Annotated in this window: 57 protein-coding genes (1 of these 57 running past the window's edge); 23 read left to right on the top strand and 34 right to left on the bottom strand. The window is 73.1% G+C overall.

The features are described from left to right. Window positions 1-190 precede the first annotated feature (190 nt). Window positions 191-1,525 (bottom strand): maleylpyruvate isomerase N-terminal domain-containing protein, encoded by a 1,335-nt coding sequence (locus ACZ4UB_RS18095; RefSeq protein WP_468071227.1) that lies wholly within the window; start codon window positions 1,523-1,525, stop codon window positions 191-193. Then, window positions 1,522-2,085, bottom strand: coding sequence for a sigma-70 family RNA polymerase sigma factor (locus ACZ4UB_RS18100; RefSeq protein WP_385774981.1), 564 nt, complete (start codon window positions 2,083-2,085; stop codon window positions 1,522-1,524). Before ACZ4UB_RS18100 ends, ACZ4UB_RS18095 begins: the two co-directional genes overlap by 4 nt. Window positions 2,086-2,362: 277 nt before the next feature. Here ACZ4UB_RS18100 and ACZ4UB_RS18105 point away from each other — a divergent pair, with 277 nt between their 5' ends. Next, window positions 2,363-2,896, top strand: coding sequence for an EF-hand domain-containing protein (locus ACZ4UB_RS18105; protein ID WP_468071229.1), 534 nt, complete (start codon window positions 2,363-2,365; stop codon window positions 2,894-2,896). Window positions 2,897-2,986: 90 nt separating this feature from the next. Here the strand turns inward: ACZ4UB_RS18105 and ACZ4UB_RS18110 are convergent, their stop codons facing one another. Beyond that, window positions 2,987-3,991, bottom strand: a complete 1,005-nt coding sequence (locus ACZ4UB_RS18110) for an ArsR/SmtB family transcription factor (RefSeq protein WP_468071231.1) — start codon at window positions 3,989-3,991, stop codon at window positions 2,987-2,989. 171 nt (window positions 3,992-4,162) lie between these two features. Between ACZ4UB_RS18110 and ACZ4UB_RS18115 the strand changes: the two genes are divergently transcribed. Next, window positions 4,163-5,074, top strand: a complete 912-nt coding sequence (locus tag ACZ4UB_RS18115) for an aldo/keto reductase (RefSeq protein WP_468071407.1) — start codon at window positions 4,163-4,165, stop codon at window positions 5,072-5,074. A gap of 21 nt (window positions 5,075-5,095) precedes the next feature. On the opposite strand, the gene ACZ4UB_RS18120 is transcribed toward ACZ4UB_RS18115, so the two are convergent. Continuing rightward, window positions 5,096-6,706, bottom strand: a complete 1,611-nt coding sequence (locus ACZ4UB_RS18120; protein ID WP_468071233.1) for a class I adenylate-forming enzyme family protein — start codon at window positions 6,704-6,706, stop codon at window positions 5,096-5,098. 170 nt (window positions 6,707-6,876) lie between these two features. Here ACZ4UB_RS18120 and ACZ4UB_RS18125 point away from each other — a divergent pair, with 170 nt between their 5' ends. The 4 genes from ACZ4UB_RS18125 (at window position 6,877) to ACZ4UB_RS18140 (ending at window position 11,045) form a co-directional block, all read left to right on the top strand. Further along, a complete protein-coding gene (locus ACZ4UB_RS18125; RefSeq protein ID WP_404013742.1) occupies window positions 6,877-8,088 on the top strand; it encodes an amidohydrolase family protein in 1,212 nt (403 codons plus the stop codon). Between the two features lie 5 nt (window positions 8,089-8,093). After that, entirely contained in the window at window positions 8,094-9,254 is a 1,161-nt protein-coding gene (locus ACZ4UB_RS18130; RefSeq protein ID WP_468071236.1) for an acyl-CoA dehydrogenase family protein, read from the top strand. Window positions 9,255-9,260: 6 nt separating this feature from the next. Next, the gene (locus tag ACZ4UB_RS18135) at window positions 9,261-10,262 is read left to right on the top strand and encodes an acyl-CoA dehydrogenase family protein (protein ID WP_468071238.1); all 1,002 of its coding nucleotides are present in this window, start codon (window positions 9,261-9,263) and stop codon (window positions 10,260-10,262) included. A gap of 309 nt (window positions 10,263-10,571) precedes the next feature. After that, window positions 10,572-11,045 carry an ATP-binding protein gene (locus ACZ4UB_RS18140; RefSeq protein WP_354381759.1) on the top strand — a complete coding sequence of 158 codons (474 nt, stop codon included), beginning with the start codon at window positions 10,572-10,574 and terminating at the stop codon, window positions 11,043-11,045. Between the two features lie 183 nt (window positions 11,046-11,228). Here ACZ4UB_RS18140 and ACZ4UB_RS18145 read toward each other — a convergent pair whose 3' ends face one another. After that, window positions 11,229-12,155: a cyclase family protein gene (locus tag ACZ4UB_RS18145; RefSeq protein ID WP_385774909.1), complete on the bottom strand. Its 927-nt coding sequence runs from the start codon at window positions 12,153-12,155 to the stop codon at window positions 11,229-11,231. Between the two features lie 96 nt (window positions 12,156-12,251). Between ACZ4UB_RS18145 and ACZ4UB_RS18150 the strand changes: the two genes are divergently transcribed. From ACZ4UB_RS18150 to ACZ4UB_RS18160, 3 genes are read left to right on the top strand one after another with little or no spacing between them, the layout of a single operon-like run. Next, a complete protein-coding gene (locus ACZ4UB_RS18150) occupies window positions 12,252-13,172 on the top strand; it encodes an SDR family NAD(P)-dependent oxidoreductase (RefSeq protein WP_468071240.1) in 921 nt (306 codons plus the stop codon). 8 nt (window positions 13,173-13,180) lie between these two features. After that, entirely contained in the window at window positions 13,181-14,386 is a 1,206-nt protein-coding gene (locus ACZ4UB_RS18155; RefSeq protein ID WP_468071242.1) for an acyl-CoA dehydrogenase family protein, read from the top strand. Further along, entirely contained in the window at window positions 14,383-15,450 is a 1,068-nt protein-coding gene (locus ACZ4UB_RS18160) for a Zn-dependent alcohol dehydrogenase (protein ID WP_468071244.1), read from the top strand. Before ACZ4UB_RS18155 ends, ACZ4UB_RS18160 begins: the two co-directional genes overlap by 4 nt. A gap of 37 nt (window positions 15,451-15,487) precedes the next feature. Here the strand turns inward: ACZ4UB_RS18160 and sigJ are convergent, their stop codons facing one another. Continuing rightward, window positions 15,488-16,462: an RNA polymerase sigma factor SigJ gene (gene sigJ / locus ACZ4UB_RS18165; protein ID WP_468071246.1), complete on the bottom strand. Its 975-nt coding sequence runs from the start codon at window positions 16,460-16,462 to the stop codon at window positions 15,488-15,490. A 90-nt stretch (window positions 16,463-16,552) separates the two neighbouring features. Here sigJ and ACZ4UB_RS18170 point away from each other — a divergent pair, with 90 nt between their 5' ends. Then, window positions 16,553-16,996 carry a hypothetical protein gene (locus tag ACZ4UB_RS18170; protein ID WP_468071248.1) on the top strand — a complete coding sequence of 148 codons (444 nt, stop codon included), beginning with the start codon at window positions 16,553-16,555 and terminating at the stop codon, window positions 16,994-16,996. Here the strand turns inward: ACZ4UB_RS18170 and ACZ4UB_RS18175 are convergent. Continuing rightward, on the bottom strand, window positions 16,986-17,609 hold the full coding sequence (locus tag ACZ4UB_RS18175; protein ID WP_468071250.1) for a flavin reductase family protein: 624 nt from the start codon (window positions 17,607-17,609) through the stop codon (window positions 16,986-16,988). The two genes, ACZ4UB_RS18170 and ACZ4UB_RS18175, sit on opposite strands and share 11 nt — an antisense overlap. A gap of 130 nt (window positions 17,610-17,739) precedes the next feature. On the opposite strand from ACZ4UB_RS18175, the gene ACZ4UB_RS18180 reads away from it, so the two are divergent. Then, window positions 17,740-18,657 (top strand): hypothetical protein, encoded by a 918-nt coding sequence (locus ACZ4UB_RS18180; protein ID WP_468071252.1) that lies wholly within the window; start codon window positions 17,740-17,742, stop codon window positions 18,655-18,657. 4 nt (window positions 18,658-18,661) lie between these two features. On the opposite strand, the gene ACZ4UB_RS18185 is transcribed toward ACZ4UB_RS18180, so the two are convergent. After that, a complete protein-coding gene (locus tag ACZ4UB_RS18185; protein ID WP_468071254.1) occupies window positions 18,662-19,048 on the bottom strand; it encodes a VOC family protein in 387 nt (128 codons plus the stop codon). A gap of 689 nt (window positions 19,049-19,737) precedes the next feature. Continuing rightward, window positions 19,738-20,079 carry a hypothetical protein gene (locus ACZ4UB_RS18190; protein ID WP_468071256.1) on the bottom strand — a complete coding sequence of 114 codons (342 nt, stop codon included), beginning with the start codon at window positions 20,077-20,079 and terminating at the stop codon, window positions 19,738-19,740. Between the two features lie 602 nt (window positions 20,080-20,681). Here ACZ4UB_RS18190 and ACZ4UB_RS18195 point away from each other — a divergent pair. Both ACZ4UB_RS18195 and ACZ4UB_RS18200 read left to right on the top strand, forming a co-directional pair. Then, entirely contained in the window at window positions 20,682-21,350 is a 669-nt protein-coding gene (locus tag ACZ4UB_RS18195; RefSeq protein WP_468071409.1) for a DUF4937 domain-containing protein, read from the top strand. A gap of 138 nt (window positions 21,351-21,488) precedes the next feature. Then, complete coding sequence (locus tag ACZ4UB_RS18200; protein ID WP_468071258.1) at window positions 21,489-22,268, top strand: VOC family protein; 780 nt, start codon at window positions 21,489-21,491, stop codon at window positions 22,266-22,268. A 57-nt stretch (window positions 22,269-22,325) separates the two neighbouring features. Here the strand turns inward: ACZ4UB_RS18200 and ACZ4UB_RS18205 are convergent, their stop codons facing one another. From ACZ4UB_RS18205 to ACZ4UB_RS18215, 3 genes are all read right to left on the bottom strand, one after another. Continuing rightward, the gene (locus ACZ4UB_RS18205) at window positions 22,326-23,114 is read right to left on the bottom strand and encodes an enoyl-CoA hydratase/isomerase family protein (protein WP_468071260.1); all 789 of its coding nucleotides are present in this window, start codon (window positions 23,112-23,114) and stop codon (window positions 22,326-22,328) included. A 35-nt stretch (window positions 23,115-23,149) separates the two neighbouring features. Continuing rightward, entirely contained in the window at window positions 23,150-25,396 is a 2,247-nt protein-coding gene (locus tag ACZ4UB_RS18210; RefSeq protein WP_468071262.1) for an acetate--CoA ligase family protein, read from the bottom strand. Between the two features lie 246 nt (window positions 25,397-25,642). Next, window positions 25,643-26,911, bottom strand: a complete 1,269-nt coding sequence (locus ACZ4UB_RS18215) for a flavin-containing monooxygenase (RefSeq protein WP_468071264.1) — start codon at window positions 26,909-26,911, stop codon at window positions 25,643-25,645. 242 nt (window positions 26,912-27,153) lie between these two features. On the opposite strand from ACZ4UB_RS18215, the gene ACZ4UB_RS18220 reads away from it, so the two are divergent. Together ACZ4UB_RS18220 and ACZ4UB_RS18225 are read left to right on the top strand one after the other, a co-directional pair. Beyond that, window positions 27,154-27,606, top strand: coding sequence for a DoxX family protein (locus ACZ4UB_RS18220; RefSeq protein ID WP_354381778.1), 453 nt, complete (start codon window positions 27,154-27,156; stop codon window positions 27,604-27,606). Further along, entirely contained in the window at window positions 27,603-28,055 is a 453-nt protein-coding gene (locus ACZ4UB_RS18225) for a Zn-ribbon domain-containing OB-fold protein (RefSeq protein WP_468071266.1), read from the top strand. The genes ACZ4UB_RS18220 and ACZ4UB_RS18225 overlap by 4 nt, the downstream gene beginning before the upstream one ends. On the opposite strand, the gene ACZ4UB_RS18230 is transcribed toward ACZ4UB_RS18225, so the two are convergent. The 4 genes from ACZ4UB_RS18230 to ACZ4UB_RS18245 form a co-directional block, all read right to left on the bottom strand. Continuing rightward, complete coding sequence (locus tag ACZ4UB_RS18230; RefSeq protein ID WP_468071268.1) at window positions 28,052-28,654, bottom strand: TetR/AcrR family transcriptional regulator; 603 nt, start codon at window positions 28,652-28,654, stop codon at window positions 28,052-28,054. The two genes, ACZ4UB_RS18225 and ACZ4UB_RS18230, sit on opposite strands and share 4 nt — an antisense overlap. Then, window positions 28,654-29,025, bottom strand: coding sequence for a DUF1304 domain-containing protein (locus tag ACZ4UB_RS18235; RefSeq protein ID WP_468071270.1), 372 nt, complete (start codon window positions 29,023-29,025; stop codon window positions 28,654-28,656). The genes ACZ4UB_RS18230 and ACZ4UB_RS18235 overlap by 1 nt, the downstream gene beginning before the upstream one ends. A gap of 90 nt (window positions 29,026-29,115) precedes the next feature. Then, on the bottom strand, window positions 29,116-29,787 hold the full coding sequence (locus ACZ4UB_RS18240; protein WP_468071272.1) for a pyridoxine/pyridoxamine 5'-phosphate oxidase: 672 nt from the start codon (window positions 29,785-29,787) through the stop codon (window positions 29,116-29,118). Window positions 29,788-29,847: 60 nt separating this feature from the next. After that, window positions 29,848-31,044: a thiolase C-terminal domain-containing protein gene (locus ACZ4UB_RS18245; protein ID WP_468071274.1), complete on the bottom strand. Its 1,197-nt coding sequence runs from the start codon at window positions 31,042-31,044 to the stop codon at window positions 29,848-29,850. 123 nt (window positions 31,045-31,167) lie between these two features. Between ACZ4UB_RS18245 and ACZ4UB_RS18250 the strand changes: the two genes are divergently transcribed. After that, window positions 31,168-32,460: an acyl-CoA dehydrogenase family protein gene (locus ACZ4UB_RS18250; protein WP_468071276.1), complete on the top strand. Its 1,293-nt coding sequence runs from the start codon at window positions 31,168-31,170 to the stop codon at window positions 32,458-32,460. After that, window positions 32,460-32,933, top strand: a complete 474-nt coding sequence (locus ACZ4UB_RS18255; RefSeq protein WP_385774868.1) for a nitroreductase family deazaflavin-dependent oxidoreductase — start codon at window positions 32,460-32,462, stop codon at window positions 32,931-32,933. The genes ACZ4UB_RS18250 and ACZ4UB_RS18255 overlap by 1 nt, the downstream gene beginning before the upstream one ends. Before the next feature lie 65 nt (window positions 32,934-32,998). Here the strand turns inward: ACZ4UB_RS18255 and ACZ4UB_RS18260 are convergent, their stop codons facing one another. After that, window positions 32,999-33,646 carry a TetR family transcriptional regulator gene (locus ACZ4UB_RS18260; protein ID WP_354381786.1) on the bottom strand — a complete coding sequence of 216 codons (648 nt, stop codon included), beginning with the start codon at window positions 33,644-33,646 and terminating at the stop codon, window positions 32,999-33,001. Window positions 33,647-33,981: 335 nt separating this feature from the next. Here ACZ4UB_RS18260 and kbpA point away from each other — a divergent pair, with 335 nt between their 5' ends. The 3 genes from kbpA to ACZ4UB_RS18275 all read left to right on the top strand — a co-directional run bounded on the left by kbpA (window position 33,982) and on the right by ACZ4UB_RS18275 (window position 38,038). Continuing rightward, window positions 33,982-34,770 carry an AfsK-binding protein KbpA gene (gene kbpA, locus ACZ4UB_RS18265; RefSeq protein WP_468071278.1) on the top strand — a complete coding sequence of 263 codons (789 nt, stop codon included), beginning with the start codon at window positions 33,982-33,984 and terminating at the stop codon, window positions 34,768-34,770. Between the two features lie 227 nt (window positions 34,771-34,997). Further along, window positions 34,998-37,475, top strand: a complete 2,478-nt coding sequence (gene afsK, locus ACZ4UB_RS18270) for a protein serine/threonine kinase AfsK (protein WP_468071280.1) — start codon at window positions 34,998-35,000, stop codon at window positions 37,473-37,475. A 68-nt stretch (window positions 37,476-37,543) separates the two neighbouring features. Next, a complete protein-coding gene (locus tag ACZ4UB_RS18275; RefSeq protein WP_468071282.1) occupies window positions 37,544-38,038 on the top strand; it encodes a peptidylprolyl isomerase in 495 nt (164 codons plus the stop codon). 79 nt (window positions 38,039-38,117) lie between these two features. On the opposite strand, the gene ACZ4UB_RS18280 is transcribed toward ACZ4UB_RS18275, so the two are convergent. The 7 genes from ACZ4UB_RS18280 to ACZ4UB_RS18310 all read right to left on the bottom strand — a co-directional run bounded on the left by ACZ4UB_RS18280 (window position 38,118) and on the right by ACZ4UB_RS18310 (window position 43,295). After that, window positions 38,118-39,032: an SUKH-3 domain-containing protein gene (locus tag ACZ4UB_RS18280; protein ID WP_468071284.1), complete on the bottom strand. Its 915-nt coding sequence runs from the start codon at window positions 39,030-39,032 to the stop codon at window positions 38,118-38,120. Beyond that, entirely contained in the window at window positions 39,022-39,414 is a 393-nt protein-coding gene (locus ACZ4UB_RS18285) for a YwqJ-related putative deaminase (RefSeq protein WP_468071286.1), read from the bottom strand. Before ACZ4UB_RS18285 ends, ACZ4UB_RS18280 begins: the two co-directional genes overlap by 11 nt. Further along, window positions 39,407-39,868, bottom strand: a complete 462-nt coding sequence (locus ACZ4UB_RS18290) for an SUKH-3 domain-containing protein (RefSeq protein WP_468071288.1) — start codon at window positions 39,866-39,868, stop codon at window positions 39,407-39,409. Before ACZ4UB_RS18290 ends, ACZ4UB_RS18285 begins: the two co-directional genes overlap by 8 nt. A 22-nt stretch (window positions 39,869-39,890) precedes the next feature. Beyond that, entirely contained in the window at window positions 39,891-41,639 is a 1,749-nt protein-coding gene (locus ACZ4UB_RS18295; protein ID WP_468071290.1) for a YwqJ-related putative deaminase, read from the bottom strand. 104 nt (window positions 41,640-41,743) lie between these two features. Further along, window positions 41,744-42,271: a hypothetical protein gene (locus ACZ4UB_RS18300; RefSeq protein ID WP_468071292.1), complete on the bottom strand. Its 528-nt coding sequence runs from the start codon at window positions 42,269-42,271 to the stop codon at window positions 41,744-41,746. 155 nt (window positions 42,272-42,426) lie between these two features. Next, window positions 42,427-42,723 (bottom strand): putative quinol monooxygenase, encoded by a 297-nt coding sequence (locus tag ACZ4UB_RS18305; protein ID WP_468071294.1) that lies wholly within the window; start codon window positions 42,721-42,723, stop codon window positions 42,427-42,429. Continuing rightward, on the bottom strand, window positions 42,720-43,295 hold the full coding sequence (locus ACZ4UB_RS18310) for an NADPH-dependent FMN reductase (protein ID WP_354381795.1): 576 nt from the start codon (window positions 43,293-43,295) through the stop codon (window positions 42,720-42,722). The genes ACZ4UB_RS18305 and ACZ4UB_RS18310 overlap by 4 nt, the downstream gene beginning before the upstream one ends. Window positions 43,296-43,368: 73 nt before the next feature. On the opposite strand from ACZ4UB_RS18310, the gene ACZ4UB_RS18315 reads away from it, so the two are divergent. Both ACZ4UB_RS18315 and ACZ4UB_RS18320 read left to right on the top strand, forming a co-directional pair. After that, entirely contained in the window at window positions 43,369-44,073 is a 705-nt protein-coding gene (locus ACZ4UB_RS18315) for a TetR/AcrR family transcriptional regulator (RefSeq protein ID WP_468071296.1), read from the top strand. A gap of 46 nt (window positions 44,074-44,119) precedes the next feature. Next, complete coding sequence (locus ACZ4UB_RS18320; protein WP_468071298.1) at window positions 44,120-44,605, top strand: hypothetical protein; 486 nt, start codon at window positions 44,120-44,122, stop codon at window positions 44,603-44,605. 24 nt (window positions 44,606-44,629) lie between these two features. Here the strand turns inward: ACZ4UB_RS18320 and ACZ4UB_RS18325 are convergent, their stop codons facing one another. From ACZ4UB_RS18325 to ACZ4UB_RS18335, 3 genes are all read right to left on the bottom strand, one after another. Continuing rightward, entirely contained in the window at window positions 44,630-45,409 is a 780-nt protein-coding gene (locus ACZ4UB_RS18325) for an enoyl-CoA hydratase/isomerase family protein (RefSeq protein WP_468071300.1), read from the bottom strand. Further along, window positions 45,406-45,837: a Zn-ribbon domain-containing OB-fold protein gene (locus ACZ4UB_RS18330; protein WP_354381893.1), complete on the bottom strand. Its 432-nt coding sequence runs from the start codon at window positions 45,835-45,837 to the stop codon at window positions 45,406-45,408. The genes ACZ4UB_RS18325 and ACZ4UB_RS18330 overlap by 4 nt, the downstream gene beginning before the upstream one ends. Before the next feature lie 70 nt (window positions 45,838-45,907). Next, complete coding sequence (locus tag ACZ4UB_RS18335) at window positions 45,908-47,059, bottom strand: lipid-transfer protein (protein WP_354381799.1); 1,152 nt, start codon at window positions 47,057-47,059, stop codon at window positions 45,908-45,910. Between the two features lie 194 nt (window positions 47,060-47,253). On the opposite strand from ACZ4UB_RS18335, the gene ACZ4UB_RS18340 reads away from it, so the two are divergent. Further along, window positions 47,254-48,855: a FadD3 family acyl-CoA ligase gene (locus tag ACZ4UB_RS18340; protein ID WP_468071411.1), complete on the top strand. Its 1,602-nt coding sequence runs from the start codon at window positions 47,254-47,256 to the stop codon at window positions 48,853-48,855. Window position 48,856: 1 nt separating this feature from the next. Here the strand turns inward: ACZ4UB_RS18340 and ACZ4UB_RS18345 are convergent, their stop codons facing one another. The 7 genes from ACZ4UB_RS18345 to afsR all read right to left on the bottom strand — a co-directional run. Then, complete coding sequence (locus ACZ4UB_RS18345; RefSeq protein ID WP_468071303.1) at window positions 48,857-49,609, bottom strand: class I SAM-dependent methyltransferase; 753 nt, start codon at window positions 49,607-49,609, stop codon at window positions 48,857-48,859. Window positions 49,610-49,850: 241 nt separating this feature from the next. After that, a complete protein-coding gene (locus ACZ4UB_RS18350) occupies window positions 49,851-50,153 on the bottom strand; it encodes a hypothetical protein (RefSeq protein WP_468071305.1) in 303 nt (100 codons plus the stop codon). Then, window positions 50,150-50,554, bottom strand: a complete 405-nt coding sequence (locus ACZ4UB_RS18355) for a hypothetical protein (RefSeq protein WP_468071307.1) — start codon at window positions 50,552-50,554, stop codon at window positions 50,150-50,152. The genes ACZ4UB_RS18350 and ACZ4UB_RS18355 overlap by 4 nt, the downstream gene beginning before the upstream one ends. Before the next feature lie 84 nt (window positions 50,555-50,638). After that, window positions 50,639-51,481, bottom strand: coding sequence for a helix-turn-helix domain-containing protein (locus ACZ4UB_RS18360; RefSeq protein ID WP_468071309.1), 843 nt, complete (start codon window positions 51,479-51,481; stop codon window positions 50,639-50,641). Next, a complete protein-coding gene (locus ACZ4UB_RS18365; RefSeq protein ID WP_468071311.1) occupies window positions 51,478-52,008 on the bottom strand; it encodes a DUF6879 family protein in 531 nt (176 codons plus the stop codon). Before ACZ4UB_RS18365 ends, ACZ4UB_RS18360 begins: the two co-directional genes overlap by 4 nt. Before the next feature lie 454 nt (window positions 52,009-52,462). Continuing rightward, window positions 52,463-52,714, bottom strand: a complete 252-nt coding sequence (locus tag ACZ4UB_RS18370; RefSeq protein ID WP_399268619.1) for a hypothetical protein — start codon at window positions 52,712-52,714, stop codon at window positions 52,463-52,465. Window positions 52,715-52,912: 198 nt separating this feature from the next. After that, window positions 52,913-54,065 carry the end of an SARP-family global regulator AfsR gene (gene afsR, locus ACZ4UB_RS18375; protein ID WP_468071313.1) on the bottom strand. The gene runs 1,982 nt beyond the window's last position, so only the last 1,153 of its 3,135 coding nucleotides appear in the window; its start codon lies beyond the right edge, outside the window — the gene reads right to left on this strand; its stop codon occupies window positions 52,913-52,915.

A 54,065-nucleotide genomic window follows, 5' to 3' on the forward strand; every position in this document is an offset into this window, starting at 1 on the left:
CATTCTTCCCCCGACACGCCTTTTTCTAGGGGGGGTGTGGGATCGCCCCCCCCCGAGCCCCGCAGGGACAACGGGCCTGGCGGCCCGCCCCGGGCTCCGCCCGGACCCGCGCCTCAAACGCCGGCGAGGCTGAGGGTGGCGGGGCCCGGGTCTGCCCGGCGAGGCTGAACTCTGGCTCTGCCCGGCGGGGCTATAGGCGGCTCAACGAGGCGGCGGCGGTGAGGACGTCGTGGATGGCTTCGCGGTCGCCGTGTTGGCCGGCCGCCGCGTCGTCCGGCGAGATCCGCCCCGCGGCCAGCTGGCAGAACTCGACGCCGTCCAGCGCGATCTCCGCCACCGTGTGCTCCGCGGAGGTCGCCGCCGCCGGCGAGTCCAGGGCGATGTCCCAGCCGCCCCCGCCCGCCCCCTCGATCTCCAGGTGCAGCGTGCGCCCCGGCGCCCCGGCCGCGACCAGGCGCCGCGGCGGCGCCGCCAACCCCGACCGCCGGCGGTCCGCCAGCGCCCCCGGCAACAGCCGCGCCGCCAGGTCGACCATGCGGTGCAGGTGCGGCCCCGACGGCGGGTCGTACGGGTAGTCCACCGCGTCCGCGATGTCCCACGCGTGCACCCAGCACTCGAAGGCCCGCTCCAGGAACGCGTCCCCGAGCGGCAGCGCGAAGTCCCCGTACCCCACGGTCAGCTCCGCCACCCCGTGCCCGGCGAAGGACACGGTCCGCACCAGCGTGTGGCCCTGCTCCCGCCACGGCTCGCGGACCTGCCGGGTGACCGGGTGCGGCGAGGAGGCCCAGAAGTGCTCGGTGCGCTCCACCGCCCCCGACGGCGCGTCGGGCCCCAGCGGGTCGTCCAGCCCGAGCGCCGCCGCGATCAGCCCGTCGACCGACAGCAGGTGCCCGATCACCCCGGCCACCGTCGTCCGCCGGGACTGCTGGCCCTCGTCCTCGAACCACCTCAGCCGCACCGGCGTGTGCCACTCCGCGTCACCGAAGTCCCGCAGCAGCGCGTCGAGCCGCGCCGTCTCGGTGTCGTACGGACTCGCCCACCCCGGCACCGGGATCCGGGCCGGCCGCTTGCCCAGGCAGTCCTCCAGCACCCGCGACCGCAGCAGCGGCTTGAGGTCGAGGCTCTCCTCGGGCCGCAGCAGCCCGACCGCGTCGCGCAGCCGCAGCGCCTCGTCGGCGCAGGGCGCGCACTCGGTGAGGTGGTCCTCGACGGCCTGGGTCTCCTCCGGCGAGCACGCGGCCAACGCCCACGCGCCGAGCAGGGACTTCAGCACGGTGTGCGTGCGCGGCGGCTCGGGCGCGACCGGCTCCGCAGGTTCGGGCGAGGGCTCGGGAGCGGGCTCGGGCTCGGGTGCGGGCGGGGTCGCCGGAGGCACCGGCGGCACCGGCGGCAGGGGCGCCACCGCCGTGGGCAGCCGTTCCCAGTCGTCGGCGGTGTTCCGCGGGCCGGGTATCCAGACACTGGCACCGGAGCGCTCTCCCCGGCCTTCGTACTCGTCGTCATGTGACTCGGCGCGGCCGTTCATCGGGTGCTTCCGTATCCGGGCGGGGAGAGGTCTTCCTGCGGCAGGTTGTTGGCGGTCGACAGGAGCTGGAGGCCGAGTCTCAGCCGCCGCCGCGCCTCGTCCTCGCTGATCTGGAGGTCGGCGGCGGCCTGCCGGTAGTCGCGCCGCTTGAAGTAGGCCAGTTCCAGCGCGGCCCGCAGCGGGGCGGGCATGGACGTGACGATGTAGTCGGCGCGGGCGGCGGCGTTGGCGCGGCGGACCTTCTGTTCCAGCTCCTCGCGGGAACCGCGGCCCAGCTCGGCCTGGCGGAGCCGGGCCACGGCCTGGCCCTGGGTGATCCGGGCGACCCAGGAGCGCATGGAGCCCTGCTTGGGGTCGTAGGCGTCCGGATTCTCCCAGATGTAGCCGAACACCTCGCGGGTGATGCGGTCGGCCGCCTTCTCGTCGCGCAGGACGCGGTGCGCGAGGCTGTGGACGAGCGAGGCGAAGCGGTCGTACAGCTCTCCGAGCGCGGCGGCCTCGCCGCGCGCGAGCCGCTGTTGCATCCTGCGGTCCCAGCGGGGTGGTGCGTCCTTCGGCATGGTGCCCCCAGCCATGTGTCGACTCCTTGAATGTAGTGCGCACATGGCCTCGTGCGCCTGTTTCGGGGCAAGTCCGCCCTGGAACCACACCCTCCGTGATATGGGAGCCGACGCTGCGTCATGGGCACATCTGTGCGCGCCCCGTCGCGCTTCCCGTGCGCGGGTTCGATGCGGCCACCTGCTTGCCGGCTTCGCTTAACGCGCAGGCCACCGAGGCCTTACGCTTCCGCCTGTCTCGATCTGAACCCCACCGCACACGTGAAGGCGGAAGCCGAATATGGACAGCGCAGAGTACGAGCGCAAGATCGCCGCCCGATTCGCCACTTTCGACCAGGACGGCAACGGCTATATCGACCGCGAGGACTTCAGCGCGGCAGCGAAGGCAGTGCTGGCCGAATTCGGTACCACGGCCCGCTCGGACAAGGGCCAGGCCGTCTTCAACGGCGCCGAGGCCTTCTGGCAGGGCATGGCCGGGATCGCCGACGTGGACGGTGACCAGCGGGTGACCCGCGAGGAGTTCATCACCGGCGCGGCCAAGCGACTGCGGGACAGTCCACGGCGGTTCGCGGAGATCGCCCGCCCCTTCCTGCACGCGGTGATCGCGGTGGCCGCGACCGCGGACGAGGAAGGCGGCGCGGCGGGCACCAGCCCCTCCGCCGCGGCGCGGGTGCTGCGCGTGCTGGGAACCGCCCCGGAACTGGCGGACGGCGTGGCGGCGGCCCTGGACGCGGACGGCGACGGCCGGATCTCCGAGGACGAGATCCTCGCCGCCTTCGCCGGCTACTGCGGCGTGGAAGCCCCGGACGCCTGACCGCCCGGCCGGAGCCGAACCCGGGTGCGCCCGCGGGACGCCGTGGTCCGGCGGAGCCGGCTCGCCGCCTCCCGCCCGCGCAGCCACGCCTCAGTCGGCGGTCGAGGCCGCTCGGAGCAAGGTGTCGGCGGCGGCCGTGCGGGCGTAGAGGACCGAGCGGCCGGCTCGGTGTGCGGTGACCAGGCCGGCGCGTCGCAGTGCGGTCAGGTACTGGGACACCCCGGCCGGGGACAGCCCGGTGCGGTGGGCCAGTTGCGTGGTGGAGGCCGGGGTGTCCAGCTCGGTCAGCAACAGCGCCCGGGAGCGCCCGAGTACGCCGCTCAGCGCTTCCGGGTCGGCGCCGGGCCGCGGCGCCCACAGGGTGCCCGCCCCGCGCGCGGGGTAGGCGAGCTGTGGCGGGTCGGGCGGGACCTGGGTGGTCAGCAGTCGTGGTCCGGTGAAGGCCGAGGGGACCAGCAGCAGGCCCGGGCCGGTCGTGGTGCGGGGCATGGGCCTGCTGCGCCGGACCAGGTGGAGTGCGGTGCCGTCCCACCGCACCGAGGCGTGCAGGTCGTCCAGGACCCGACCGGCGCCGAGCGCGGCGACCTGGCGGGCGCGGTGCAGGACGTCGGTGTCGAGCACCGCGCGGATCCGCGCCCAGTAGGGGGCGAGCGCCAACTCCCAGTACGCCTCGATCTCCTGGGTGACGCGGGCGAGCCGGGCCCGCGGATCGTGGTGCAGGGACCGCAGCCGGGGGCCGGGCGGCCCCTGGTGGTGCGCGAGGTGGTCGAGGTCGCGGCGGACCCGGTCGGGGTCGGTGGCCCGGATCGCGGCCAGCTCGTCGGCCAGCGCCGGGGCGGGGCCGGTGGGGGCGGGGGTGAGGAAGTACGGGAAGAAGCCCGTCGGCGGGACCAGCTCCGCGAGCCGGCCCCGGTCCAGGCCGGCGGCCACCACCCGGGGCCGGACCTGCTCGATCCACGGCCGGTGCACCGGCGAGGCGCCGGCGCGGCCGGTCAGCAGCCGGAAGCTGGTCGCGACCTGCCACATCGGCGAGACGGCGAAGCGCACCTGCGCCAGGTCGCTCGCCGAGAACGCCAGCTCCGCCAGGACGCCCACCCCCAGGATTCACGCATGTCCGAATCTTTGGCGGTCACCCTATCGACTGGCGATCATTGCGGCATGACCTCGTACCCCACCGCGACAGCGGCTTCAGACGTGACCCCGCACGCGAACCCGATCACCGCCCCGAGCCCCGCCCCGATCACCGCGGCGGCGGCCGGCACCTGGATGCTCGGCGACCTGGAGGTCAACCGGATCGGCTTCGGCACGATGCGGCTGCCGCAGACCGGCGAGGCGCTGATCCCCGACGCCGTGCCGCGCGACCGCGATCAGGCGGTCGCGGTGCTGCGCCGGGCGGTCGAGCTGGGCGTGAACCACTTCGACACCGCCGCGTTCTACTTCTCGCGTCTCCTCTCGGCCAACGAGCTGATCAACCGGGCGCTGGCGCCGTACGCAGACGAGGTCGTCGTCACCACCAAGGTCGGCCCGGGCCGCGACGTGAACGGCGAGTGGCAGGAGCACGCCCGCACCCCCGCGCAGCTGCGCGGCCAGGTGGAGGAGAACCTGCGCCAGCTCGGCCGGGACCACCTGGACGTGGTGAACCTGCGCGTCGTGGGCGAGGACTCGGTCGCCGAGCGGTTCGGGGCGCTGGCCGACCTCCGCGCGGCGGGGCTGATCCGGCACCTGGGGCTGTCCAACGTCCGCCCCCACCAGCTCGCCGAGGCCCGCGCCATCGCGCCGGTGGTCTGCGTGCAGAACGCCTACGGGCTGGGAAGCTCCCCCGACCAGGCGGAGTTCCTGCGCGCCTGCGGCGAACAGGGCGTCGCCTTCGTGCCGTTCTACGCGATAGCGGGCGCCGGCCGCACGGCGGGCGCGGCCGGCGGCGGCGAGCGCGGCTACGCAGGAGACGGAGACGGAGACGGGCGCGCCGAGGACGCGCTGCGGAGGGTTGCCCGCGCCCACGGCGTGAGCCAGGCACAGGTCCGGTTGGCCTGGTCCCTGCACCAGGGCCCGCACGTGCTGGCCATCCCCGGCACCGGCGACCCCGACCACCTGGCCCAGAACGTGGCCGCCGGAGCCGTCCGGCTCTCCGCACACGACCTGGCCGCCCTGGACGCCCAGGCCCGCGCCGCCGGCTGAGCGCGACCGGGTCCGGTGCGGCTACGCGTAGCGCTCGCGCAGCTGGTACTTGAGGACCTTGCGCAGGGCGTCGTTGCGCGGCAGGGCCTCCACCAGCTCCAGTTGTTCGGGGAGCTTGTGGGTGGCCAGGCCCTCGGCCCGCAGGTACGAGGTCACCTCGGCCAGCGTCAACGGCCGCGCGGCGGGCGCCTGTTCGACGACGGCGCAGACGCGTTCGCCGCGCTCCGGGTCCGGCAGGCCGATGACGGCCACGTCGCCGATGCCGGGGAGCCGGTGCATGAGGTCCTCGATCTCCTTCGCGGAGATGTTCTCGCCCTTGCGGATGATGACGTCCTTGCTGCGCCCGGTGAGCACCAGATAGCCGTCCTCGGTGAGGTGGCCGAGGTCGCCGGTGATCAGGTAGCCGTCGGCGTCGAAGACCTCGGCCGACTGGTCGCGGTTCAGGTAGCCGCGGCAGACGGCCTCGCCGCGCAGCCGTACCTCGCCGTCGGTGCGGGCGGGCAGGGGGCTGCCGTCGGGGGCGGTGATGCGGATGGACATGCCCTCGGGCGGCCGGCCCTCGGTGGTGGCGAGGTGCTCGGCGCTGTCCAGCGGTGACCCCATGGTGATCATGGGGACCTCGGTCATGCCGTAGCCGTGGGTCAGCTGGCAGCCCAGCTCGCGGACGACCGCGTGGTAGATCTCGGGCGGCTTGGGCGCGCCACCGCCGGCCAGCAGGCGCAGGGTCGGGATCAGCGGAACGCCGGGGGCCTTGCGCTGCTCGGTGAGGAACATCGAGTAGAAGGCGGTGGAGCCGCCCGCGATGGTGACGCCGTGGCGGCGGTACCCGGCCAGCGCGTCCGGCATCGCGAACTTCTCGAAGAGCACCGCGGGGAATCCGTACAGCAGCAGCATCACGGTGTAGTCGGGCCCGGCGATGTGGGCGAAGGGGAAGGCCATCGAGCCCACGTCGGCGGGGCCCAGCCGCAGGGCGTGGGCGAGGCAGGAGCCGCCGGCGATCAGGGAGCGGTCGGTGTGCAGGACGCCCTTGGGGTCGGAGGTGGTGCCGGAGGTCCAGTAGATCCATCGGACGTCGGTTCCGCAGGCGGGTGGCGGGGGCAGCAGGGCCGGGTTCCCGTCGGGGAGGTCGGCGTAGACCTCGAAGATCCCGCGGGCGCCGAGCCGTTCGGCCATCGCGGTGTGGTCGTACCCGCGCCAGACGCCGGGCACGGCGAAGAACTCGGCCTTGGACTCGCGCAGCGCGAAGCCGACCTCGCGGTCCCGGTAGAAGGGGATGACGGGGGACTGGACGGCGCCGATCCGGGCGAGGGCGACGGAGAGCAGCACGGTCTCGATGCGCGTGGGCAGCTGCCAGGCGACGACGGTGCCGGGGCGCACGCCCAGGGCGTACAGGCCCGCGGCGACGCGTTCGGCGCGCTCCCGCAGGGCGCCGAAGGTCAGGGTCCGGTCGTCGGCGGGGTGCTCGGCGGCCTCGATGAGGACGGGGGCGTCCGGGGTGAGGGCGGCGCGGCGTGCGATCAGCTCCCAGAGGGTGGGGGAGCGCTCCAGGTCCCGAGCGGTGTCGGTGGCGGTGTCGGCGGTGCTGTACGTGGCGGTGTCCGTGGCGCTGTCCCTCGCGGTGTCGTCCGTCATTCCCGGCCTCCCCGGCTCGGCGCGCGGCCCATTTCTGATGGGACGTCAGATACAGCGCAGAGCGTAGGGCTCCGGCGCTTGTCGGTCCAGGGGTGACGGAGCTAGCTTGTTTCTGACGATCCATCAGATACGTCGGACACATCGGATGCCAGCGAGGGGAAACCGGATACATGGAACTGCCCCGGATCATCAGCGTCGACGACCACGTGATCGAGCCCCCGCACCTCTTCGACGTCTGGCTCCCGGCCAAGTACCGCGACCGCGGACCCAAGGCGCTCACCGCGGGCATCGGCGAACTCGCCTACACCGGCGGCAAGTACGTGATCACCATGGACCCCGACGGCCCGCCCACCGACTGGTGGATCTACGAGGACCTCAAGTTCCCGTACAAGCGCAACATCGCCGCCGTCGGCTTCGACCGCGACGACATGACCCTCGAAGGGATCACCCGCGCCGAGATGCGCCGCGGCTGCTGGGACCCCAAGGCCCGGCTCGCCGACATGGACCTCAACCACGTCGAGGCCTCCCTGTGCTTCCCGACCTTCCCCCGCTTCTGCGGGCAGACCTTCGCCGAGGCCCACGACAAGGAAGTGGCCCTGGCCTGCGTGCGCGCGTACAACGACTGGATGGTCGAGGAGTGGTGCGGCGACAGCGGCGGCCGCCTGATCCCGCTGTGCATCATCCCGCTGTGGGACATCGACCTCGCGGTCGCCGAGATCCGCCGCAACGCGGCCCGCGGGGTGCGCGCCGTGACCTTCTCGGAGATCCCCACCTACCTCGGGCTGCCGTCCATCCACTCCGGGTACTGGGACCCCTTCTTCGCGGTCTGCCAGGAGACCGGCACGGTGGTCAACATGCACATCGGGTCGAGCTCCCAGATGCCCGCCGCCTCCCCCGACGCGCCGCCCGCCGTCCAGGCCTCGCTCAGCTTCAACAACGCGATGGCCTCGATGATGGACTTCCTCTTCAGTGGGGTCCTGGTGAAGTTCCCGACGCTCAAACTCGCCTACAGCGAAGGTCAGATGGGGTGGATCCCCTACGCCCTGGAGCGGGCCGACGACGTCTGGCAGGAGCACCGCGCCTGGGGCGGCGTCCGCGACCTGATCCCCGAGCCGCCCTCCACCTACTACTACCGGCAGATGTTCTGCTGCTTCTTCCGCGACAAGCACGGCATCGCCTCGCTCGACGTCGTCGGGCGCGACAACGCCACCTTCGAGACCGACTACCCGCACGTCGACTCGACCTTCCCGCACACCAAGGAGGTCGCCCTCGACCACGTCAAGGGACTGGACGAGGAGACCGTCTACAAACTGATGCGCGGGAACGCCATCCGGATGCTCGGCCTCGACCTCGACCGCGACCGGCGCCCGGCGGGACGGTAGCCGCGGTGGACCTCACCTACACCGAGGAGGAGCAGGAGTTCCGGGCCCGGCTGCGCGAGTGGCTGGGCAAGACGCTCCCCGAACTGCCCGCCCGACCGTCCCCCGACGACTGGCCGGGCCGCCGCGCCTACGACCTCGGCTGGCAACGGCGGCTGTACGGGGCCGGTTACGCCGGCCTGCACTGGCCGCTGGACGCGGGTGGCCGCGGCGCCACCCCGACCCAGCACCTGATCTTCCTGGAGGAGACCGAGCGGGCCGGGGCGCCCTACGTCGGGGCCAACTTCGTCGGGCTGCTGCACGCCGGGCCCACGATCGCGGCGGAGGGCACCGCCGAGCAACGGGCCCGCTGGCTGCCGCCTGTGCTGCGCGGGGACGAGGTGTGGTGCCAGGGGTTCAGCGAGCCCGACGCGGGCTCGGACCTGGCCGCCCTGCGCACGAAGGCGGTGCGGGAGGGCGACGAGTACGTGATCACCGGGTCGAAGATCTGGACCTCGCACGCGGAGGTCGCCGACTGGTGCGAACTGCTGGTGCGGACCGACCCCGACGCCCCCAAGCACCGCGGGATCTCCTGGCTGGCGATGCCGATGGACGCCCCGGGCGTGACCGTACGGCCGCTGCGCACGCTGGCCGGGTCGACCGAGTTCGCCGAGATGTTCCTGGACGAGGTACGGGTGCCCGTCGGCAACCGGGTCGGCGCCGAGAACGACGGCTGGCGCGTCACCATGGTCACGCTGTCCTTCGAGCGCGGTACCGCCTTCGTGGGCGAGGTCGTCGCCTGCCGCCGGACGCTGGCCGCGCTGGCCCGTACGGCCCGGGCCAACGGCCGCTGGGACGACCCGGTGCTGCGGCGCAGGCTGGGGCGGCTGCACGGGGAGTTCGGCGCCCTGTGGCGGCTCACCCAGTGGAACGTGAGCGAGTCGACGCGCTCCGGCGGGGTCCCGGGCGTCGGCGGCTCCGTCTTCAAGCTGCGCTACTCGCACGCCCGCCAGGAGCTGTACGACGCGGCCGCCGAGGTGCTGGGCGCGGCGGGCGGGGCGCTGTCGCTGGAGGAGGAGTGGACCCTGGACCGGCTCTCCTCGCTCTCCTACACGATCGCGGCCGGGACCTCGCAGATCCAGCGGAACATCGTCGCCGAGCGGATCCTCGGCCTCCCGAAGGGCCGGTGAGGGACCGTGGACTTCCAGCTGACCGAGGACCAGCGGGACCTGCGCGCGGGCGTGCGGGAGCTGCTGGCGGGGCGGTACGGGCGCGAGGCGCTGCGGGCGTCGGTGGACGCGGCCGAGCGGGGCGGCGCGGGCGTGGTCGACCGGGAGCTGTGGCGGGAGCTGGGCGAGGCCGGGTTCTTCGCGCTGCGGCTGCCGGAGGGCGGCCCGGACGGGGGCGTGGGGCTCGGGCTCGCGGAGGCGGTGCTGGTCTTCGAGGAGGCCGGGCGGGTGCTGCTGCCGGGGCCGCTGGTGGCCACGCACCTGGCGGCGGGTGTGGTGCCGGGCGCGGCGCGGGGGACGGCGGTGGTGACGGCCTTCGACCTGGACGGGCCCTTCGTCGCCTACCTGGGCGAGGCGGACGCGGTGCTGGGGGCGGGGGACGTCCCGGGCGGCCTCGCGGGTGACGTCCCGGGCGCCCCCGCGGGCGACCTCGCGGAGGGCGCGGAGCCGGGGGGTGCCCGGGCGCCGGTGCGGTCCGTGGATCCGCTGACGCCCCTGTACCGGACGCGGGGGCGGGGCTCCGCCGGCGCGCCGTCCGCCGCGCTGCGGGACGAGGGGGCCCTGCTGACGGCCGCCCTCCAGGTGGGCAGCGCGCTGCGGACCTGCGAGCTGGCGGTCCGGTACGCGAAGGAGCGCGAGCAGTTCGGGCAGCCGATCGGGGCCTTCCAGTCGGTCAAGCACCTGTGCGCGCAGATGTTGGTGCGGGGCGAGGTGGCCCGTACGGCGGTCTACGCGGCGGCGGTGACGGCCGACCCGGGGGAGATCGCGGGCGCCAAGCTGCTGGCCGACGAGGCGGCCGTGGGCAATGCGCGCGACTGCCTCCAGGTGCATGGTGGGATGGGGTTCACCTGGGAGGCGGACGTGCACCTGCACCTGAAGCGGGCGTGGGTGCGGGCCGAGCAGTGGCGCACGGCGGCCGAGGCGGAGGAAGTGCTGGCGCGGGAGCTGGGCGCCCTGCCGGGACCGTAGCGCTGTAACGGGTGGGACGGCGCAGGACGCATGTCCGATTACGGAGAGTTGATATCGGTTTGTGTCCTTCGCCCACCTCGCTACGGACCGGAGTCGGTCGCGTGCTCCGGTACGCTCCGACGAATGCGAGCGGTTGAGCGGCGCGGGCGTCGCACAGTATGCAGCACGCCTACTCCTTCGCGCTGGAATATGCCCGAAGCGCTTGTTGTGGTGACTGTATGTCAACCATGCTGCTCGGCAAGGGGATCACGGACCGTGATCCCGTACTGTCGCGAGGCGATGTGTCCGCCGGTTCGGGTGGTGTGAGCGGTGCAGGTGCTTCAGGTTCAGCTTGAGGTCGGGCCGGATCCCGCAGAGGTCGGCCGAGCGCGCAGGTGGGCCCGGTCCCGCCTGGCCGGATGTGGAATGGGGGACGACGAGCCGCTCGCGGACACCCTGCTCCTGCTGATTTCGGAGCTGGTCACCAACGCGGTGGTGCACACCGGTTGCCCGGCCGTGCTGCGGATGCTCTTCGGCGGCCCGGCGGTCCGGGTCGAGGTGGCCGACGCGAGCGACCGTCCGCCCGCCCCCCGGCACGCCGACGGGGACGACACCAACGGGCGCGGCCTGGAGCTGGTGGACGGCCTCGCGGATCGCTGGGGCTGGCAGCGCGAGGGCGCCGGGAAGCAGATCTGGTGCGAGATCGACTGCGCCGGGGAGGGCTCCGCGGGGGTCCCCGGCGGGCCCGCCGAGGAAATTTCCGAAAAATGTGACCAGGTACGGGAACCGCGCGTGTACCTCTAACGAGGTGTTGACGGACCGTCATGAATTGATCACCCTTGAGGCAGCGATTCGTCGCGAGGGGACGCCAAGGGCAGACCTTGACGAGTGCGGGTCGTGGGGTGGCGGCTGCCGTGCGGCGCTCGGGGCGTGCACGAATGTACGCCGCCACCCACAGTCGACGCCCCCGGGCGCCGTCCGCGAGGGTCAGAGGATGGCGACCGGGGCGACCGGCGTGCCCGTCCCGCCGACGAAGGGCTCCGGCATCGCGGAGAGCAGGAAGGAATACCGCCGCTCTTCTCCACAGGCTGTGGACAACTTTTCGAGATTCCAGTTCTGTCCCTGGTGCATGCCCATCTCGACCAGGTCGAGGGCGTGCACCGGCAGCCACAGGTTCTCGATCTCCGGCGGGAAGATCTCGAAGGTCAGGGTGTCGTTGGCGACGGCCGCGACGTCCCGCGCGTGGAACCACTCGGGCGTACGGACGGACAGCCCGGGCGACGGATAGCCGTAGCCGTGCTTGTCGCCCGCCAGGTAGACCTGGACCTGCCCGGTGCGCACCAGCACGATGTCGCCGGGCCGGACCGTGACCCCGCCGAACTCCTCCGCCTCCACCAGGTCCTCCGGGGTCACCGCGTGCCCGCCCGGCAGCCGGTCCAGGCCCTTGGCGCGGGCCACGTCCAGCAGCACCCCGCGCGAGACGATGTGGCCGGCCTTGTCGATGCCGCTGAACTGGGCGCGGGAGTGCGCGGTGATGGTGTCGGCGGGGCGCCCGTTGTAGATCTTCCCCGAGTGCGAGACGTGGGTCAGGGCGTCCCAGTGCGTCGCCGACTGCAGGCCCATGGTCACGGCGTCGTCGCTGCACGCCACCGTGCCCGGGCCGAAGATCTCCTGGTTGATCTGCACCATCGTGTGCAGCGGATTGATCCGGCCCGGGATCATGCCCGCCTGGACGCCGTCCTCCTTCAGGGGGAGGGCGAGCGGGATCCTGCGCCCGGTGCGGATCTCGGCGGCGGCCGCGCGCACCACCTCGTCGGTGATCAGGTTCAGGGTGCCGATCTCGTCGTCGGCGCCCCAGCGTCCCCAGTTGTTGACGCGCTTGGCGATGTCGTGGAACTCGGGGGGCAGGCCCATGGGTCGCTCACTCCTTATGGACTGGGGCTTGTGCTGGCGCATCTGACTGCCCATAGAATCTAACGGTCCGTCAGAAACAGCGGGAAGGGGCCGGGCATGGGGAACTTCTTGGCAGGCAAGGTCGTCGCCGTCACGGGTGCGGGCCGGGGCATCGGGCGGGCGGTCGCGCTCGCGGCCGCCGCCGAGGGCGCCAAGGTCGTCGTCAACGACTACGGCGTCGGCATCGAGGGCGGCGAGCCCACCAGCGAGATAGCCGAGGGCGTGGTGAAGGAGATCCTCGCGGCGGGCGGGGAGGCCGTCGCCGTCGCCGACGACATCTCGACCATGGCGGGCGGCCAGCGCATCGTGGACACCGCGCTCGCGCGCTACGGCCGGATCGACGGCGTCGTCTGCGTCGCGGGCATCCTGCGCGAGCGGATGCTCTTCAACATGTCCGAGGAGGAGTGGGACCCCGTCGTCGCCACCCACCTCAAGGGCACCTTCACCGTCTTCCGCGCCGCATCCGCCGTCATGCGCAAGCAGGGGAGCGGCACGCTCATCGGCTTCACCAGCGGCAACCACCAGGGCTCGGTCGCCCAGGCCAACTACAGCGCCGCCAAGGGCGGGATCATCTCCCTCGTCCGCTCCGCCGCCCTCGGCCTGAGCCGCTACGGCGTCACCGCCAACGCCGTCGCCCCCGTCGCCCGGACCCGGATGTCGGCGAACGTGCCGATGGAACTCAAGGAGATCGGCGAACCGGAGGACGTGGCCGCACTGGTCACCTACCTGCTCAGCGACCGGGCCGTCGCCGTCGCCGGCGAGAAGATCACCGGCCAGGTGTACACGATCGCCGGACCCAAGATCGCGGTCTGGGCGCAGCCGCGCGAACTGCGCGCCGGATACGCCGAGGGGTCCTGGACCCCCGAGAAGATCGCCGACTTCCTCCCGGGGACCGTCGGCACCGACCCCATGCCGATGCTGGCGCAGCTGGAGGCCATGGCCAAGGCGGCGGCCGCCAAGGACCGCCCCAACGCGTAGGAGCTCCCATGGACTTCGGCTTCGGGGCGGCGGACGAGGAGCTGCGCGCCGACGCGCGGCACTGGCTCCGCGGCCACCTCGTGGGACCGTACGCGCGGGCCCGCGGCCTCGGCGGGCCCGGCAGCGAGCACGAGGGCGTGGCCGAGCGCCGCGCCTGGGAGCGCGAGCTCGGCCGGGGCGGCTGGATCGGCCAGGGCTGGGACGTGCCCGACGGCGCCTACGGGCAGCGCCGGCTCTCCCTCACCGGGCAGGTCGTGTGGGCCGAGGAGTACGCGGCGCTGCGCGCGCCCGGCCGGGTCGGCCACATCGGCGAGAACCTCCTCGCGCCGACACTGATCGCCCACGGCTCCCGGGAGCAGCGGGACCGCTTCCTGCCCGGCATCGCCCGCGGCGAGGAGCTGTGGTGCCAGGGCTACAGCGAACCGGGCGCGGGCTCCGACCTCGCCGGGATCCGCACGAGCGCCGTGCGGGACCCGGCGGACGGCCGCCACCGCGTCACCGGCCAGAAGATCTGGACCTCGCTGGCACAGGACGCCGACTGGTGCTTCGTGCTCGCCCGCACCGAAGCCGGCTCGCGGCGCCATCACGGGCTGTCCTTCCTCCTCCTCCCGATGGACCAGCCGGGCCGGATCGAGGTCCGGCCCATCCGGCAGATGTCGGGGACCGCCGAATTCAACGAGGTCTTCTTCGACGGCGCCGAAGCCCACGAGGTGGTCGGCGGCGAGGGCAACGGCTGGGCCGTCGCCATGGGCCTGCTCGCCCTGGAACGCGGGGTCTCCACCCTGGTCCAGCAGATCGGCTTCGCCGCCGAACTGGAGCGGGTGGTCGCCGCGTTCCTGACCTCCGCGCAGGCCGCTGACCCGGTCCTGCGCGACCGGCTGGTCACCCAGTGGGCCGAGCTGCGCACCATGCGGTGGCACGCGCTGCGCACCCTGGGCGCGGCCGCGCCGGACGCGGGCGCGCCCAGCGTGGCCAAGCTGCTGTGGGGCGGCTGGCACCGGCGGCTCGGCGAGCTCGCGGTCGCGGTGCGCGGCGCGGCGGCCACGGCCGGGCCCGCGCCGTGGGGGCGCGGGACTCCGTACGAGCTGGGCCTCGACGAGGCGCAGCGGCTGTTCCTGTTCACCCGCGCCGACACGATCTACGGCGGTTCGGACGAGATCCAGCGGAACATCATCGCCGAGCGCGTGCTCGGCCTGCCTAAGGAGTCCAGGTGAGAGGCGTCGTGTTCGACGGCAAGCAGGCCCAGGTGGTCGACGACCTGGAGGTGCGCGGTCCCGGGCCGGGCGAGGTGCTCGTCGCCATCAAGGCGGCCGGGCTGTGCCACAGCGACCTGTCGGTGATCGACGGGACGATCCCCTTCCCGCCGCCGGTGGTCCTCGGGCACGAGGGCGCCGGCGTCGTGGAGGCGGTCGGCTCCGGGGTCACGCACGTGGGGCCCGGCGACCACGTCTCGCTCTCCACCCTCGCGAACTGCGGCGCGTGCGCCGACTGCGACCGGGGCAGGCCGACGATGTGCCGCAAGGCGATCGGCATGCCGGGGCAGCCCTTCTCGCGCGGCGGCGAGCCGCTCTACCAGTTCGCGTCCAACTCGGCCTTCGCCGAGCGGACGATCGTCAGGGCCGTCCAGGCCGTGAAGATCCCCGCGGACATCCCCTTCACCTCGGCCGCGCTGATCGGCTGCGGGGTCCTGACCGGGGTCGGCGCGGTGCTGAACCGGGCCAAGGTCGACCGCGGCGAGTCGGTGGTCGTCATCGGCACCGGCGGGATCGGGCTGAACGTCCTCCAGGGGGCCCGCATCGCGGGCGCGACGACCATCGTGGCCGTGGACGCCAATCCGGCGAAGGAGGCGGTGGCCCGGCAGTTCGGCGCCACGCACTTCATCGACGCCTCGGCGGTCGCGGACTCCTCGGCGGCGGTCCGCGAGATCCTCCCGACGGGGGCGGACCACGCCTTCGAGTGCGTGGGCAACGTCAAGCTGATCCGCCAGGCGATCGACCTGCTCGACCGCCACGGCCAGGCGATCCTGCTGGGCGTGCCGGGCTTCAAGGAGGAGGCGTCGTTCCAGGTCTCCTCCATGTACCTCGACAAGACGGTCATGGGCTGCCGCTACGGCTCCTCCCGCCCCCAGCGCGACATCGCCCTCTACGCGGAGCTGTACCGCCAGGGCCGCCTGCTGCTGGACGAACTGGTCACCGAGACCTACCCGGTCGAGGACTTCGCCAAGGCGGCGGACGACGCCCACCACGGGCGCGTGGCCCGGGGGGTCCTGACCTTCTGAGGGGCGGGGGTGGGGCCCCCTATGGTCCCGCCCCCGCTTACTGCCGTCCCGGTCGGGGGGTGTTCCAGGGGCGGAGCTTCTCCGGGTTGCGGACGGCCCAGATACGGCTGACACGGCCGTCGTCCGTGAGGCCGAAGGCCGCCACGGTCACCGTCACGCCGGAGTGCTGGGCGACCAGCCCGGGCACGCCGTTGACCGTCCGTTCCAGGAGGGTCAGCCCGGGGGCCCTGTCGGCGATGTGGATCAGGTACGCGGCGATCCGCTCGCTGCCCTCGACCGGGTGCAGCACGGCGCCGACCAGGCCGCCGCCGTCGGCGGCCATCGTGGCGTCGGGGTCGAGGAGGCCGACGAGGGCCTCTATGTCCTTGGCCTCCCAGGCTTCCTTGAAGTGCCGGACCAGGACGGCCTGCCCGGACCGCCCGGCCGCGGGGAGCGGCGGCACCTGCGCGGAGCGCACCCGCCGGCGGGCCGAGGTCGCCAACTGCCGGCAGGCCGCGGACGTACGGCCGACGATGTCGGAGATCTCGCCGAAGGGGTACCGGAAGACGTCGTGCAGGACGAACGCCACGCGCTCGGCCGGGGTCATCGACTCCAGCACGACGAGGAACGCCATGTTCACCGACTCGTCCAGGGTGACCCGGTCGGCGGGGTCGTCCGGCAGGTCCCCGCCGCCCGTCCGACCGCTGAACCACTCCGTACGGTCGGGCAACGGCTCGGGTATCCACTCGCCGACGTAGCGCTCGCGCCGGACCCGCGCCGAGCCGAGCACGTCCAGGCAGATCCGCCCGGCGACCGTCGTCAGCCAGGCGCCCGGGGACTCGACCGCCTCCTGCCGCTGCGGGGACATCGCGTACCAGCGGGCGTAGGTCTCCTGCACGGCGTCCTCGGCCTCGGCCAGCGAACCGAGCAGCTGGTAGGCGAGGTTGGTGAGCCGGCGCCGCTCGCCGACGATGAGGCTCAGGCCGCGGTCGGCGCTGCGGGTGGAGCTGCGGGCGGTGTTGCCGCTGGTCATGGCGCTCACCTCACATTTCGCGGGCCCGTCTCGTCGGACCATCGAGAGAGTACCGATCCACCGCCGTGAGGCAGACGAGGGGACCGCATCATGAGCACGCACGCGACGGCAACACCGGTGGGACCGACCGAAGTTCCCGGCGAGGTGCGCGAGGGTTCGGGCGGGTTCGCGCGGTTCGTACAGGTCTCGATCGCCCTCCAGACCCTGTCGATCTTCTTCCAGGCGTCCACCGCGGGACTGCTGCTGGCCACGTCCTACGGCGAGACGCTGCACGGAGTCGGAGCGCGCGTGATGTACGGCGCCTCGATGCTGTACCTGCTCGCCGCGGTCCTGGCGTGGCGGCCGGGAGGCGGCTCGGCGCGCCCGACCCTGTACGCGTCGGGCTTCCTCGTCCTCGCCTCGGTCCAGGTGGTGCTCGGCATCGCGCACGTGCCGACGTACCACGTGCCGCTGGGCGTCCTCATGTTCGGCCTGAGCGTGCTGGACCTGGGCCGGGTGCTCCTCGTCCGCCCGCGGGCGCGGGTCACTGGCTGAGGCGGCCGAACTTCCCCTTGTGGAAGAGCAGCGGGCCGTCCTCGCCCGCGGCGCCCATCGCCTCGACGCGACCGACGACGATCAGGTGGTCGCCCCCGGTGTGCACGGCGTGGATGCGGCAGTCGATCCACGCCGGTACGGCGTCCAGCTGGGGCGAGCCGGTCACGGGGGCGGGGTGGTGGACCACCCCGGCGAACTTGTCGGCCCCGCTGACCGCGAACGCCCGGCACAGCAGGCCCTGTTCGGCCCCCAGGATGTTGACGCAGAACACTCCGGCGCGCGCGATCCGCGGCCAGGTGGTCGACGTGCGGGCGACCATGAAGGTCACCAGCGGCGGGTCGAGCGACAGCGACGCGAAGGACTGGCAGGCGAACCCCGCCGGGGTCTCCTCGCCCTCCGCGGCGGGCGCGGTGATGATCGTGACACCGCTGGCGAAGTTGCCCATGACGGACCGGAATTCGGCCGGATCGATGGGCGCGCGCTCGTCCTCGCCGACGGCCCGCAGCTCGGGGCGCGGATGCGCGTCGACGCCGGCGGGGGAGGTGGCGGATCCGGGGTGCCCGGCGGACCTGAGGTATCGGACGACGGTGGCCGCCATCCCTGCGTGTCCCATCACGAGGACGATTGAACCTGACGGGGTGTCAGATGGGAAGGGGCGGGGAGGGGTGCGGACGTGCGTGCGGGCGCGGGCATGTAGGGTCCGGTTGAATTGAACGCGTTCAGGTGGTGAGTGGGGGCTCCGGGTGACGGATGGGTCGGCAGGTGCGGAAGAGGGGGCCGCGAGGAACCCCCGTGAGGTCCAGATCCTGCAGGGCGGCGGCGCGATCGCGGCGGCCCAGATCGCCATGTGGGGGCTGTGGCTCCTCGTCACCAGTGGCACCCGGGACGACTACGACGCCGGGGGCGACGTCGTGTGGTTCCCGGCCCCCTGCTTCCTTCCCGTTCTTGCGGTCGTCGGCGGCTTCGTGCACGCCGTCGTCTGCACCTGGCCGGTGGTCGGCCTTGCCCGGCTCGGCGCGACCCGGACGCGGATGCGGGCCGAGTGGTGGATGGGTGCGGGGCTCGTACTGCTGGCTGCGGGCTACGCCTGGCCCCTCGGCCAGATAGCCGGATCGCGCTACGGGGAGGCGTGGGCCGCAGCCGCCGCCTTCGGCACGCTCCCGCTGGCGGGGGTCGCGTACGCCGCACGGCGTGGGATCCCCGGGTCGGCGATGGTGCGGGCGGTGGGCTGGGCCCTGGGCTTCGGTCTGCTGGCCGGCTTCGGCGGCGGTATCGCTGCCGACAAGGCGGGATGGCTGCCGCCGTACGAACCGCCCCGGCTGGAGCGTACGGAGTACGTCGCCCAGTGGACCGGCGACGACGGGGCGCGCCTGACCCTGCGGGCGGACGGCTCCGCCGTCGCGCAGCGGCTGCCGCTGCCCTGGCCGGCGCAGGGGAGCGGTACCTCGTACTGCTCGGGAACGGGATCCTGGCAGTTCCGGGAGGAGGGCTCCGAGGGGCGCCACGAGACCCGCTTCTCGCGCGATGGCATCGCCCTGACCCTCCCTTCGTGCGGGGGCGGCGACCAGGACTGGAAGGTGGCGGGCACGAGCGAGCGCCCCGAGCTGTTCGCCGTGGCCGGCGCGGAGGCGGACGACGTCCGGATCCTGCGGCGCGGGTGAGCGCTCAGGAGGTCACCACGCAGAACTCGTTCCCTTCGGGGTCGCGCATGGTCTGGAAGGACCCCTGGTCGTCGGTGACGGTCCCACCCGTCCGGACCGCCCCCAGCGCGACCGCCGAGGCGATGGCGGCCTCGATGCCGTCCGCGTCATCCGCGCGGATGTCGAGGTGCAGGCGGTTCTTCCCGGCCTTCTCCTCGGGCACGGGCTGAAAGGCCACCCGCAGACCCCCGGGCAGGTCGACGTGCGACCACCCACGAGCCCGATCGACCGGCTCCCCACCGAGCAACGCGGCCCAGAACCGCACCAACGACCGCGGGTCGAGGCTGTCCACGACCAGCTGATGCAGGTGGGGGCGGGGGCGGGGGGTCCGGGGTGTGGGGGTGTCGGCCATGGGGCGAGGGTAGGCGGTGGGGAGGCACGCGGCTTCGCCGCGGTTGCCTGTGGCTTCGAGCGGGGCGGGGTCGGGGAGGTCCCGGGGGCTGCCCGCCAGTTCCACTGTCTCTCCGTGTCGGGGCGACCTGTCAAGGGCGCTCCTTCGTCGCGTCGCTACGCGATGTCGCTGCGCTCCACCCTTGACAGGCCACCCCGTCACGGAAAGCCAAGAACTGTCGGGAAGCCCCCGGAGGAAGGGCAGGGGGGACCTTTCCCATGCGGCTGGATTCCGGGCAGTGAGGCCGGGGCCTTGAGCGCGGCCCTACCGCGCCCTCCGGGCGACAAGACAACGACCACAAGCGACAAGCCACAAGCCACAAGAGCGCATTCAGATCGCTACGTGGTCTCGGCCGGCTCGGCGGCCCCGGACCGGCCGTGGCTGGTCTGCTCGTAGGCCGCCCACGATCGCTACGGAGGTGCTGTGGGAGAGCGTCTGCGGCTCGGAACTCGGTGAAACCGAGCAATGGACGGGTCGGAGTCCCTTTCGCCCGCACACGTGGGGCGCGAATCCCCCAAAATGGGGCATCGAGAGCCTCTCGAGGCCCTCTCTTTCTTCGCCCAGGGTGCTATCAGGTGCTACCAGGTGTTTTCAGGTCCTATCAGGTGGGCCTGCTATGCATTCTCGGCGGTACCGAACGGAACGGACCGCTATTCGTCGGACAACTCCTCGGCGAGGATCTCTATGTTCTCGCTCGGTCCGATGATGGTCAGCCACTGCAATGGGCAGCGGTTGAGGTGATGTTGGAGGAGATGGTGGGCTTGGGCCGGCCATGGTCCGTACTGGGGTAGTTCTTGCACGAGGATCTCGTCCACGAAGCTGCCGTCCGGGTCGCCCAGGTCCGCTCGCGCGTGCACGATGCCCATAAGGCGCAAGGTCGCGGTGGCGCTGTCCGAACTCAGCTCGATGACGGGCTCGCTGGGCCGTAGATCGGTCCGAAGGACGATCGACGTCATCCAGTAGAAATGGCCCCGCAGTTGTTCAAGGCTCACGCCTGCACACTAATCCCGAGAACGCCGAGCCCCACCAGCCCGCAACAACTCGCAGACGCCTTTCTCGGAGGAGCGCGTAGCGATCTGACCGCGCGATCTGACCACGCGCTTGTGGCTTGTCTGGCCTGTGGTCGTTGTCTTGTCGCCCGGAGGGCGCGGTAGGGCCGCGCTCAAGGCCCCGGCCTCACTGCCCGGAATCCAGCCGCATGGGAAAGGTCCCCCCTGCCCTTCCTCCGGGGGCTTCCCGACAGTTCTTGGCTTTCCGTGACGGGGTGGCCTGTCAAGGGTGGCCGCAGGCCATCGCGTAGCGACGCGACCGCAGGGAGCGCCCTTGACAGGTCGCCCCGGCACGGAGAGACAGTGGAACTGGCGGGCAGCCCCCGGATCCTCCCCGACCCCGCCCCGCCGAAGCCACAGGCAACCGCGGCGAAGCCGCGCCCACCCCCCCACCTCAAGACCTACCCCCCACGTACGGGTTGGGCTGACTCGGGCCTGCTACTCATGGGTGATTGACGCTACCCCGGCCCTCAGGGCGATGATCGTTGGTGTCGGAGCAGGCATCAGAGCCGGCGTTGGAGCAGGTGGGGGAGGGGCTGGGCGGCATGTGGGGCAAGTGGATCGAATGTGGGGTGCCGGCGGGCGCGCGGGAGTTGTTTTCCGCGGGGCAGGGCGCTTGGGCGGTGATCGGTGACCAGCCGGGGTTGGTCGGGCAGGTGGGTGGTTGGGACGCGGCCAGGGGTCGTGCCCATGTTCTGGGGCTGTGGCGGGACGAAGAGGCGTACGGACGGTTCATGGAGGACCGTCACGACGAGGTGTTCGCGGGGAGCGGGCAGGAGGGCGGCTACACCGCCATCGAGACGGCCGCCGGTGCGACCGTCCTGGAGATGGCGGGGGATGCGGCGGATCTGGCGCAGGCGCTCGACGGTGCGACGCTGCTGAGGGTCGCCGACTGCCTCGTGATCCCCGGCCGTGAGGAGCGCTTCATGGCGGTGCAGCGGGAGGTGTGGGCGCCCGGGATGGCGGCGGCCGGCGGCATGCTCGCGGGAGTCGTCACGCGGCTCGGCTTGCAGCGCTACCTGGTCACGACCCTGTGGTCCGGCCCGGAGGCGCACGAGCGGTACGCCACCGCGCACCTGCCGGCCTTGCTCGCTCGTGCGGGTCTGCGTGAGGATCTCCGCTCGACGACCGGTCACCTCATACCCCTGGAGCCCCGTTGGCGGGTCCTGCCGGTGGCCGTGCCCGCATGGGGCGGGGTACCTCCGGGCGAGTGAATGCGGGTGGGTGGGGCAGGGGTAGGCGGCGTGGCGGGGGTGCTCGGGCGTGTAGTCGTACGTACGCGTAGCCCTCGTGGGCGAGCCCTCACCCGTACGTCACCGCACCTCACCGCACCCGCATCGCAGGAGGAACCCATGCTCGGTACCGACTACCGCACCGGATCGCCCAACTGGATCGACCTCGGCAGCCCGGACATCCCGCGGGCGGCGGCCTTCTACCGGGCGGTGTTCGGCTGGGAGTTCCACCTGCTCGGGCCCGAGACGGGCGGGTACGGCTTCTTCCAGGTGGACGGGAAGACCGTGGCGGCCGTCGGGTCGCTGGATCCGGGTGCGACCTCCGCGTGGACCGCGTACTTCAAGACGGAGGACACGGACGCGACCACCCAGGCCGTGCGGGACGGCGGCGGCACGGTGCGCGTCGAGCCGATGGACGTCATGGGTGAGGGATGGCTCGCTCAGTACACCGATCAGCAGGGCGCGGACTTCGCCGTCTGGAAGCCGGGCAAGACGGCGGGGCTGGGCCTGACGTCGGTCGACAACACCGTGTGTTGGGTGGAGTTGCATGTGGCCGATCCGGTCGCGGCCGTCACGTTCTACCGCGACCTCTTCGGCTGGCGTTCGCAGGAGATGAACGTGCCCGGGATGACCTATCGGGTGGTGAGCATCGCCGACGGGGACCAGCAGGACGGGTCCTTCGGCGGGGTGGCGCCGCTGATGGAGGGGGAGACGAACGCGCGCTGGGTGCCGTACTTCGCCGTGGCCGATGTGGACGCGGTGGTGGACACCGCGCGCACCAGTGGGGGTTCCGTGCTGATGCCCGGTGCCGACGTGCCGGACGTCGGGCGGATCGCCTGGCTGGCGGACCCGAGCGGGGCGGTCTTCGCGCTGCTCAAGCCCAACCCGCGGCAGGGCTGACCTCCGGTCCCGCCCCGGCTGTCGGGGCCGGGGCGGGGTGGTGGGTCGGCGGTGGTGTCAGACGCCCCGGTACTTCGGGGTGCGGCGTTCTACGAAGCTGGCCACGCCTTCGTTGGCGTCCGCCGTGGTCATGTTGAGTTCCTGGGCGGTGGCTTCGGCGGCCAGTGCGGTGGCGCGGTCGCCGTCCAGGGAGGCGTTGACCAGTTGTTTGGTCAGGGCCAGGGCGCGGGTGGGGCCCTGGGCCAGGCGCTCCGCCCACTCCCGGGCGGTGCTCGTCAGGTCGTCGGCGGGGACGACGCGGTTGACCAGGCCGAGGCGTTCCGCGTCGGCGGCGGGGAGGGCATCGCCGAAGAACATCAGCTCCTTGGCCTTCTGCGGGCCGATGAGTCGGGGGAGCAGGTAGGCGCCGCCGCCGTCGGGGACCAGGCCGCGGCGGACGAAGACCTCGATGAAGCGGGCCGAGTCGGCGGCGAGCACGAGGTCGCAGGCGAAGGCGAGGTGGGCGCCGATGCCGGCGGCGGTGCCGTTGACCGCGGCGATGACGGGCTTCTCGCAGTCCATGACGGAGGTGATGAACCGCTGGGCACCGTTTCGGATCATGCGGGCCACGTCGCCCGCGACCCGTTCGCCGGTCGGGGCGGGGGAGCCGCGCAGGTCGGCGCCGGCGCAGAAGCCCTTGCCGGTGGCGGTGATGACGACGGCGCGGACGGCCGGGTCGGCGGAGGCGTCGGCGAGCAGGGTCATGATGTGCTCGCGTTGGTCCCAGGTGAGGGCGTTCATGGCGTCGGGGCGGTTCAGCGTGATCCAGGAGACGCCGTTCTCGGTGTGGTGCAGGACCTCGTGCATGGGGTTCGTCGCTCCAAGGCGTCGGCGGGAGGCGCTCAGCGGCAGATGGCGAGGGCGTCGAGGGCCACGGCGCCCTGGCCGCGGGGGAGGACCATGAGGGGGTTGATGTCGAGTTCGGCGAGTTCGCCGCCGAGTTCCAGGGCCATCCGTTGGACCCGCAGGATGACCTCCACCAGTGCCTCGACGTCGGCGGGCGGGGCCCCGCGTACTCCCTCCAGGAGGGCGTGGCCGCGGAGTTCGCCCAGCATGGCGCGGGCCTGGTCCTCGCCGAAGGGCGGGACGCGGACGGTGGTGTCGTTGAGGATCTCGACGAGCACCCCGCCCAGGCCGACGGTGACGGTGGGGCCGAAGAGGTCGTCCTGGGTGACGCCGACGACCATCTCGACGCCCTTCTCCACCATCTGGCAGACGAGGACGCCGTCGAGGGGGATGTTCTCGAAGCGGGCGATGTCGGTCAGTTCGCGGTAGGCGTCGCGTATCTGGCTGGCGGAGGTGAGGCCGACCTTGACCAGGCCGAGTTCGGTCTTGTGGGCGAGCTGCGGGCCCGAGGCCTTCATCACCACCGGGTAGCCGACGAGCCCGGCCGCGCGGACGGCGGCCGCGGCGCTGGTGACCAGCTGTTCGCGCGGGACCCGGATGCCGTAGGCGCGCAGCAGCTGCTTCGCGGCGTGCTCGCTCAGCTGCTGGCCGGGCCGCATGAGGGCCTGGGCCTTGCGGTGGGAGGGGGAGGGGGTGCGGGGGGCGTCGTCGAAGGGGGAGCGGTAGGCGCCGGTGAAGCGGTGGTGGCCGAGGTAGGCCCGTACGGCGGTGATGCAGTTGCCGAAGGTGCGGAAGGTGGCCACGCGGGACGAGCCGAGGAGGGTGGTGCGGTAGGCGTCCTCGGTACCGACGGGGGAGCCCCAGATGACGCAGATGAGCTTGTCGCTCTCCTCGGCGGCGTCGACCAGGTCCTGCGCGAGCTTGTCGCTCATCGGGGGGAACGGCCCGGTGATGGGGCAGATGAGGACGCCCACGGCCGGGTCGGCGAGGATCGCGTCGATGATCTTCCGCCCTCGCCAGTCGCCGACGGGGTGGCCGCCGTTGTCGACGGGGTTGGCGACGTTCAGGTACTCCGGGATCCACTGGTGGAGTTCGTCCTGCTTGGCCTGGCCGAGGGTGGGCAGGCTCAGCCCCGCCTCGGTGGCGAGGTCGGAGAAGTGGGCGCCCGTACCGCCGGAGATGGAGTAGACGACGACGCCGTCGGCCAGCGGCTTGCGCGCGCGGGCCAACAGGGCGGCGGTGTCCTGGAGTTCGTCGAGCCCGTCGACCCGGATCACGCCGAACTGGCGCATGGCCGCGTCCACGACCCGGTCCGCTCCGGTGAGTTTTCCGGTGTGCGAGGCGGCCATGCGCGCGCCGGTCTCGGTGCGGCCCACCTTGACGGCGACGACGGGTACGCCGGCCCGGGCGGCCCGGTCGGCGGCGAGCAGGAAGGACCGGCCGTCCTTGAGCCCCTCGACGTAACAGGCGATCGCCCCGACCTCGGGCTGCTCGGCGAAGTAGGAGATGAAGTCGGAGGTCTCCAGGTCGGCCTCGTTGCCCGTCGGCGCCCAGTGGGAGAGGCGGATGCCCAGCTCCTGGAGGGTGTAGACGGGGCGGCCCTGGTGGCCGGACTGGGTGATCAGCGCGATCGCCGGGCCGTCGAGGTCGTCGCGGAACTCCTCGAAGGCGTTGAGGTTGGTGTTCGGGCCGAGCAGGCGCAGTCCGGAGCGCTGTACGGCGGCGGAGAGCCGGGCCTGGGCGGCCGCGCCCGCGTCGCCGGTCTCGGCGAAGCCGGAGGCGAAGGCGACCGCGAACTTGACCTTGGATTCGGCGAGTTCCTCGATGACGGGGAGCGGGTCGGCGACCAGCAGCACCGCCAGGTCCACCTGTTCGGGTAGGTCGGCGACGGAGGCGTGGCAGTCCAGGCCGAAGACCGTGGTGCGGGTGGGGTGTACGGGGTGCAGGCGGGCGCCGACGCGGTTGGCCCAGGCGATGAGCTGGCGGGTGATGCCGGTGTTGGGGCGCCCCTCGGCGTCGGAGGCGCCGATGACGGCGACGGACTCGGGGCGGAAGAACCGGTCCAGGTCCGGCACGTCCGCGTGCAGCGGTCGGCCGCTGACGTCGACGGCGGTGGCGGCCGGGTCCGCGCCTTCCGCGGCGGGGGCCGTCGTGGAGTGGACGGCGGCCCGCGGGGTCTCGCCGCATGCCTCGACCCTGGCGCGGAAGTGAGTGGTGAGGGTGCCGTGAGTAGATCCAAGCATCGTTCCGCCCGCTTCCCGCTCGATGACTGCCTCGTTGACTGCCTCGGTGAGGGCCTGGGGGCCCTGCCCGCCCGACGGCCTTGACCGCCTTGCCGGCCGTCGCGGTGGCCGCTGGGTGCGCGGCGACCGTCACGTAACTGACGCATGGTCAGGTTACTGAACTGACGGGCCGTCAGGAACAGGGCTGCGCAGGAAAGCTGGTGCGTGGGTTTGGTGAAGGTGGCGGGGAGTGCGGCGGGAGGCGGCTCAGGCGAGGTGGCGCGGGAGGGCTTTGGCCATCTTTTCGGCGTCCAGGGCCAGCTCCCGCAGCATTCCACTGATCGGGTTGGTGAAACCGGTGAAATACAGCCCCGGGGCCGAAACGGGGCTGCGCCCGGCCCGCGCGAGCGGGCGGCCGCGCCCGTCGAGCACGTCGAGGTGCCCGACCAGCCCCTCCAGGGCGCGGCGGTAGCCGGTCGCCGCGATCACCACGTCCGGAGCGATCCGGGAGCCGTCCGCCAGGACCACCTCGGCGCCGTCGAAGGACTCGACGGCGGCGACCGGTACGACGGTGCGCGCGCGGACCGCGTCGATCAGGCCGACGTCCTGGACGGGGATCGCGCCCTCGCGGACCCGGCTGTAGAGGCCGGTGGTCGGGCGCGGGAGCCCGTACGCCGACAGGTCCGGCACGGACGCCTTCGCGACGAGGGCGCCGAGCCGGTCGACGAGCCGGACGGGCAGCCGGCGGACCAGGATGCCGGTGCGCTGGGCGGGCCAGCCGGCGGTGGAGCGGCGCACGATGTGCGGGGCGGTGCGCACGGCGAGGCGGACGCTCGCGGCCCGCCGGTCGCCGGTATCGCCGGCGTCGGCGGCCCCGCGCCCGCGCCTCTTCCGGCGCCGGTCGACGCCGCCCTCGGTGAGGTCCACGGCGATCTCGGCGCCCGTGTTGCCGACCCCGACGACGAGGACGTCGAGGCCCGCGAAGGGGGCGGCGTCGCGGTACTCGCTCGCGTGCAGCAGCCGCCCGGTGTACGTGCCCGCGCCCGGCCAGTCGGGCAGTGCGGGGGTGTGGTTGAAGCCGGTGGCGACGACCACGGCGGCGGCGGCCAACTCCCGGCCGCCGGTGGCGTGCAGGGTCCAACCGCCGGCCTCCGACGCTCCGGCTCCGGCTGCGGCTCCGGGGTCGGGGGCGCGGTCGATGCGGGTGACCTCGACGCCGGTGATGATCTCCAGCTCGTGGTGCTCGGCGTACTTCTCCAGGTAGCGCACCACGTCGTCGCGCGAGACCCAGCGCCCGAAGCGGCGCGGTATGCGCAGCCCCGGGAGGCCGGAGAGGCGGCGCGTGGTGTGCAGGTGGAGCCGGTCGTAGTGGCCTCGCCAGGAGGTGGCGACCCGGTCCGACTTCTCGATCACCACGGCCCGGACGCCCCGGGCGCGCAGCGCGGCGGCGACGGCGAGGCCGCCCGGCCCGGCGCCGATCACGTACACGGGGCGGGGCTGGGTCGTCATGTCGGGCTGTGCGGGCGCTCCAGGCATGAGGTGTGAGCGTATCGCCGGGAGGGGCCGGTGGGTCTCGGACGAGGAGGGAATCGGTTGCGGATCGGTCACGGGCGTCGGTCACGGGCCTCGGTCCCGGCGCGGGTGCGGGTCCGGCGCGCCTCGTCGGTGCCCCCCCGGAGCGTGCTCCTGCTGTGCGGGCCCTTGCGGGAAGGCGGCGCATCCGGTGAACTGACGTACCGTCAGATAGGGCGGGTTGTTGAGGGTGGAGGGACTGCCGCATGCAGAGCGTCTGGCTCAGTGGGGCCGAATGGCTCGCCGTGCTCCGGATCGGCCTCGGCCTGTGGTGGCTGGAGAGCTGGCGGCACAAGGACAAGAAGGGCTGGTTCGAGCGCGGCACGGGCATCGCCTGGGCGGCGGACGTCGCGGGCAAGCACCGCTGGGGCTTCGTCCGCGGCGGCTTCGACGCGGTGGTCAAACCGCGGCCGAAGGTGATGGCGTACGTCGTCGTCTACGCCGAACTCGCCCTGGGGTTGGGGCTGGTCGCGGGATTCCTCACGCCCGTCGCGCTGGTCGCGGGCCTGCTGTTGAACCTGCTGTACCTGGTGCTGATGATCCACGACTGGGCCGAGCAGGGGCAGAACGCCATGATGGCGCTCATCTCGTTCGTCGCGCTGGTGACGATGAGCTGGCAGGTCTGGTCCCTCGACGCGGCGATCGGACTCTTCCTGTGAGCGGGGCGCGGGCCGCGGGCCCCGCCCGTTTCGACCTGCCCGAGGTCGACGACTTCACCCGCCCCTACTGGGACGCGGCGGCCGACGGACGGCTCCTGCTGCGCCGCTGCGCCGACTGCGACCGGGCCCACCACTACCCGCGCGAGTTCTGCCCGCACTGCTGGGCGGGCGAGGACCGGGTGGCCTGGGAGCCGGCGAGCGGCCGGGCGACCCTCTACACCTGGTCGGTGGTGCACCGGAACGACCTGCCGCCCTTCGGCGCCCGGGTTCCTTACGTCGCGGCCGTGGTCGACCTCGCGGAAGGACCCCGGATGATGACCGAGGTCGTCGACTGCGCGGCGGACGCCCTGCGCGTCGGGATGCCGCTGGAGGTCGCCTTCCGCGTCGAGGGAGAGGGCGAGGCCGCGGTCTCCGTGGCGGTGTTCCGACCCGCGGGCGGTGCGCCCTAAGCGCGCGGCTCGGCGGGGGGCGGGGGCGGGGCGCCGTGGCGGTGGAGGACGATCAGGAGGCGCCACGCGTCGGTCGCGAGGGTGTGCGGGGGGCCGGCCAGGAGGCCGTGGACCCAGTCCGCCAGGACTCCGGTGAAGGTGGCCGCGACCGCCGAGGCGATCAGTTCCGGGGCGGCGCCGCCCGCCGCGGTGCGCTCGGCCAGGCTGCGCTCGCGCAGCTCCCGGTGCAGGGTGTCGCCCAGCGGGCCGCCGCCGCCCGGGTGCAGCAGGGTGCGGTAGAGGTCCGTGCGGGCGCCGTCGGCCACGTCGTCGAAGAAGGCGGTCAGCGCGGGCGGCGGAGCCGCCGGGTCGGGGGTCCCGCGCCAGGAGTGCAGCGCCTCGACCGCCTCCCGTACCGTCTCGGCGCAGGCGTCCACGGCGAGGTCCTGCACGTCGGTGTAGTGCAGGTAGAACGTGGCCCGGGCGACCCCGGCCCGCCGGACGAGCATCGCCACCGAGATCTCCCGCAGCGGCCGCTCGGCGCACTCCGCGAGCAGTGCCGCGTGCAGCCGTTCCCTGGTCCGGGCGGTCCGCGGGTCGCCGACGGGCCGCGGCCCCATCAGGCGCTCTGCCCGGCGACGAGGACGGCGGCCAGGGCCAGGGCGCCCGGGAGCGCCTGGGCGAGGAGGATCCGGCGGTTGGCGGTGAGGCCGCCGTACACCCCGGCGACGACCACGCAGGCGAGGAAGAAGATCTGGGCGCGGTAGCCGGTGGGGTCGGCGGCGATCAGGCCCCAGACCAGGCCGGCGGCGAGGAATCCGTTGTACAGGCCCTGGTTGGCGGCGAGCGGGGCGGTCGCCTTGGCCATGGCGGCGTCGAAGCCGGACAGGGCGCGGCCCGGGGCCCGCTCCCACAGGAACATCTCCAGCACCAGGATGTAGGCGTGCAGCAGTGCGACGAGTCCGACGAGTACCTGCGCGGTGAGGTGCATGGTCCGGTCCGTCCTTTCCCGATCTCGATCCCAATGATGGACAGGTGTCCAGAGTAAGTGGACACCTGTCCATCTGTCGAGCGGGCCCGCTCAGGGCCAGAGCAGTTCGCGGGTCCAGGCGGAGCCTTCGGGGGTGCGGCGGTAGCGCAGCCGGACGTGCCGGCGCTGCGCGTCGCCCTGGAAGAACTCGACCTCGTCGGCGTCCAGGACGTACCGCGTCCAGGTCGGAGCCGGGGCGTCCGGCTCGGCGGCGGCCCGCTCCCACGCCGCGGCGGAGGCGCGCGCCAGCTCGTCCAGGGAGGCGAGCACCTCGCTCTGGCGCCCGGTGAGCGCGGCGGCGAGCGCGCCGCGCGAGCGTACGGAGAGGTCCGCGCGGCTCTCGGCGGCGCCGGCCGCGCCGACCCGACCGCGGACGCGGACCTGGCGCGCGACGGCGGGCCAGTAGAAGCCGAGCGCGGCGTCGGGGCGGGCCGCGAGCTGGCGGCCCTTGGCGCTGGTGGCGTGGGAGGCGAAGTGCCAGCCGGCGGCGTCGGCGTCGTGCAGCATCACCGTCCGCGCGTCGGGGCGGCCCTCGGCGTCGACCGTGGCCAGCGTCATGGTGTGCGGCTCGATCTGCCCGGCCGCGGCGGCGTGCGTGAACCAGTCGTGGAAGAGCGGCAGCGGTGCGGCCGGGGCGCCGTCCGGGTCGAAGGCGGGTAGCTCGTCCGTGTCCCACACGCGCAGGGAGTGGAGGGTCTCGCGGAACGCGTCATAGGTGGTCATGCGGCCATCGAACACCAGGGGTGGGGCCCGGCCCCCGTGACCGCCCCCGGCCGCGCGCCCTCAGCGCCCCAGGATCACCGTCCCCGAGGAGCAGAACCAGCCGCCCGTGCCCGAGGCGAGGGCGATCTCCGGCAGACGGTCGCCCGGTTTGCGGACCTGGCCGGCGCCCGCCTCGCCGCGCAGCTGGCGCACCGCTTCGACGAGGAGGAAGAGGCCGCGCATGCCCGGGTGGCAGGCGGAGAGGCCGCCGCCGTCGGTGTTGACCGGCAGTTCCCCGTCCCGCAGCAGGCGGCCCTTCTCGACGAAGGCGCCGCCCTCGCCCTTGGCGCAGAAGCCGAGGTCCTCCAGCGTGACCAGGGTCATGTAGGTGAAGGCGTCGTAGAGTTCGGCGACGTCGACGTCCGCCGGGGTCACCCCCGCGCGCTCGAAGGCCAGTCGGCCCGAGACGGCCGCCGGGGAGACGGTGAAGTCGTCCCACTCGGACATCGTGGTGTGCGAGACGGCCGTGCCGGTGCCGAGCACCCACACCGGCGCCTTCGCCGTGTCGGGCACCAGGTCCTCCGCCACCAGCAGGACGGCGCAGCCGCCGTCCGAGCGGATGCAGCAGTGCAGCTTCGTGAAGGGGTCCGCGATCATGTCGCCGGAGAGGACCTCCTCGACGGTGACGGGGTCGCGGAACATGGCGTCCGGGTTGGTCGCGGCGTTGGCCCGGGCCTGGACGGCCACCGAGGCCAACTGCTCCAGTGTGGTGCCGTATTCGTGCATGTGCCGCCGGGCGGCCATCGCGTACTTGGCGACGAGCGTGTGCCCGTACGGCACCTCGAACTGCAGCGGTCCGCGCGCGCCGAAGGAGAGGTTGGAGGTGCGCCGGCGCGCCTTGATGTCGGCGCGGGCGGTGGATCCGTAGACCAGGAGCACGGCATTGGCGTGGCCCGCCGCGATGGCGTCGGCGGCGTGGGCCGCCATCACCTCCCAGGTCGAGCCGCCGACCGAGGTGGAGTCCACCCAGGTGGGGCGCAGCCCCAGGTACTCGGCGACCTCGACCGGCGCGAGGATCCCGAGGCCCGCCGAGGCGAAGCCGTCGATGACCGAGCGCTCCAGCCCGGAGTCGGCGAGCGCGCGGCGCGCGGCCTGCGCGTGCAGGGCGTAGGGGGTGGGGCCGTCCACCCGGCCGCAGTCCGAGAGGGCGACGCCCGCGACCGCGACCCGTCGGCGGGGCGCGGAGGTGGCTGCGGAGACAGCTAGGGGTCCAGGCATGGGCTGACGGTACAACTGACGACGCGTCAGTTTCTAGTGGGTGATGCGGTCGCCGCCCCTCTGTGCATCTGCGCCCCTCCGGCCTAACATGACGGCCCGTCAGATCTGGGGAGGAGCCCGACGATGGACGCCGCCTTCACCGCGGAGCAGGAAGAGATACGCCGCACCCTGCGCGAGATCCTGGGCAAACGCTGCGGTCCGGACGAGGTCAAGGCCGCCGTCCGCACCGACACCGGATACGACCCGGAGCTGTGGCAGCAGCTCGCCCAGCGGCTCGGGCTGCCGGGCCTCGCCGTCGCCGAGGAGCACGGGGGCGTCGGCTGCGCCCCCGCCGACCTGGTCCTGGCCTGCGAGGAGACAGGGCGCGCCCTGCTCCCCTCGCCGCTGCTGGCCACCGCCGTGCTCGCCGCGCCACTGGTCACCGCGCTGGGCAGTCCCGCGCAGCGCTCCGCCCTGCTGCCGGGCTTCGCCGCGGGCACGCTGACCGCCGCCCTCGCCGTGCCCGGCGCCGCGCTGTCCACGGCCCTCGGGCTGACCGCGGACAACGCCGGCGGCGAGTGGGCGGGCGGCGGCCGGGCCGGCGGGGTGCAGGCCCGTCGCCCCGAGGGGGAGGAGGGGTGGCGCCTGTACGGGGAGGCCACCCAGGTCCTGGACGGGCACAGCGCGGGCGTGCTGCTGGTCGCCGCGCATGCGGGGGGCTTCGCGCGCAGCCGCGTACTGCTGTTCCTCGTACGGGCGGACGCGCCCGGGCTCGTACGGTCCCGGCAGGCGGCCCTCGACGAGACGCGGCCGCAGGCGCGCGTCCAACTGCGCGACACCCCCGCGGAATTGCTCGGCGGCGACGGCGGCGACGGCGGCGGCCGAGGTGCAGGCAGCGACCGCGGCCACGGCGGCGACCGGAGCGCCGGGAGCGGCGGCGCGGGCGCGGACATCGCGCACGCGCTGGCCGCCACCGGGCGGGGCGCGGCCGCCGTGCTGGCCGCCGAGGCGGTCGGAGCGGCCGGGCAGGCGCTCGCGCGGACCGTGGAGTACGTGCGCCAGCGCGAACAGTTCGGCCGCGCCGTCGGATCGTTCCAGGCGGTCAAGCACCGGCTGGCCGACCTGTACGTCCGGGTCCAGGCCGCCCGGTCGGCCGCCTACTACACCGCCTGGGACCCGGAACAGGGCCCCCTCGCGCTCGCCCAGGCCCTGGAGGCGCTGCGCGTGACCGCGGGGGAGGCCATCCAGTTGCACGGCGGGATCGGCTTCACCTGGGAGCACGACGCCCACCTGTACTTCAAGCGCGCGGCGGCCGACGAGCTGCTCTTCGGGCCGGTCCACCGGCTGCGCGCGCACGCCGCAGACCGGGCCGGCCTCTTCGCCCCGCAGGGGCGGGCGCCGGGCCCGGTACCGAGCAGAGAAAGGGTGGCCGTCTGATGGCTCCCGGCGTCAAACTCATGCAGAAGGTCTCCTCGACCCTCCTCTTCGCCAAGATCGCACCGCACTTCATCCCCGCGATGGACAAGGCGGTGCACAAACTGACGCGCGGCAAGGTGATCCTGAGCGCGCAGATGCTGCCCGGCGTGATCCTCACGGCGAAGGGCGCCAAGACGGGCGAACCGCGCACCACGCCGCTCGCGTGCATGCCGGAGCAGGACGGGGCGAGCTGGATCCTGATCGGCTCGAACTTCGGTCGCCCCGGCCATCCGGCCTGGACGGGGAACCTGATCAAGCACCCGGACGCCGACGTCAGCTGGAAGGGCCAGGACATCGCGGTACGGGCCCGTTTGCTCCAGGGCGAGGAGCGCGTGGCGGCGTGGCAGGCGGCGTTGAAGTTCTGGCCGCCGTACGCGGCGTACCAGGCGCGCATCGAGCGCGAGATCCGACTGTTCCGGCTGGAGCGTCGCTGATCGGGCCGGAGGGACGGGAGTTGGAGCGGTGACCGCCGGGGCGGCGGACCCCTGGGGGTCCGCCGTTACCGGGTGGGCTTCTTGCCGGTGATGCCGAGGTGGACGAGCAGCGCCAGGTTCGGCTTGAGTTCGGCCTGCTTCACGCCCCAGGTCTGGAACCCCTTCTGGTGCGAGGCCACCGCGGCGAGCATCGCGACCAGGGAACCGGCCATCGCGGCAGGGCTGACGTCCTTGTCGACCTTGCCCTTCGCCTGGAGCTCCTTCACCGATTCGGTGAGGGAGTTGGTGACCGAGTTCAGGATCTTCATGCGGATCTTGTAGAAGCGCTTGTCGCCCTCGGCCGCGCCGAGGTCGACGACCCGCAGGATCGCGTCGTTGCGCCGCCAGAAGTCCAGGAAGCCTTCGACGAGTTCCTCCGCGGCGGCCCAGCCGGCCTTGCCGACCCAGGCCCGGCCCTCGACGAGCGCGGTCAACTGAGCGCCCTCGTTGGCCATTTGCTCGGCGATCTCCAGGACGGCACCCTCGACGTCCGGGAAGTACTGGTAGAAGGTCGCGGGCGAGGTGCCGGCCTTGCGGGCGACGTCGATCACCTTGACGTCGCGGTACGGCGAGGAGCTGAGCATCTCGCTGAGGCAGTCGAGCAGCTTCTGCCGCGTCGCCTGGCCGCGCCGACCGGCCACGCGGCCGTCGACGGTGCGTACTTGTCCTGTCATGCCGTCAGCTTACCGAGGGGTGATCGGCGCGCGATTCGGCCGCCTGCAAATGGGGTTACCGGTGCGTGGCCTGCGCGTACTGCGCCCGGGGGGCGGAATCCGGCCGCACCCCGGCCGCGCCTGCGCAGCCGCCCCCGCGGCCGCCTCCGCGCCGGCCCGGGCACCCGGCCCGCCGCCCGCCCCCGCGCCCGCCCGCACCGTCCCCCGAATAGTCTTATCAACAGGCTGTGGACAAGTTGTCGGGGGGATCATGGCCCGGGGGGCAGACTGGCGCATGTGGTGCGAGACCGCATGACACCGTATGGCACCGCATGAAATCGGAAGGAAGAGGGTCCATGGCCGCATTCTCGGAGGGCACGCCCTGCTGGGTGGACGCCTCCCTTCCGGACGTCGAGGCGGGCAAGCGCTTCTACGGCGAACTCTTCGGCTGGACCTTCGGGGACAGCGCGGGCGCCGCCTACGGGCACTACACGCAGGCCTACCACCAGGGGCGCAACGTAGCCGCCCTCGCACCCAAGCCCGACGGCCGGATGCCCACCGTCTGGGGCGTCTACCTGCACACCTCCGACGCCTACGCCGCCGCCTCCCGCATCCGCGCGGCGGGCGGGCAGCTGGTGACCGACCCGGTGGCCGTGGGCCCGTACGGCACGGCCGCGATGGCCGCCGACCCGGGCGGCGCGGTCTTCGGGCTCTGGCAGCCCGGCACCCACGACGGCTTCGAGGTCCAGCAGCAGCCGAACTCGTACTGCTGGACCGAGCTGTACACCCGGGCCCGCGACGCCGTGGACGTCTTCTACACCCACGTCTTCGGCTACGTCGCCGAGGACCAGGACGACGCGGGCACCGACTACCGCACCTGGTCCCCGCCCGGCAGCGTCCCCGGACCGGCCACCGCCGTCGTCGGGCGCAGCCTGATCACCGACGCCTTCCCCGAGGCCATGCCGGCACACTTCCTGGTGTACTTCGCCGTCCGGGACTGCGACGCGGCCGCCGCGACCGTACGCCGCCTGGGGGGCCGGATCACCGCCGACCCCTTCGACACGCCCTACGGCCGGATCGCGGTCGTCGCCGACAACCAGGGCGCCGTCTTCGCCCTCTTGGCGGAACCCGACGTTCAGGAGTGACCCGGGGCGGCCGGGGGCGGGCCCGGCGCGGGCGCGGGCGCGAAGTGTGACGTAGCCGGTGCCGGAGCCGCGGCGGAGCCAGGGCCCGGACCCGGCGCGGGCCTGACAGAATCGGCATGCGCGACCCCCGGGCGGGAGCCCGGGGAGTGAGACGCTGCACGGGGCCGGCGGGGACGCCGGCGGAAGCGGGCCGTCGGAGGTCCGTACGGGGAGGTGTGAGGCGAGTGGTGGAACAGCTGACGCAGCACGACCCGAGACGGATCGGCCCCTTCGAGGTGCTGGGACGGCTCGGCGCCGGCGGCATGGGGCTGGTCTATCTCGCACGGTCGGCGTCCGGACGACGGGTCGCGATCAAGACCGTGCGCACCGAGCTCGCCGAGGACCAGCTCTTCCGGGTGCGCTTCACGCGCGAGGTCGAGGCCGCGCGCGCCGTGTCCGGTTTCTACACCGCCGCCGTGGTCGACGCGGACCCGCGCGCCGCCGTCCCGTGGCTGGCCACCGCCTACGTGCCGGCGCCCTCCCTGGAGGAGATCGTCAACGAGTGCGGGCCGATGCCCGCCCAGGCCGTCCGCTGGCTGGCCGCCGGGATCGCCGAGGCGCTCCAGTCCATCCACGGGGCCGGCCTGGTCCACCGCGACCTGAAGCCGTCCAACGTGCTGGTCGTCGAGGACGGGCCGCGCGTGATCGACTTCGGCATCGCCAGCGGGGTCTCCAACACCCGTCTGACCATGACGAACGTCGCCGTCGGCACGCCCGCCTACATGTCGCCCGAGCAGGCCAAGGACTCGCGCAGCGTCAAGGGCGCCAGCGACGTCTTCTCGCTCGGGTCCACCCTGGTCTTCGCCGCCACCGGGCATCCGCCCTACCACGGGGCCAATCCGGTCGAGACGGTCTTCATGCTGCTGCGCGAGGGACCGAACCTGGAGGGGCTGCCGGACGAGCTGCGGCCGCTGATCGACTCGTGCATGCAGATGGACGCGCTGAACCGGCCGACCCCGGCCGACCTCCAGGCCCAGCTCGCCCCGCACCTCTTCGCCGTGGGCGAGGTCGGCGACGACAGCGGTACGGCCTCGGCCTGGCTGCCCCCGCGGGCCGTCGCGATGATCGAGACCCGGCGCGCGGTGGGCCACCGTACGCCCGGATCCGGTGCGGCGGCGCGCGGCGGCGCGGCCGGCGGCCCCGGTCCCGGCGCGGGCGCGGGCGGGCGCGAATCCGCGGGCCGCGGTGCCGGTACCCACCAGCGCCGGACCACCCCGCCGCGGGGCTCCGACCCCTGGGCCGACCCGCGCACCGGGCAGGCCCCGCCGCCGCGTCCGGAGCACCCGCCGATGGCTCCGCTGCCGGGCGAGCCGGTGCGGCTCGGCGGGTCGCCGGTGCCGATCGGTCCCGGGCCGCGGGTGGCCGTGGCCGCGCTGTCGGCGGCCCCCGCCGGCGCCGACTCGGCGACGGGGTGGGTCCGCCCGCCCGGCGGCTCCGCGACCCCGTCCGGCGGATCCGTCCCGCCGTCCCGGGTCTCCCCGGGCGCGCTCCCGGACACCGCCGGGGTGCCGCGCCCCGGCCCGGCGCCGGACAGCGGCCGCTGGCGGCCGTGGCGCTTTCGCATGTCCAACGAGGTCTGGGGCACCCCGACCGTCGCGGGCGAGCTGCTGTACGTCTCCTCCTTCGAGGTGCACGCGCTGGACGTGGCCAGCGGTCGGCGCCAGTTCAAGACCCGGGACGTCGCCTGGTCCATGGCCGTCTCCGACGGCCGCATCCACGCCTCGGACGGCCCCTCGCTCTACGCGCTGGACTCCGTCGACGGCTCCGAACGCTGGCGCCTGTCCACCGACGCCTGGGTGTACGCGCTGCGCGCCGACCGGGGCACGGTGGTCACCGCGACGCGCGGGGGCGGCGTACAGGCCTGGGAGGCCGCCAACGGCCAGAAGCTGTGGGAGCTGACCGGGGCGCAGAGCGACTTCGAGACCCCGGAGGGCGCTCCGACGCTGCACGACGGCACGGTGTACGTCTGGCAGGACGCCCGGCTGCGCGCGCTGGACGCCCGTACCGGCCGCGAATCCTGGTCGTACCCGGTCGGTGACGCGGCGTCCTGCGGGAACGTCCCCGTCCGGGTCGCTCCGGCGGCCGACGGCAACGTCTACGTCGCGGCCGGCTCGCGGGTGCTGTCGGTGGACCGGGCCTCGGGCCGGGTCCGCTGGCACTTCGAGGCCCCCGCGGTCTTCATGGCCCCGCCCGCCTTCGCGCCGGGCCCGGCGGTGACGGGCGGCGGCGTGTACCTGGTGGACTACCTGGGCACCGTGTACGCCCTCGACGCCACCACCGGCGCGGACCGCTGGCGGATCGCCACCGAGCCCCGCCAGTCCCCGGACCCGGTGATCGTCGCGCACGGCAACGTCCACCTGGGCGCGGGCAGCGCGCTCTACACCCTGGACGCGGTCACCGGCACCCCGAAGTGGCGCTTCGCCGCGGGCGGCGAGATCACCGGGTCCCCGGCGGTCGCCGACGGCCGGGTGCACTTCGGCTCCGCGGACCACTGCCTGTACACGCTGGACGCGGCGGGCGGCCAGCTCCGCTGGAAGCTGGCCACCGGCGGGGAGATCACCGGCTCGCCGGTGGCGGAGGCGGGGGTGGTGTACGCGTGCAGCAAGGACCGCTGCGTGTACGCCCTGGACGCGGCGAAGGGGACGGGCACGCGCACGGGCGCCTGACCTGCACGGGTGAGGCACTGCGGCCCCGCCGGGTCGCGCACGGCACCGGGAGTGACAGGATGGACCCCATGAGCAACGTTTACTTCGACATCAACATCAACGGCGAGGCCGCTGGCCGCATCGTCTTCAACCTCTTCGACGAGGTCGTCCCGAAGACCGCCACGAACTTCCGCGAGCTGGCCACGGGCGTGCACGGCTTCGGCTACGCGGGCTCCGGCTTCCACCGCGTCATCCCGCAGTTCATGCTGCAGGGCGGTGACTTCACCAACCACAACGGCACCGGTGGCAAGAGCATCTACGGCGAGAAGTTCGAGGACGAGAACTTCAAGCTGAAGCACGACCGCCCGTTCCTGCTGTCGATGGCGAACGCCGGCCGCAACACCAACGGCTCGCAGTTCTTCATCACGACGGTCGTCACCCCGTGGCTCGACGGCAAGCACGTCGTCTTCGGCGAGGTCGTCGAGGGTTCGGACCTGGTCGAGAAGATCGAGGCCCTGGGCTCCCAGTCCGGCGCCACCCGCGCCAAGATCGAGATCGCCGCTTCCGGCGTCGTCGAGAAGTAGTCAGTCCCCCGGAGGCTCCCAGCCCCCAGGCACGCCGGCCCCGCCCCCACCAGGAGGCGGGGCCGCCGCCGTATGGGGGCTACGGGCCGACCTGCTGGTCGAAGGCGGCGGCACACGCCGCGAAGAGCTCCGCCGGGCGTCCGACGGCCGTGCCCGGGCCCGCCGCCAGGACCAGTCGCGGCGCCGGAGTCCCCGCCGTGCCCACGGTGACGGCGCACTCCAGCTGCCCGGGGGCCGGGGCTGCCGGCACGGAGAACGTCAGCTCGGCCCCCTGCGGACGGACGCCCGCCGCTTCCACGGCGGCCGCCACGGCCGCGGCCAGCGGATCGGCGCTGTCCTGGAGCGGACCGGGGTGCAGGGGGAACGCCCGGTCGACCGCGAGTACGCCGACCCCGCGCAGGGTGGTGGCGCGCAGTCGGACCTCGCGCGCGCCGAAGGCGGCGTGCGCGTGCAGGACGTACACGGCGACCAGCGCGGCCCGCGTGCCGACGCGGACCGGATCCGCGGCGTCGCCATAGGCGTGAGCGTCGAGGGTCCACGTGCGGCGCGGGGCGCTCAGCCGTACGGAGGCGCGCCCCTCGGCCAGGGCGGTGAGCCCGTCGCGCACGGTGTCCCCGAGCAGCCGGGCGCCGCCGTGGTCCACGCAGAACAGTCGGCCCGCCTCGTCGACGCAGAGGAGGCCGTCGGCATCGGTGCGCCCGAAGGGGAAGACCCGTAGGCCGACGGCCTCCGCGATCCGGCGGAGCGGTACCGCGCCGTACCGGGCGTGCGTCGGGTCGACGAGGCATCCGGTGGGTGCGACGTCGACGCCCGGGCCGGTGGGTGGTATCCGCAGCCCGTGGAAGGCGCGCAGCGCGCCCTCGGCCGCCGGGAACAGCTCCCACGGCCCGAGCGGCGCGGTCGTGAGGGCGGCCAGCAGGGCGGCGTCACCGGCATCCCGCCCGGGGTGCCAGCCGGCGGCGGTCAGGGGCGCGGGAGCGGTGTCACCGGTCATGGATGACGTTGACGCCGAGGTGGTCGAGCAGCGCGGAACAGGAGCGGCAGACCTCGGCCTCCGTGCCGTGCTCGGGGTCGCCGTGGGGACGGATCTTCCGGGCGACGATCGCGGCGCCGGCGAAGTGTGCGAGCGCCTCGTCGAGGGTGCCGGTGCGGCCGTCGCCGCGCTGCGCGTCGAGCGCGTACAACTGGTCCGACACCAGGGCCGATTCGGCGCAGTACCCGATGAACGGCTCGCGCTGCGAGGTCGGGAGGGCGTCGAAGAAGCCCTGCACGGCGGGGTGCAGCTGCGGTTCGCCGTCGCCGCTGAGATTGGTGTGGCTGACCACGGCCCCCTGCACGAGCAGCGAGGCGGCCACGCCGGGAATTCCGTCAGACAAAATATCCGTCCGCTTCCTCAAGAGGGCCGCGCAGCAAGCAGCTGACGGCCTCGTACACGTCGTTTCCGGCGAAGTAGGCACCTGTGTGGTGGAGGACGAAGAAGCGCCCTTGCGCGTCGATGAGGAGCATCGAACCGTCGAACGTCTCGTACCCGACCGGGAACACTCGCACGCCGAGGTTCGCGGCCAGTTCGGCCACGTCCTCGCCGCTCTCCTCGTAGATCCAATGCGGGGTGAAGACCTGTGTGGCCGGCGGCTCGCCGGGGACGGTCAGTTCGAGCAGTCCGTACTCGCGCAGGAAATCGCGTGCCGACTGGATCGGTTCGACGGGGAACCCTTCGGCCGCGTATTTGTCGATGACGACGCTCAGCAGGCCGGGTACCTGTTCGCCGATGTCCCGTCCCGGGTGCCATCCGGCTTCCGCCAGTACGGCTTCCACCTCTGCGGGTGTCATTCTTGCCATTCCGTCTTCCTGTTCAGTGGTGCGGTGTGACCCCGGCCAGCGGCAGAACCCTGCTGCACGATCGGCACGGCGGTTTGTAGTCGCCGTGGAACAACTGGCCCTCACCCGGGCGCAGGTCGCCGATTTGGGTGGAGTATACGAGTGACCCGCGCATTGCCTCCTGTACCTGTGCGGGCGTGGTGATCGCGGTTCCCGAAGGGTCCAGCTGGTGCAGGCGGTCGGATATCAACGATATTTCCGCGCACTTCCCGTGACCGTTCCCCGTCGATTTGTTCTCGGCGGTCAATTCCCGCTCCACTTGATCCAGGATTCCCTGCATCGCCGGGTGCGGCTTCATCGCGGCGCCGCCGGTGCTCGTACTGCTCGAGTGCACGGTCAGCACACCGTCGTGGAGGAGCGTTCCGGCGCAGGCGGTCTTGAGACGGTGCTTTCCGTCGGGATACGGGTTCGACTGCGGCTGGTTGCGTGCGTCGTCACCGAGCCGTCTGGCCTCATCGACCATGAGCGTGCGCTGATCGGCTTCGGACAGGTGGTCCACCTTCAGGACGTCCCGACGGTGGTGCTTCATGCTTCCGCTGGTCTGGCCGTGCCAGGGCGGCTGGGGTTCCATGCGGCGGCCCTTCGGGCCGTCGTCGCCCGTCGGGCCGCCGGGGCTGCCGTTGCCGCCAGTGGGGGGTTTGCCGCCGCCGTGGTCGTCCCGGCCGCCGCCCTTGCCCTCGTGGACGTGGTCGCCCTTTTGGCGGTTGATGCGGTCGCGGATGGCGTCGTCGTTGTTCTTGTGGTCGGTGGAGATCTGTTTGACGGCCTTGGGCAGGGTCTGGCCGACGTGGTCGCCCATGGACTTGGTGGCCTTGGTGAGGGCGGTCATGGCCTTGTCGGCGATGGGGTCGATCGCCCGGGCTATGGAGTCGCGGCCGCGGGTGCGGCCGTGGTGGGACTTGGCCTTGGTGAGCTTGGTGGTGGTCTTGCCGTGGATGCTGGTGCTGACGGTGTTCAGTTGGGTGCCGGCGCGGTCGTGTTCGGCGTGGTCGATCTGGAGGTCGACCAGGCCCGTGCCGCCTCCCGAGCCGCCGCCGCCCGGGCCCGCGGAGGCGAGGTGCATGGCTTCCTTGCCGCCCTGGACCCCGCTGTCGAAGCCGTCCTGGCCGGCCTTCTTCGTCTGGTTCAGGTCGACGCCGTCCTGGAGGCCGATGGCCATGGCGCCGAGCTGGACCACGAGGTCGGCGGCCATCTCCTCCAGTGCCGAGACGGCGGGTTCGGTGAGGGCAGAGACGATGTAGCCGACGGCTTCCTCGATGCACTCCTTGATCAGGCGTTTGATGACTTCCTGGGTGGCGCGCATGGCGCCGGCGCCGATGAGGGCGGAGAGGCCGCCGGTGACGGGGATCAGGGAGATCGCGATGCCGGCTTCGGTGGCGAGGTAGCCGAGCTGGACGAGGGCGGCGAGCTTCATGCCCTCCACGGCTCCGGCCGCCATGTCCATGGCGCCGCCAATGGTGCGGGCGGCCCCGGCTATGTCTTTGAAGTGCTTGCCCTTGACGGTGTTCCAGTGGGCGTTGAGGGCCTCGATGGACTCGCCCTTGCCGGAGGACAGCAGCCGCTCGAAGTGGTTGTTGGCGAGCTGCCCGTCGTCCTCCAGGTCCTCCGCGAACTCGCGCAGCGCGTCGGCCATGTCGCGGTAGGCGTCCTCGTCGACATTGGGCCAGGCCACACCGATCAGGTCCAGCAGCGTGTCCGCCCAGTCCGGCACCGTGACTGACATGGCCCCACTTCCCCCCGTGCGTACACCCGTTCGGCGTATGTGTAAGCGCACAAGTCTGCCACGGGGGTGTGACGGGGCGGCGCGGGAGAGCGCGGGAACGGAGCCTACGGGCGGCCGTCGTGGGGCGGGACGGGGGGCCAGGCGGCGTTCGTCGGGGTGACCGGGGGGAGGTCGAGGGGTTCGTACGGGGCCGGGGCGCGGGTGGTGCGGCGGGGGCGGCCGCGCATGACGGCCGCGGCCAGGATCAGCAGGGCGCCGCCGCCGAAGGCGTTCGCGACGCCCACGCCGAGGCCCGTGCCGTTGCCGCCGACCGAGAGGCTGCCCACGGCCTGGCCCTGGCGGACCATCCACAGCACGGTGACGCCGATGACCACGACCCCGGCGAGGCCCATCAGGGTGCGCGAGCGCAGCACGACGGCGGCCAGCGTGATCAGGGCGGCGAGCAGGAAGGCCAGCAGGATCGAGCTCAAGAGGCCGGACTTGTCGGTGGTGTCGATGCCGGAGCCGGAGAAGAGGTCGGTCAGCCGGAAGTCGCGGCCGTGCCGGTCGTCGTACCAGGCGCGGAAGGGGCTCCAGAGGGCCGCCGCCGCTCCGATGAGGCCCAGCAGGGAACCGATTGCGTTGCGGATCAAGGCCCCGCCCTCCTGGGGATGCCCCGCCCTCCGGGGAGTGGGGTGGTGGGGCGGGTCTGGTGGGTCTGGTACCCGACGCTACGCCGGGCCCGTGCCCCCCGCACGCGGGGTTGGGCCATGCCCCGCCGGACGTGTGGGCCTACGGGTCCACGGGCCTACGTGGCGCCGTAGACCCGTACGTCCGGCGGCCCGTCGAGGAGGGCGGCCGTGCGGGCCAGGGCCCCGGCCAGGTGCGGTGAGGCCAGGTGGGCCTCCCAGGAGGCCGCGTCCGCCCACTCCTCCACGACGATCCAGGCACCCGGGGCGAGCGGGTCCTCGTACGGGCGGTACGAGACGTTTCCCGGCTCGCTCCGGGTCGGGGTCACGAGGGAGAGCGCCTGGGCGCGGACCGCCGCCTCCTGGCCGGGCCGGGCCCGCAGGCGGGCCAGGGCGGTCACCCCGGTGGCGGTCACCGGGCCGCCGCGATCTTGTGCTTCAGGGCCGTCAGCAGGTCGCGCAGCAGCGCCACGCTGGTCTCGTCGGTCAGTTCGCCCCGCTCGTCGAAGCGCTCGTGCGAGCGGAACAGGTGGACCTCCGGCTTCACGACCACGTCGCTGTCCGTCCACACGAACGACTGGCGCAGGGCGAGCTGCGCCCGCACCGTGCCGAAGTTGGTCGGCGCCGCGCCCATGATCGCGACCGGCTTGCGGTGCAGCGGCAGGCCCTCCTCGCGCGTCCAGTCGGTGCTGATCCAGTCGAGCGCGTTCTTCAGCGTGCCGGGGACCGAGTAGTTGAACTCGGGGGTCGCGATCAGCAGGCCGTCCGCCTCGGTGACGCGGCGGCGCAGGTCGGCGACGACGGCCGGGCGGTCGGCCGGGGTGTCGAGGTCCATGTCGTAGGGCGGGATCTCGCGCAGGCCGTCGTAGATCTCGATCGACAGGCCGCCCGGCTGGTGCTTGCGGGCGGCGCGCAGCAGCGCCGTGTTGTGCGAGTCGGCGCGCAGGCTGCCGGAGATGGCCAGGATCTTGAACTCGGTGGTGGTCATGGGGATGACACTAAACCGTTCAGTTCAATCTCACAACTACACCGTTTGGTTTAGTTGGAGGTAGGGTGGCGACATGAGCGATACGAGTGGTGTGGCCGCGAGCGGTGCGAGCGGGGACGGCGGGTACGACGAGTACGGCATCCCCGTCATCCCGGAAGCCGTCAGCTCCTCGCAGGCCAAGCGTCGCGCGATCACCGACGCGGCCATCGCCGAGTTCCTGGCCGGCGGCTACAGCGCGGCCTCCGTCGATGCCATCGCCTCCCGCGCCGCCGTCTCCAAGCCCACCGTGTACAAGCACTTCGGCAGCAAGGAACGCCTCTTCCTCGCCGTCATCGGCGGCGTCCTCAACAGCGCCTACGCCGACCTCCAGCCCTGCGGCGCGTCCGTCACCGGAGCCGATGACCTGCGGGCCGCGCTGGTGCGGGTGCAGGCCGACTGGGCGCGGCTCCAGCTCTCCGACGGGCTGCTGTCGCTGCGCCGCCTGGTGATCGGCGAGGTCGAGCGCTTCCCGCAGCTCGGGCGCCTGTGGTACCGGCGCAGCTACGCCGCGATGAACGCTCCGCTCGTGGACGCCGTACGGGACCTCGTCGCGCGGGGGCGGCTCGTCGTCCCGGACGTCGAGCGGGCCGTCACGCAGCTCGTCGCGGTCACCGTGTCCGTCCCGCAGCTCGCCAAGACCTTCGACCCGGGGTACGCGCTCGCGCAGGACGAGCTGCTGGCGCTCGTGACGGACGGCGTGGACATGTTCCTGGCCCGGTACGGGGTAAGCGCCGCGTAAGCGCCTGGTAGCGTGACGCGCCGTCGTCTGGGGGAGGGAACGCGCCGTGTTGGCACGTCGTATGAGGTTCGGGATCGTCGTGGTCGCCGTGGTGTGCGCGCTGACCGGGTTTTCGAGCGGGAAGCACAGGAGCGGCGGCGGGCACGGGTGTTCCAGCTCGAAGTCCGACCACCGGAGCAGCACCTCCGGCGGTACCAGCGGCGGGTCCAGCAGCAGCGGCAGCTCCGGTTCGAAGAGCACGGCGTCGCCCACGCCGACGCCCACCAAGTCCGGCCCGCCCGCCCACGCCGTCGTCGTCAGCTGCGCGGGGCCCGCCTCGGCCACGGCCACCGTCCGGGTGACCTCCGACGTCGACGCGACCCGTACGGTCACCGTCCCGGTGCTCAGCAGGGCCGAGGGCGTGAGCGGCGACGACTACGGCTCCGCCACCGTCACGCTCAAGGCGCGCGAGACCCGGACCGTCACCGTGCCGATGCGCACCCCCGCCGACGCGGCGAAGGTCCGCACCTGCCGGATCGGCACCGTCTCCTAACCGGGGGCGCGGGGGCCCGCCGGCTCAGCGGACGCGGAAGTCCGTGGACCCCGGGCGCCGGGCGCCGAAGAGCTCCGCCTGCCGCTCCGGCGGCAGGTTGCCGAGCGCGATCAGGTGGGGCGCCTGGGCCAGGGCCTGGGCCCGCGCGGCCTCCTTCGCCGCCCACAGCGCCCGTACCGTCCCCTGCACGGCCCCGGTCGGGAAGCCCGCCAGGGTCCGCGCGGCCCGCTCCGCCGCCGCCAGCAGCTCCGCCGGCTCCGCCAGCTCGGAGACCAGCCCGATCTCGTACGCCCGCCGCGCGGAGAGCCGTTCGGCCGTGCCCATCAGGGACATCCGGGCGACCTCCCCGAAGGGCATCCGCTGCGCCATGTAGATCGCCTCGTAGGCGCTGACCATGCCGTAGGTGGTGTGCGGGTCGAAGTACGTCGCGGTGGTCGAGGAGACGATGAACTCCGCCTCGCCCAGCAGGTAGAAGGCGCCGCCGCAGGCCATGCCGTTGACCGCCGCGACCACCGGCTTCCACAGGTCGTTGGCCTTGGGCCCGATCGCGATCATCGGGTCGTCGATGGAGTACGGGGACGCGGGCTGCGCCACCTCCACCGACCGGTCGATGCCCGTACAGAAGGCGGCGGACCCGGCGCCGGTCACCACCACCGCGCGCACGCCCTCGTCGAAGCGGAACTCCCGCCACAGGGACGACAGTTCGGCGGCCGTCTCCAGGTCGACCGCATTGTGCCGGTCCGGCCGGTCGAGGGTGACGACCGCGACGCCGGTCTCCTCGTCCCGCTCGACCCGCACGCTCACGACTTCTCCAGCAGCCAGCGCGGCACGCTCACGCCGTCCTGCACGGTGAACGCCACGTGGACCCTCGCCCCGATCCGCAGCCGCGCCGGGTCCAGGGAGTCCAGCGGGGCGTCGGGCGTCGTGACCAGGTTCCCGGCGAGCCGGATGCGCGGGTCCTCGGCCAGCTCGACCAGGATCACGTTGTACGGGGCCTGCGCGGCGTAGGCGGGCAGCAGCGGCGGATGCGGCCGGACGTAGGACCACACCCGCCCCCGGCCGCTCATCAGCCGCCACTCGCTCTCGAAGGACTGGCAGTGCGGGCAGCACGGGCGGGGCGGGAAGCGCAGCGCGCCGCAGCCGGGCGCGGCGCAGGCCTGGACGCGCAGCTCGCCCCGGGCGGCGTACTCCCAGAAGGGCGCGCCGTCCTCGTCGGGGACGGGCAGCAGCAGCCCCTCGGGGCCCAGGTCCGGGTTCGGGGCGGGGGACGCGTCCGCGGCGGCGGTGGTGGTCATGGGGCGGTCAGCTCCTCAGCAGGATCGCGGACGTCGGGACTCCCTCGCCCGCCGTCACCAGGCAGGTCGCGGCGTCCGGCACCTGGGCGGTGGAGATCCCGCGCAGCTGCTTGACGCCCTCGTTGATCAGGTTGAAGCCGTGGACGTACGCCTCGCTGAGGCCGCCCCCGCCGGTGTTGATGGGCAGCCGCCCGCCGATCTCCAGCGCCCCGCCCTCCGTGTAGGCGGCGCCCTCGCCGCGCTCGCAGAAGCCGTAGCCCTCCAGGGAGAGCGGGATGAGGGGGGTGAAGGCGTCGTAGATCTGCGCGACGTCCACGTCCTGCGGGCCGAAGTCGGCCTGCTTCCAAAGGTGTCGGGCGGCCGTCCAGGCGGGGCCGGTCAGCGGGTCGTCGTTCCAGTAGTTGACCATCCCGTGGTGCTGGGCGGGCAGGCCCTGGGCCACGGAGTGGACGTAGACGGGCTTCTGGCGGCAGTCCCGGGCCCGTTCGGCGGAGACGATCACGCAGGCCAACGCCCCGTCGGTCTCCAGGCAGTTGTCGAAGAGGCAGAGCGGCTCGCTGATCATCCGCGCGGTCATGTAGCTCTCGCGGGTCATGGGGCGTTCGTACATCATCGCGGCCGGGTTCTGGTTGGCGCGGTTGCGGCAGGCCAGGGCCACGTTGAAGAGGTGGTCACGGGTGGCGCCGTACTCGTGCATGTAGCGGCGGGCCAGCATGCCGATCTCGTCGGCCGGGCGCAGCAGGCCGAAGGGGCGGGTCCACTGGCCGGGGGTGGGTAGTTGGACGGCCGTGTTCTTCCACGGGCGAGGGCCGGAGCCGCGCTTGCGCGAGCGCCAGGCGACGCCGACGCTCGCCTGACCGGTGGCCACGGCGGCGGCGAGGTGGCCGACGGTGGCGCAGGAACCGCCGCCGCCGTATCCGATCTTGGAGAAGAAGGTCACGTCGCCGGCGCCGATGGCCTTGGCGACCTCGACCTCGTCGGTCTCCTCCATCGTGTAGGAGGAGAAGGCGTCGACCTCGGAGGGGGCTATCCCCGCGTCGGCGAGTGCCGCCAGAATGGCGCGGCAGGCCAACTCCTTCTCGGTCTGCGGCAGTCGTTTGGCAAAGGGGGTCTGCCCGATGCCGACTATCGCCGTAGCGTCCTTGAGCGTTGCCGCCATCGCCACCTCCGGGGTGCGCCAGTACTGACAGCCGCGAAGGCTACAGCTAATCTGACGAACAGTCAGCTACTGGTTCACGGGCGACGACGGGTGAGGGGCGTGCGATGGGCGAGGAAGCGGGAGAGCACCTGCGCGAGGGCGGGCGCGAGGGCGGTCCCGGCGGTGCGGACCTGTGCGGCGACCTGCACGGTGACCTGCGCGGCGACCTGCGCTGGGGCACCGTCGCCGGGCTGGTCCGCGACGCCGCCGACCGGTTCGGCGCGCGGGAGGCCGTCGTCGACGGCCGGGTCCGGATCAGCTACGCGCAGCTCGGCGAGCGGGTCGAGCGCGCCGCGGCCGCCTGCATCGCCGCCGGCCTGGAGCCGGGCGACCGGGTCGCGGTCTGGGCGCCCAACACCCTGGAGTGGATCGTCTCCGCGCTCGGCGCGGTCTCGGCGGGCGCGGTGCTCGTGCCGCTGAACACCCGCTTCAAGGGCGCGGAAGCGGCGTACGTGCTCCAGCGCAGCCGGGCCCGGATGCTCTTCGTCACCGGCACCTTCCTCGGCACCTCCTACGTCGCCTCCCTGCGCCGCGCCGCCGCCGAGGGCCCCGGTCGGGGGCCGCTGCCCGGGCTGGCGCACCTGGAGCACGTCGTGGTCCTCGCCGACGACGCCCCCGAGTCCTTCCGCACCTGGAAGGACTTCCTGGCGGGCGGCGACGCCGTCACCGCGGACACCGTCCGGGCGCGCGCCGACGCGGTACGCCCCGACGCCCCCTCCGACATCATCTTCACCTCGGGCACCACCGGCAGCCCCAAGGGCGCGGTCATCACGCACGCCCAGACCCTGCGCTGCTACCAGGTGTGGAGCGAGCTGGCCGGGCTGCGCGAGGGCGACCGCTACCTGATCGTGAACCCCTTCTTCCACACCTTCGGCTACAAGGCGGGCATCATCGCCTGCCTGATGCGCGGGGCGACGATGGTGCCGCAGCCCGTCTTCAACGTGGACACCGTCCTCGCCAACGTCGCCGCCGAACGGATCTCCGTCCTGCCCGGTCCGCCCACCCTGCACCAGTCGATCCTGGACCACCCCTCCCGCGACCACCACGACCTCTCCGCGCTGCGCCTGGTGGTGACCGGCGCCGCCGTCGTCCCGCTGCGGCTGGTGGAACGGCTGCGCGGCGAGCTGCGGATCGCGACGGTCCTGACGGCCTACGGGCTCTCCGAGGCCAGCGGCATCGTGACCATGTGCCGGCGCGGCGACCCGGCCGAAACCATCGCGGCCACCTCGGGCCGGCCCATCCCCGGTACCGAGGTGATGATCGCCGACGCGGAGGGCCGCTCGCTGGCCGTGGGGGAGGCGGGCGAGGTCTGGGTGCGCGGGCACCACGTCATGCGGGGGTACTTCGAGGACCCCGAGGAGACCGCGCGGGCCATCACCCCCGAGGGCTGGCTGCGGACCGGTGACGTCGGGGTGCGGGACGCGGCGGGCAACCTGCGGATCACCGACCGGATCAAGGACATGTTCATCGTGGGCGGCTTCAACGCCTATCCGGCCGAGATAGAGCAACTCATCGGCCTGCACCCGGACATAGCCGACGTGGCGGTCATCGGCGTACCGGATCCCCGACTGGGCGAGGTCGGCCGCGCGTACGCGGTGCGCCGCCCCGGCTCGACGCTGACCGCGGACGACCTGATCGCCTGGTCGCGCCGGGAGATGGCGAACTACAAGGTGCCGCGGTCGGTGGAGTTCGTGGCGGACCTGCCGCGCAACGCGAGCGGCAAGGTCCTCAAGACGGAGCTGCGGGCCGGGGCCTGAATCAGCGCGCCTTGCGGGCCAGGACGAGCCGCCAGTTCGGCCGGCCGTCGCGCGGGCGGCGGCCGAAGTGTTCCAGGGGCGCCGTCTCCACGGTGAAGCCGGCCGCCGCGAGGTCGGTGCGGACCGCGCCCAGCGGGAAGGTCCGGTAGTACATGACGAAGGGCGGCCGCCACACCGCGTTGCGCACCCGCATCGCCGCGTCGAAGCCGCCGGTGACCCACCAGGCCGCCGAACCCGGCGCGAACGGCGCCCCGATCGGGAAGGCGAAGAGCCCGCCGGGGCGCAGCGCGCCGTGCACGGAGGCGAAGAGGGCGGGCCGCTCGGCGGGCAGGAAGTGCCCGAAGGCGCCGAAGCTGACGGCCAGGTCGTAGGAGTCGGCGAGGCTCGCGGGCAGGGCGCGCGCATCGGCCCGTACGAACTCGGGCGCGCGCGGCCCGTCCGGCCCGTCCCCGCCCGGGTGGGCGAGGCGGGCCCGTTCCAGCATCCCGGCGCTGAGGTCGACCCCGGTCACCCGGTCCCGGCACAGCCGTCGCAGCATCCCGGTCCCGGCCCCGGTCCCGCAGCACAGGTCCAGCCCGGCGCCGAAGGACCCCTCGCGCTGGGCGAGGGTCTCCTCGACGGCGTCGAGCATCCGGTCGGGGGTGCGGAAGGGGGTGTGGTCGAAGGTGGGCGCGAGCAGGTCGTAGCCCCGCTCGATGGAGGACAGGGCCTGGACGGCCAGCTCGCGCACGCTCGGACCCTCGGTGGTGAACACCGGGCCAGCCTAGGCCCTGTCGTCAAAGTGCCGTCTGCCTCGCGACGCCTGGCACGCACTCTCGCCGCACCGGGCGAAAGCCAAGTACGTCCAGTACGCGGGCTTCCGCCCGGCACGGCGAGAGCACGCACCAGACGCCGCGGGGCCGCCCTTCGGGCGACGACGGCACTTTGACGACAGGACCTAGGGGGCGGGGGCGGTTCGCGCCGGGAGCCCGGTGCTGCCCGGGTTTCGGGCGGATCTACACGGGAGGCCGGCCAGGGATGGGGGTCGGCGGGGGCGACGGGAGCGCCGGGCCGGGGTTCGGCGGCAGCTGTGGTGGTCCGCCCGCGTGCTTGCCCATCGTCACCTTCGCCGCGGTGAGCCCGTACACGCCGAGTGGCGGGAACTGCTCGACGCGAGCGGGGTAGCCCGCTTCCGCGCAGGACAGGCACAGCAGATCGCGGACGCCCCGCCGGACGCGGCCGGCCTCGACCGGCTCGCGCCAGCAGGCCTCGCAGGTCACGACGTCCGTGCGGGTGACCTTGAAGTCCGTAGTGATCACGAGGTCTCCTCAGGGGGCAGGGCGTGCGCCGTCGCTGGGCGACAGCACCACACGTCGAAGTCGAGGCCGTACCCGTCCTGCTGGACGAGGACCGCGCCGCGGTACACGCGGTCGGCGCCCAGCGGCGCCCCGCAGACCACGCACTCCCGGCCCTGGAGCCGTTCGGCGCAGAGGCCGCCCACGGGAGGGAGGGGCGCACCCTGGCAAGGGACGGGCGCCTCGACGGCCAGTCCTCGCTGCTCGCGGCACGGCGCGCACGCGTACAAGGGTTTGGGGGGCCCGGAGTTCGATTCCCCCCACTGGATCACCAGCGCGGTCTCCGACGGCCCGTCGTGCCAGTTGCACCAGCCGCCGGTGAGGACGGGGTACCCCACCGGGTCGGCCTGCTGTTCCATCGCCATGCCCGCACGTTAGGAACGGGCGGGGGGCCGCGTCCGGCCGGTTGCGCCGGATTGCGCGGCGGCCCAGCGGGTTGCGCCGGTTTCTCACACGGGGGCGATCAAGTGCCGGGCGCGGGCGATCAGCCGGTGGGCCTGTGACCCGTACACGGCCGCGCTGTTCAGACCGTCCCACACCCGGCCGTAGAGGGCGAGGTCGTCGGATGAGTCGTACGTCAGCTCGGTGTTGATGGTCTCGACGACGACGCGCCGTTCGTCGAAGATCCAGAACCCGTGTTTCGGGGTCAGGTCCAGAGGCGCGCCGAGGGGGACGATGCCGATCCGCACCGTGCTCATGCCGATCAGGCCGACGAGGCGGTCGAGCTGGCCGACCATGACGTCGCCTGGGCACACGAGCGTGTGGAGCGCCCCTTCCCACACCAGGACGCGGAAGAGCTTGCCCGCCTCGTACAGCACCTCCTGACGGCGCATACGGGCGGCTACGGCGGCCTCGGTGTCCCGTGGGGACTGCATCAAGACGGCGTTCTTCGCGAACAGGTGGCGGGCGTAGTCGGGGGTCTGGAACAGGCCCGGGACCACGGTGGCTTCGTAGCCGCGCGCCGTGGCGGTCTGCTGGTACTCGACGACGTACCGGTCCTGCACGGGCCCGTGGCCGGCGCTGAGCTGACGGCGCCATGACCGCTGCTGGGACTCCAGACCGCGCAGTCGGCTGGCGAGGTCGGCGCCCTGCTCGGGTACGCCGGCGGCGGCGGCCCAGGCGGTGAGGTCGTCGGCGGTGGCGGTCTGCTTGCCGTTCTCCAGCCGGGACACCTTCGACCGCTGCCAGCCTAGGCGGGCGGCGAAGTCCTTCCCGCTGTGGCCAGCCTCGACGCGCAGCTCTCGCAGGCGCGCGCCGAGGGCTACGCGGGCGCTCTGAAAGTCAGTGCTCACAGGGGCGAACGTACCTGTGAGCACACCTCGGCAGGAGGGGCGGCGAGGAGCCAGGCGCGGTCACGGGCCTGGCACGCGGAAAGCACGATGGCGGGGTCCTCGGTGACCTCGACGCCGGTTGTGACGTCCTGGTCGTCGATGTGGAAGCGGACCACGGTCCGGGAGTCGAACAGCCAGAAGTCGTACTCGGGCAGCTCCAGGCGCAGGGCCTCCGAGCGCGCGAGCACGCGAATGTTCTCGCCCGAGGCGGCGTTCGAGGTGGCGGACGCCATCAAGAACCGCTGTCCATCGGTGGGTGGCTCGTCGATGATGCGCACCCGGGAGAAGCGTGCCCCCTGTGCGGTCTTCTCGCGGACGTTGAGGTGCCACGGGTTGCCGGGCTCCGCCACCGGGTCCATGCCGCGCATGAACGCCTGGTACCGGGCCCCCTGCCGATCGGAGGCGTAGTCACGGCGGGTTTCCAGCCGGAACGCCGTGTGCTCGAACTCCGAGAACAAGTGGACGATGCTCTCGAACGGAACCGGCACGGTCACTCCTTCGGCGCGAAACGCGTGAGCAGCTCGCGCGGGATGACGACGAACATCTCGTGTTCGCCGACGTCCCGCAGCCGGGCCAGGTGCTCGGGGTCGGTCAGCGCGTCGCCCTGGACGACGATGTCACCCGTCTCGACGACTTAGTACAGAGTGGGGCAGTTGCCTTACTCCGACGTGGTGCTGATGAACCGCAGGTGCACGGTGGGCTCCGTTCAGGCTGGTTGGGGAACCCAGCATGGTGCGCCGAGCGCGGCCGTGGGGTGCGGTTGCGCGAGATTGCGCGGGTCCGGACACACGTACGCGGCGGGGGGGGGGGGGGCCCCCCCCTCCCCCCCCCCCCCCCACCCCCCCCCCCCCCCCCCTCCCCCCCCCCCCCCCCCCCGTCCCCCGTACCTTCGTCAGTCCTCACCCGTGACCCCCTGTGACGGGCAAGGACGTATGGGCGTCCCTACGGACGCGGCCCCGACGCGTGGTTGTCCATCGTGCGGAGCTCCTCGTCGGAGGCGTGGTTGTCGAGCGGCTTGGTCTCGGCGCCCGAGGCGTGGTTGTCCAGCGGCTTGGTCTCGCCACCGGAAGCGTGGTTGTCGAGCGGATTCAGCTCGCCGTCATCGGTCAGCGGCAGCAGGCCGGGCGCGGTCGGTGCCTTGGGTACGGCCGTCACGTTCGGCACGTTCGGCAGGGCGTTCTCGTTCGTCGTCATCGCGCACTCCTGATGATGGGTCGGGCCCGTTCGGCGATTCCCCCGCGACCGCCGAACGGGTGGTCCAGCCGACCCGCCTCCCCCGAAGCGACGAGTCGATGTACTCATGGTGGGGGGTGGCGATAAACGAACGATGAACGAGTCGTTCATCTCCGCCCGCCCCAGGTCAGGGCGGGGGCGTCCGCTGGCCGGATGCCTTCACGCGGCGATCGCCGATGCCAGCAGGGCGCGCACTTCCGCCAGTTCGGAGGAGCCGAGCTGTTCGAACACGGACTCCGCGTCCCGCCAGCACACCCGCGCCCGGTCCGTCTGCCCCAGGCTGCGCAGCGCCTTGCCCAGCACCGTCAGCACGGTCGCCCGCCGCCACTCGCCGCCGATCCCGCGCAGTGCGATCGCCTGCTCGGCGTGCGAGGCGGCGAGGGTGGGACGGCGCGCGGCCAGGTGCGCCTCGGCGAGCCGGTAGTGGGTCACGCCCTCCCACAAGGGCTGTCGGTTCTCGTGGAAGAGCGACAGCGCCTCGGTGAGCTGGTCCTGGGCCTCCTGGAGCCGGCCGGCCTGGGTCAGGGCGATGCCGAGCGCGTAGCGGCCGTTGGCGAGGCGCAGGCTCAGGCCCATCCGGTCGTAGATGGCGATGCCCTGCTGGGCCAGCTCTATGGCGCTGGGCAGCCGGCCGAGCTCCACGTGGATGCGGGAGAGGTTGCACAGGGCGGAGGCCTCGCCGACGTGGTTCCCGTCGGCGCGGAAGTTGTCGATGGCCTCCAGCAGGAAGCGCTCGCCGTCCGCGAAGCGGCCCTGGTGCAGCGCGATGATCCCGCGGTCGTTGGGCGCCCAGCAGCTGGGCAGCGGGTCTCCGGCGGCCTTGGCCAGGGCGTGGGCCCGGCGGGCCTCGTCGTCGGCCGCGGTGAAGCGGCCCGCGATCAGGTGGACGGTGGTGAGGGTGGTGCGGGCCCGCCCCTCGGCGCGCGGGTCGGATGCGGCCCGCGCCGCGTCGCGGACGGCGCCGGCCGTGGATTCGTACTGCTTGGAGTTGGCCCCGGATTCGGCGAGGTCCTTCGCCGCCCACAGGAGGTCCACGGCGCGCCGCAGTACGTCGTCGGGCGCGCCCCCCGGCGCCGCGGGCGGCGCGCTGCGGGCCGCGGTCTGGCGCACGCACGCGAGGACGGTGTCGGCCTCGGCGTAGAGCCAGTCCAGGGCGGCGCGCGGGTCGGCGAAGTCCCGCCCCGGGTACCGGGTCGGGGACAGGTGGGCCACCAGGCGGTCGCCGGGGCGCTCCAGCGCGTACACGCGGGCGGCGGTGGCGAGGTAGAAGTCGAGGAGCCGGTCCAGGGCGGCGGTCCGCTCGCTCGCGGGC

This window comes from Streptomyces sp. NPDC028419 (genome assembly GCF_055565515.1).

What these genes read in the sequence shown, in the direction of transcription:
- ACZ4UB_RS18235 (WP_468071270.1), bottom strand. Translation starts at nt 29,025, where the DNA reads ATGCACCTCACCGCGCAGGTACTCGTCGGACTCGTCGCACTGCTGCAC.
- ACZ4UB_RS18210 (WP_468071262.1), bottom strand. Translation starts at nt 25,396, where the DNA reads ATGCTTGGATCTACTCACGGCACCCTCACCACTCACTTCCGCGCCAGG.
- ACZ4UB_RS18230 (WP_468071268.1), bottom strand. Translation starts at nt 28,654, where the DNA reads ATGGGGCCGCGGCCCGTCGGCGACCCGCGGACCGCCCGGACCAGGGAA.
- ACZ4UB_RS18240 (WP_468071272.1), bottom strand. Translation starts at nt 29,787, where the DNA reads ATGACCACCTATGACGCGTTCCGCGAGACCCTCCACTCCCTGCGCGTG.
- ACZ4UB_RS18100 (WP_385774981.1), bottom strand. Translation starts at nt 2,085, where the DNA reads ATGCCGAAGGACGCACCACCCCGCTGGGACCGCAGGATGCAACAGCGG.
- ACZ4UB_RS18315 (WP_468071296.1), top strand. Translation starts at nt 43,369, where the DNA reads ATGAGCGATACGAGTGGTGTGGCCGCGAGCGGTGCGAGCGGGGACGGC.
- ACZ4UB_RS18310 (WP_354381795.1), bottom strand. Translation starts at nt 43,295, where the DNA reads ATGACCACCACCGAGTTCAAGATCCTGGCCATCTCCGGCAGCCTGCGC.
- ACZ4UB_RS18170 (WP_468071248.1), top strand. Translation starts at nt 16,553, where the DNA reads ATGAGCACGCACGCGACGGCAACACCGGTGGGACCGACCGAAGTTCCC.
- ACZ4UB_RS18295 (WP_468071290.1), bottom strand. Translation starts at nt 41,639, where the DNA reads ATGTCAGTCACGGTGCCGGACTGGGCGGACACGCTGCTGGACCTGATC.
- ACZ4UB_RS18145 (WP_385774909.1), bottom strand. Translation starts at nt 12,155, where the DNA reads ATGGGCCTGCCCCCCGAGTTCCACGACATCGCCAAGCGCGTCAACAAC.
- ACZ4UB_RS18250 (WP_468071276.1), top strand. Translation starts at nt 31,168, where the DNA reads ATGGACGCCGCCTTCACCGCGGAGCAGGAAGAGATACGCCGCACCCTG.
- ACZ4UB_RS18280 (WP_468071284.1), bottom strand. Translation starts at nt 39,032, where the DNA reads ATGACCGGTGACACCGCTCCCGCGCCCCTGACCGCCGCCGGCTGGCAC.
- ACZ4UB_RS18175 (WP_468071250.1), bottom strand. Translation starts at nt 17,609, where the DNA reads ATGGGACACGCAGGGATGGCGGCCACCGTCGTCCGATACCTCAGGTCC.
- ACZ4UB_RS18290 (WP_468071288.1), bottom strand. Translation starts at nt 39,868, where the DNA reads ATGACACCCGCAGAGGTGGAAGCCGTACTGGCGGAAGCCGGATGGCAC.
- ACZ4UB_RS18120 (WP_468071233.1), bottom strand. Translation starts at nt 6,706, where the DNA reads ATGACGGACGACACCGCGAGGGACAGCGCCACGGACACCGCCACGTAC.
- ACZ4UB_RS18205 (WP_468071260.1), bottom strand. Translation starts at nt 23,114, where the DNA reads ATGCACGAGGTCCTGCACCACACCGAGAACGGCGTCTCCTGGATCACG.
- ACZ4UB_RS18125 (WP_404013742.1), top strand. Translation starts at nt 6,877, where the DNA reads ATGGAACTGCCCCGGATCATCAGCGTCGACGACCACGTGATCGAGCCC.
- ACZ4UB_RS18150 (WP_468071240.1), top strand. Translation starts at nt 12,252, where the DNA reads ATGGGGAACTTCTTGGCAGGCAAGGTCGTCGCCGTCACGGGTGCGGGC.
- ACZ4UB_RS18275 (WP_468071282.1), top strand. Translation starts at nt 37,544, where the DNA reads ATGAGCAACGTTTACTTCGACATCAACATCAACGGCGAGGCCGCTGGC.
- ACZ4UB_RS18115 (WP_468071407.1), top strand. Translation starts at nt 4,163, where the DNA reads ATGCTCGGCGACCTGGAGGTCAACCGGATCGGCTTCGGCACGATGCGG.
- ACZ4UB_RS18155 (WP_468071242.1), top strand. Translation starts at nt 13,181, where the DNA reads ATGGACTTCGGCTTCGGGGCGGCGGACGAGGAGCTGCGCGCCGACGCG.
- ACZ4UB_RS18335 (WP_354381799.1), bottom strand. Translation starts at nt 47,059, where the DNA reads ATGGCGGCAACGCTCAAGGACGCTACGGCGATAGTCGGCATCGGGCAG.
- ACZ4UB_RS18200 (WP_468071258.1), top strand. Translation starts at nt 21,489, where the DNA reads ATGCTCGGTACCGACTACCGCACCGGATCGCCCAACTGGATCGACCTC.
- ACZ4UB_RS18215 (WP_468071264.1), bottom strand. Translation starts at nt 26,911, where the DNA reads ATGCCTGGAGCGCCCGCACAGCCCGACATGACGACCCAGCCCCGCCCC.
- ACZ4UB_RS18370 (WP_399268619.1), bottom strand. Translation starts at nt 52,714, where the DNA reads ATGACGACGAACGAGAACGCCCTGCCGAACGTGCCGAACGTGACGGCC.
- ACZ4UB_RS18260 (WP_354381786.1), bottom strand. Translation starts at nt 33,646, where the DNA reads ATGACAGGACAAGTACGCACCGTCGACGGCCGCGTGGCCGGTCGGCGC.
- ACZ4UB_RS18185 (WP_468071254.1), bottom strand. Translation starts at nt 19,048, where the DNA reads ATGGCCGACACCCCCACACCCCGGACCCCCCGCCCCCGCCCCCACCTG.
- ACZ4UB_RS18355 (WP_468071307.1), bottom strand. Translation starts at nt 50,554, where the DNA reads ATGGCGATGGAACAGCAGGCCGACCCGGTGGGGTACCCCGTCCTCACC.
- ACZ4UB_RS18220 (WP_354381778.1), top strand. Translation starts at nt 27,154, where the DNA reads ATGCAGAGCGTCTGGCTCAGTGGGGCCGAATGGCTCGCCGTGCTCCGG.
- ACZ4UB_RS18255 (WP_385774868.1), top strand. Translation starts at nt 32,460, where the DNA reads ATGGCTCCCGGCGTCAAACTCATGCAGAAGGTCTCCTCGACCCTCCTC.
- ACZ4UB_RS18095 (WP_468071227.1), bottom strand. Translation starts at nt 1,525, where the DNA reads ATGAACGGCCGCGCCGAGTCACATGACGACGAGTACGAAGGCCGGGGA.
- ACZ4UB_RS18105 (WP_468071229.1), top strand. Translation starts at nt 2,363, where the DNA reads ATGGACAGCGCAGAGTACGAGCGCAAGATCGCCGCCCGATTCGCCACT.
- sigJ (WP_468071246.1), bottom strand. Translation starts at nt 16,462, where the DNA reads ATGACCAGCGGCAACACCGCCCGCAGCTCCACCCGCAGCGCCGACCGC.
- ACZ4UB_RS18245 (WP_468071274.1), bottom strand. Translation starts at nt 31,044, where the DNA reads ATGCCTGGACCCCTAGCTGTCTCCGCAGCCACCTCCGCGCCCCGCCGA.
- kbpA (WP_468071278.1), top strand. Translation starts at nt 33,982, where the DNA reads ATGGCCGCATTCTCGGAGGGCACGCCCTGCTGGGTGGACGCCTCCCTT.
- ACZ4UB_RS18195 (WP_468071409.1), top strand. Translation starts at nt 20,682, where the DNA reads ATGTGGGGCAAGTGGATCGAATGTGGGGTGCCGGCGGGCGCGCGGGAG.